Here is a 56,332-nt window from a genome sequence, read left to right on the forward strand (position 1 = left end):
GCCGCGACTGCAACCCCTATCCACCGTTTACCGCCTACGCCTCGTCCGGCGGCCCCTTGCTGGAGGCCGGCCCCGTCGGTCTCACCGGCTATGAACCGCTGGGCCGATTCCGCCAGGGCCCCCTGGGCTCCTCGGACAAGGAAGACGAGGTCTTTATCACCCTGAGCTACCAGTTCTTCTGATCCGGCCCTACCCAGAAACCCCCGAGAGGAATCCAAGATGAAGAGAATCACCCGATCCGTATTAGCGATGCTCGCCGGCACGCTGTTCACCGCTCCGGCGCTGGCGCAAAGCGCAGACGACGTCATCAACCAGGCCTTCTCCCCCTACAAGGCCGGCGCGCCGACGGCGGCGGGCGTTAACGTCGGTGTCGTGATCGACAAGAACAACGCCGACCAGTTCAAGGCGGTGCTGGACCCGGTCACCTATGACCTTCTGAAGAAAGGTGTGCACCCATCGATCGAAGTGGGTCCGACCGATTCCTTCGAAGTGCATCCGAAGTACATTGAGGCGACGCGACAGAACATAGGCAAGGTCAAGATCGTCGGTGGCAACCTCGAAGGTTACATCGCCGGCCGGCCGTTTCCGGAGCTGCCGTCGAGCAGCGATGCCGACGCCGGCCGCAAGCTGGCGTTCAATTTCCGTCACACCTTCTCGGCTGGCGACAACGTCCAGATCAAGCCGTTCTACTGGAAGTACCGCAACGCCGCCACCGGAAAGGTGGATCGCACGGTCGAATTTCAGTTCAACTTTCTGAACTTCAAGCACCGCGTCGCCGAAGAGCCGATCCCGGCGGTCTCGCCCAACCCCAACGACTACTTCCGCGGCATCTACGGCAAGGCCTTCAGCCCGCAGGACGTGCAGGGCACGCAGCTGATGATTCTGCTCCCCGACCAGGATCAGGAGGCCAGCGACGGCTACCTGTATCTGGGCTTCCAGCGCCGCGTGCGTCGCCTGGAGACCAGCCAGACCACGGATGCCTTCCTCGGCTCCACTCTGATGATCCAGGACTTCGAAGGCTACTTCGGCCGCGTGGCCGAGATGAACTGGAAGTTCAAGGGAACCAAGACCCTGCTGATGCCGCTGTACCGCCACAACGAGCAGAAGCTCTCGGATGAGTACAAGCAGCCGGACGGCTACAAGTTCGTTGCAATGGCCGGAAAGGGCGAGTGCTTCCCCGACGTCACCTGGCAGCTGCGGCAGGTGCACGTACTGGAGATGACGCCGGTTGATAAATCCTCGCCGGTTGGTCGCCGCGTGATGTACCTCGACTCCCAGACTTTCGTCGCGCCGCGCACGCTGATCTACGACCGCGCCGACAAGTTGTGGAAGTCCTGGACCATAGGCCACACCTCTACCGAGCATCATCTGCCGAGCAATAAGGGCAAGTTTGCAGCGATCTACGATAGCTTCGGCATGTTCGACGTGCAGAACCAGCGTTGCACCACCGGGCAGTTCCGCACCGAGATTGACGCCAGCAAGAGTCCAGTGCGCATGTTCAGCCCGCAGTTCATGCGCAGCGGCGGTGCCTGATGGGCAGGCAACTGCTCACTGTCGATGAGGTTCGTGGGTGTTGGGCGATCATGCCCACACCCGCGACCCCGGACGCCGGCGACTGGCGCGTCCAGAACACCGTTGACCTCGACGAAACCGCGCGAGCGGCCGAAAAGCTGATCGCCGCAGGGGTCGATGCGATCGTGACCCTGGGCTCCCTGGGCGAGTGCGCGACGCTGACCTGGGAGGAGAAGCGCGCCTACCTGAGTACGCTGGTCGAGACCGTGCGCGGCCGCGTGCCGCTGTTCGGCGGCACCAGCAGCCTGGGCACGCGCGAGACCATCCGGCAGACGCGCGAGGCGCGCGATATCGGTATCGACGGCGTCATGCTCGGACCGCCCATGTGGTGCGCGCCCGACGTGCCGACCGCGGTGCAGTTCTACCGCGACGTCGCCGAGGCATGCCCGGACACGGCGATCTGCATCTACGCCAACCCGGAGGCCTTCAAGTTCGATTTCCCGCGGCCGTTCTGGGCGCAGGTCGCGGAGATCCCGCAGGTCATCACGGCGAAGTACCTGGGTATCGGCGCACTGATGGCGGATCTGAATCTGACCAAGGGACGCATACGCTTCCTGCCGATTGACGCCGACTACTACGCCGCCGCACGTATCGCGCCGGAGGCCTGCACCGCGTTCTGGACCAGCGGCGCAGTCTGCGGCCCCGCGCCGGTGCTGCGGCTGCGCGACGAAGTGGAACGGGCGAAGAAATGCGGCGACTGGGCCCAGGCGCAGGCGCTGACCGGCGCCATCGGCCGCACTTACCAGACGCTGTTCCCGCAAGGCTCGTTCAAGGAGTTCTCGCTCTACAACATTGGCCTGGAGAAGGCGCGCATGGACGCCGCCGGATGGATGCGAGCGGGCCCGGCCCGGCCGCCGTACACGCTGGTGCCGGAGGCTTATCTCGAAGGCGCCCGCGAGTCCGGCCGGCGTTGGGCACAGCTGCACCGCGAATATGACAGCAGGGGAGGGTGACATGAGTACCAATGCACTGGAAAAGGCCTTGTGGCAGATCGGCACCAGCCCGGCCGAGTGTACCCGCTACCGCAGCGATCCCGCTGCCTATGCGACGGATTTTCGCCTGGATGCAGGCGAACGCAAGGCACTCGCCGAACTCGATGTCGGCGCGATGGCGCGACGCGATACCAGCACGCTGCTCTTGATGATGGCTTTCCTCGCCGTGCGCGGGCCGGATTCGATGGGCGAGTACATGCAGAGCATGCACCGTCCGGCTTGAGTACAGCCACCAAGGAGATAGACATGGCAACGATCGTAGGCGGCTTCCTGATGCCGCATGACCCCCTGATTCCCAGCATCACCGACGCCGCCGATCCGGTGCAGCGCGACAAGGTGCTGGGTGCCTTCGAGCGGATCGCGCGTCGCGTCGACGAACTCGACGCCGATACCGCGATCATCATCGGCGACGACCATTACGCGCTGTTCGGCCCGCATTGCATCCCGCGCTGCCTGATCGGCATCGGCGACGTCGAGGGGCCGGCGGAGAAATGGCTCGGCTTCGACACCGGAGTGATAGAGAACAACGAGCCGCTGGCGAAGCACATCATGTTCGGCGGCTACGACGACGGCATCGACTGGTCGTTCGCCAAGGCGCTGACGGTGGACCACGGCGTCGCCGTGCCGCACCACTACTGCGTCAAGTCGAATCCGAAACTGCGGACGATCCCGGTCTATCTCAATTGCGGCGTGATGCCGGTGGTACAGGGCCGGCGCGCGCAGCAGATCGGCCAGAGCATCGGCCGCGCGATCGCCAACTGGTCCGGCTCCGAACGCGTCGTCGTTTTCGGCACTGGCGGCATCAGCCACTGGGTCGGCAGCGCCGAAATGGGCCGGGTCAACGAAGTGTTCGACCGCCGCGTGCTCGACATGGCCGGCCGCGGCGATATCGAAGCGATGATCGCGCTCGGCGACGAAGAGATCCTGCGCGAAGGTGGCAACGGCGCGCTGGAGATCCGCAACTGGATCTGCGCGATGTCGATCCTCGGGCGCGTGCGCGCTGAACTGATGCTCTACGAGCCGGTGCCGCAGTGGATCACCGGCATTGGTTTCGCCGAGCTCAAGGCCGCCTGAGGCTGCTGCCGTGATCCGCCAGCTCGACTTCTACTTCGACCTGATGAGCCCGTTCGCCTATCTGGCGCATCAGCGGCTGCCCGGGCTGGCGGGTCGCTACGGCTACACGCTGCGGTACTGGCCGATCGACCTGCCTGCCGCCAAGCGCGCCGCCGGCAATAGCGGCCCGCCCAACGTCAAGATCCCGGTCAAGTTGCGCTACCTGAAGACAGATCTCGATCGCTGGGCGCAGCGCTATGGCGTGCCGCTGATTTTTCCGCCTTCGCTGGACTCGACCCTGCTCAACAAGGCGGTGTTCTTCGCGATCGACCGCGACGCGGCCGAAGTCTTCGTGCGCTATGCCTGGCACGCCGTCTGGGGCGAGGGCAGCGACATGAGCGATCCCGCCCTGCTGCGCACGCTGGCGCTGGCGCTTGGCTGGGATGCCGGCGAAGTGCTCGACTTCGTCTACTCACCCGAAGGGCAGGCGCGCTACGACGCGAGCAACCGCGGCGCGCAGGAGCGGGGTGTATTCGGTACGCCGACGATGATGATCGGCGACGACATGTGGTGGGGCAATGACCGCCTCGATTTTCTGGAAGCGTTCCTAACCGGGAAGGCCCGGCAGCGTCATGAGCAAACAGCTTGAGGAGACAGACATCATGAGCATCAAGAATCTGGTGGACGTGCAGCGCGGTCTGCAGAGCGCACGCATCTATCACGACCGCGACATCTACGAACAGGAAATGGAGCGCATCTTTGCGCGCTGCTGGCTGTTCCTGACGCACGAAAGCGCTATTCCCAATGCCGGCGACTTCGTCACCGCGCGCATGGGCCAGGACGAGGTCATCGTCGTGCGGCAGAAGGACATGGGCATCAAGGCCTTCCTCAATGTCTGCCGCCATCGCGGCGCGCGGCTGTGCCCGGTCGAAGCCGGAAATTCGCGCGGCTTCGTCTGCAATTATCACGGCTGGTCCTACGGCAGCGACGGCTCACTGCAGTCGGTGCCGTTCGAGAAGGAGCTGTACAGGGGCCGCCTCGATAAATCCACGCACGGACTGCGCGAGGTCGCCAAGATCAAGAGCTATCATGGCTTCGTCTACGGCTGTTTCGACGAGGCCGCGCCGAGTCTCGAGGACTATCTGGGGGAGGCGCGCTGGTACCTGGATATCTGGATGGAAGCCAGCGGCGGTGTCGAACTCATCGGCCCACCCGGACGCTCTATGGTGCATTGCAACTGGAAGGCGCCGAGCGAGAACTTCGTCGGCGATGCCTACCATGTCGGCTGGACCCACGCGGCGGCGCTGAAGGCTGGTGGCGGCATGCTGGCGCCGATGGCCGGCAACGCGGGCCTGCCGCCGGAGGGCGCCGGCCTGCAGGTGGCGACGCGCTACGGCCACGGCCTGGGCATCCTCTACGACGTCGCCCCCGGCGCCCACGACGGCAAGCTGGCCGCCGACCTGCTGGCCTGGCAGGCGCAGAAGCGTCCCGGTATCGAGAAAGCGGTGGGCGCCCTGCGCGCGCGCTACTACGGTTCGCACATCAACGGTTCGGTATTTCCCAACAATACCTACCTCTGGGGATCCAACCTGTTCAAGGTCTGGCAGCCGCATGGGCCCGATCGCACCGAGTGCTTCACCTGGGCGATCGTGGAGAAGGACATGCCGGCGGATCTCAAGCAGCGCGTTGCCAACTCCATGCACCGCACCTTCGGCGTGGCGGGCTACTGGGAAGCGGACGACAACGACAACATGGAATCGGAAAGCCAGCTGTCGCGCGGCTATGTCACACGCCAGGGCTTCATGAACGCGCAAATGGGTATCGGTGGCGACCGCGAGGACCCGGAACTGCCGGGCGTGGTCGGCGAGTCGGCCATCGGCGAGACCTCCTACCGTGGCTACTTCCGCTTCTACCAGGAAGTGATGGGTGCGAAGGGCTGGCAGGACATGGATCCCAACGACTCGCAGTGGAAGCGCCAGCTGATCGAGGCAGGTGCCGAGCCGACCGCTGCCGCGGCCGCGGCCACGGCCTGATCCCCGGAGACCCAACATGGCAAACGATGCAACGCTAGCGGTGAAACCGGACCCTGCCGGATCTGTGCCGCAGGAACAGTACGCGCCGGACGCGATCTGGCGCGAGGCCGAGCGGCTGTTGTACCGCGAGGCCCGGCTGCTCGACACCGAGCGCCTGTCCGACTGGCTGGAGCAGATCGTAGATCCGACGATCCGCTACATGGTGGTGAGCAGGGAACTGCGCTTCCGCAAGGAAAAACGCTATGGACAGCCGGCGGAAGTCTTCATGTACGACGACGACTATGACTTTCTCAAGGCGCGTGTCGACCAGTTCCACAGCGGCATGCAGTGGCGCGTCGATCCGCCGGAGCGCTACCGGCGTCTGGTGACGAATGTCGAGGTGTTCGAGACCGGCAAGGACGGCGAGTTCGCGGCGCGCAGCAATTGCCTGGCGGTCCGCACGCGCCGCGCCTACGAGATCGACCAGTTCGTGTACTGCCGGGAGGACCTCCTGCGGCGCTGCCCCTACGGCACGCTGCGGTTGGTGCAGCGACGTATCGACTTCGACGAGCGCTCGGTGGCTGGGCGCAATCTGGTGATGATCCTTTGACGGACGAGAAACAACATGGCGGAGCGAAGCATGGGATGGCTTGAAGGCAATGTGGCGATCGTCACCGGCGGCGGTTCCGGCCTTGGCAGGGCGCTGGTCGAGCGCTTCATCAAGGAAGGCGCAAGGGTGGGCGTGCTGGAGCGTAGCGCCGAGCGCGGCGAAGAATTGCGGCGTGAGTTCGGCGATCAGGTCGAGGTCGTAACGGGCGACGTCACGACCTGGGCGGACAATGCCCGAGTGGTGGAACAGACCGCCGCGCGCTTCGGCCGGCTGGACACCTTTATCGCCAACGCGGGCATCTTTGATTTCTTCCAGGCACTGCCGCAGCTGGAGCCGGAGAAGATTTCCGCGGCCTTCGATGAATTGTTCGCGGTCAACGTCAAGAGTGGCCTCCTCGGGGCCAGGGCAGCGCTGCCGGAGTTGCTGAAGACCCAGGGCAACATCATCTTCACGATCTCCAACTCCGGCTTCTATGCCGGCGGAGGCGGCCCGATCTACACCGCCTCCAAGCATGCGCTGGTCGGCCTGGTGAAGCAGCTGGCGCATGAGCTGGCACCGAAGGTGCGCGTCAACGGTGTTGCCCCCGGTGGCCTGCGCACCAACCTCAGCGGCCTGGCCGCGACCGGCACCGCGCAGCAGGCGCTGAATCAGATCGACGACTTCGACCAGATGATCGTCGGCATCACGCCATTGCGCATGGCGCCGACGACGGCACAGACCTGCGGACCCTACGTCCTTTTGGCCTCGCGCGACAACGCGGCGCCCATCACCGGTGTCGTCATCAACAGCGACGGCGGCTTCGGCGTGCGCGGCATCATGAATGTCTGCGGCGGCGAGAACCTGTAGCTCCATTACATAGAGAAGAACCCATGCTGAAGCTGTATTACAGTCCCGGCGCTTGCTCGCTGGCGGCACACATCTCCCTGCGCGAGGCAGGCCTGACGTTCGAACTGGAGAATGTCGATCTGGCCAGCCGCCGGACCGCCTCTGGCGGCGACTATCTCTCGATCAATTCCAAGGGCTATGTGCCGGCGCTGCAGTTTGACGACGGCTCGGTATTGACCGAGGGGCCGGCGATTCTGCAGTACGTCGCGGACCAGAATCCGGGGCTGCGATTGGCGCCGCCGGTCGGCAGCCGCGAGCGCTACCAGCTACAGGCTTGGCTGAACTTCATCTCCTCCGAACTGCACAAGCAGTACAGCCCGCTGTTCAACCCGGCTTGCACCGCCGAGCAGCGCCAGGCTGCGACAGCCGCGCTGGAGCGGCGCTATATCTGGCTGGCCGACGAGCTGCGCGACCGCACCTATCTGGTCGGCGATCGCTTCACGATCGCCGACGCCTACCTGTTCACGGTCAATGGCTGGGGCGCTTTCATCGGCTTCGAGCTTGGCCGCTGGCCGGTGATCGGGGAGTACCAGCAGCGCATCGCCGCCCGCCCAGCGGTGCAGGCCGCATTGCGAGCGGAGGGCTTGCTGAAGGACATGACCTGAAGGGCGGGAGATGACATGAAGCTCTGTCGATTCAACCGCAACCGCCTGGGAGTTCTGGTGGGAGACGGTGTGCTGGACGTGACGCCGGCGCTGGCCGTGATTCCGCTGCAGCACTGGCCGCTGGCACAGGGCGATCCCCTGATTCTGAATCTCGACGCCGTGCTGGAGCGGGTGTCGGAGCTGCTGCCCGCGGCACCGCGCCTGCCGCTGGATGGCCTGGCACTGGATTCCCCGGTTGCCAATCCCGGCAAGATCGTCAATGCGCCGATCAACTACAGGGCACACATCGACGAGACCAGCCAGAACGCAGCTATCGCGCATGGGCGCGACATGACCCGGAGCATCTGGGACTGGGGCCTGTTCCTGAAGGCCAGCAGTGCGCTGATCGGTCCCTCCGAACAAATCCGTCTGCGTTTTCCCGAGCGCCGCAACGACCACGAGGTGGAACTGGCGGTGGTCATCGGTCGACGCTGCCACCAGGTGTCCCGTGAGGCGGCTCTGGACTACGTCGCCGGCTACGCCATCGGCCTGGACATCACGATCCGCGGCCCCGAACTGCAGAGCTTTCGCAAGTCGCCCGACACCTACGCGGTCTGCGGGCCCTGGCTGGTGACGCGCGACGAGATCCCGGATCCCGGGGTCTTGGACCTGCGCCTCTGGGTCAACAACGAATTGCGGCAGTCGGCCAACACCCGCCAGCTGATTTACGATGTGCCGCGCCTGATCGAGTACGCCTCCAGCTTCTACACGCTCCATCCGGGCGATCTGATCTTCACGGGTACGCCGGAAGGGGTGGGGCCGTTGCTGCCCGGTGACCGGGTGGACGCGGAGATCGCGCAGATTGGCCGTTTCAGCATCCAGGTGGCGGACCGCTACGCCTGATCGGACAGAAGGCTCGTCTCCATTCACCGCGCCGGCATTTTGCCGGCGCGGTGAATCCGCTCAGACGAAGCGGTCGAAATGTAGCTGTGCGGTTGGCACGCGCTTTTCCAGCATCAGTAGTCGCTGCAGCGCGTCCGTCATCGGCGGCGGGCCGCAGAAGTAGTAGTCGTATCCGCTGGCATCGCCTGCCGACTCCAGCCAGCCCTGCAGCACCTGGTGCACGAAGCCACGCTGGCCCTCCCAGGCCCCGGCATACGCTGGGTCGGAGATCGCGGTGACGCACTCGACCCTTGCGGCCAATGCCTCATCGCGCGCCAGCAGGGCCGGCGCGCAGAGGTCCGCCGGCGTACGGCCGCCGTAGAACAGCAGCAGCCGCCGTGACGCCAGCTGCGGTGCCCGCGCCGCAGCGGCCAGGATCGACAGCAGCGGCGAAATACCCGAGCCGCCGCCCACGCAGACGATGTCGCGGTCATTTTCCGGGCGCAGGTGCGCCAGGCCGTAGGGGCCATCCAGACCGATCGTGTCGCCGGGTTGCAAATCCTCAAAGAGGGCCATGCCGCCGCGACCGGCGCCGATCTGCTTGATCACGAACTGCCAGAGGCCATCGTCGTTCGGCAGGTTCGACATGGAGTAGGCGCGGGCACCGGCGACGCCTGGCAGGTCCAGCAAGGCGTACTGGCCGGGCAGGAAATCAGCAGGGTCCCCTGCGCGGAAGCTGAACTCGGCCATGTCGGCGGTCAGCCGCGTTCTCGACACCAGGGTCGCACGCCGCCGAGTGGGTCGCAGCGACGGCTGGCAGTCCGGCTTGAGCCGGACGCGCAGTGTGCAGTCACCCCTGGGGACCGTTTGGCAGGCCAGCAGCCGCCCGCGCTCGCGGGCCCGTGGCGAGAGGCCCGGGGCCTGAGGCCACAATTCTTCGATGTCCCCGGAAACCCTCTCGAACTGACACGAGCCACAGCCACCGGAGTTGCACTCGTAGGGGAAGGCGATGCCGGCACGCAGCGCGGCACGCAGCACCGTGTCGCCGGCCTCGCAAGGAAAGCTCTGCCCGCTGGCTTCGAGGGTAATCAGGTGCCTGGTCATTGTGCATCGCATAGATAAGGCGGCCGGAGCCCGCGCGGCCGCCAGTGGAGAGAAGGGGCCTTACTGCTGCCCGAAGACGCCGATCGGACCTTCGGCAAGGTTGATGATCACGCTCTTGGTCAGGGTGTAGTGGTTCATCACCTCGGCGGCAAATTCGCGGCCGAAACCGCTCTGCTTGTAGCCGCCGATTGGCATGCCGCCGAGGAAGTTGTAGTAGCGGTTGACCCAGACCGTTCCGGTTTCCAGGGCCCGCGCAATACGATGGGCACGGGAGAGATCCTTGGTCCACAGGCCGCCGCCGAGGCCGTAGACCGAGTCGTTGGCCATGCGCACGACCTCGTCGTCGTCGCGAAAGCCGATGACACAGCTGACCGGCCCGAAGATTTCTTCCTGGGCGATGCGCATGCTGTTGTCGACGTCGAAGAACACTGTGGGCTCGATGAACAGACCATCCTCGAATCCGGCCGGGGCGGCCTTGCGACCGCCGGCGGCGAGCTTGGCACCCTCCTGCTGGCCGAGTTCGAGATAGCCCATGATCTTGTCGTACTGCGCTTTGGAGACCTGCGGGCCGATCTGCGTTGTCGGCTCGCGCGGGTCTCCTGCCTTTACACGCTTGAGCAGGGAAGTGAACTTGTCGAGGAACACGTCCTTGACCTTTTCGTGCACGAACACGCGACTGCCGGCCAGGCAGACCTCGCCTTTGTTGAGCACCGTCGACATCGCTGCGCCCTCGGCGGCGGCATCCAGGTCGGCATCCTCGCAGACGATGTTGGCGGACTTGCCGCCCAACTCCATGGTCTGGGGAATGATGTTGACGCTGGCGTACTGCATCAGCTTTTGCGCGGTCGGACGAGATCCGGTGAAGGCAACCTTGCGCACCTTCGGGTGCGTCACCAGTGCCTCGCCGACGCTGGGGCCATATCCGGTGACGACATTGACCACGCCCGGCGGCAGAAGATCTGCCATCTCGCGGAAGAACTCCAGCACCGACAGGCAGACGATCTCGGAGGGCTTCAGTACCACGGTATTGCCAGCGGCCAGCGCCGGCGCCAGCTTCGCAGCCATCATGATCAGCGGAACGTTCCACGGAATGATCTGCGCCACGACGCCCAGCGGTTCGCGCAGCACGATGCCCAGGGTGTTCGGTGCGTCGATCGACTGGCCATGCAGGAACCAAGGGGCTCCGGAGAATATCTCGAACTGTTCGATCGCCATCGGCAGGTCGAAATGCATCGCCTCCATCGCGGGTTTGCCGTTGTCCAGGCAATCCATCATCGCGTAGTCGGCCATTCGCGCACGCAGGCGGCGCGCCATCTCGTAGAGGACGCGCTGACGCTCGGAGCGCGGCGTCTGCGACCAGGCCGGAAAGGCTTGCGCTGCGGCGTCGACAGCGCGGCGCGCGTCCTCGGCGTTGCCGGACTGGATGTGCGACAGGACCTGGCCGTTGGCGGGGTTGATCATCGGGATGCGTTCGCCGCTGGCACCCTGGACCCATTTGCCGTCGATGAAGTGGCCATACTCCTTCTGGAAGTACTTCGCTGCCTGGGCGGCATCGCCGCTGCGGTCCCGGGGTTCGCTCTTGGTCATTCGTGGTCTCCTTGTTCGACTGGCGGCTTGTCCGTCAGTGATCCTCGATTTCGGTATAGAGATCGTCGCCCTCGACGATCACCGGGAAGGTCTGCAGCGGCACTTCGCAGGGGAACTGCGTGGCCTCGCCGGTTCTCACGTTGAAGCAACCGCCGTGGAGAGGGCACTCGATGGTGTCGCCCTCGAAGAAGCCGTCGCTCAGCAAGGCGACGTTGTGGGTGCAGACGTTGCTGGTGATGTAGATCTCGCCGCCGACGTCGAACGCGGCAAGCGGCGGAAGGCCGGCGATGTCCAGGGGCAGCATGCCGGCAGCGGGGACGTCGGCCCTGCTACAAAGCCGTATTTTTCTTGTCATGGAAGTGCGCGCTCCGTTGGTCTGTCAGCTGTTGCCAAAGGATCGTGAACGGCGTAGCATCATTCAATAGAATGAGAGTAATGGACCTCATCACTCCGCTGAATGTCGGTCCAGCGCGCGTCAGGTTCAAATGGAGTCGCCATGGATCTGAATAAAGTCGACCTGAACTTATTGCTTGTGTTCAACCAGCTGGTAATCGAGCGGCGCGTGTCGCGCGTAGCCGAAAGCCTGGGTGTCTCGCAGCCAGCGGTGAGCAATGCGCTTAACCGCCTGCGCAAGCTGCTCAACGATGACCTGTTCCTTCGTACCTCTCACGGCATGGAACCCACGCCTCGTGCGCTGCAGCTGGCCGAACCGATCGCCTACGCGATCGATACGATCAAGAGCGCGCTGAGCCAGGAGAGTGTGTTCGAACCGGCGACCAGCACGCGCAGCTTCACCATTGCGGCGACCGACATCGGCGAGATCTATTTCCTTCCGCTGCTGCTGAACCGGCTCGCGGAGATGGCGCCGGGCGTCACCCTGTCGACGATCCGCCACAACCCGGCAAACCTGAAGGACGACATGGAGAGCGGCCGCGCGGATTTTGCGATCGGCCTGCTGCCGCAGCTGCAGGGCAGCTTCTTCCGCCGGCGCCTGTTTCGTCAGCGCTTCGTCTGCGTGTTCCGCAACCAGCATCCGCTGGCCAAGCGCAAGATCGTCAGCAAGGAAGATTTCTACTCGGCGAAACACGCCGTGGTGGTGCTCCATGGCCCCGGTCACGGAGAAATTGACAAGCTGATTGACCGCAAGGGCGCCGAGCGCAGGATACAGTTGTCAGTGCCGCATTTCGTTGCGATGGGCCATATCCTGCAGGAAACCGACCTGATCGCGACTCTGCCGGAGCGTCTCGCGAAACGCCTCGAAGGTCCCTTCAAGCTCACATGCGTGCCGCATCCGGTCAAACTGCCGGATCACTCCGTCGACTTGTTTTGGCATGCCAAGCTGCATCGCGACCCGGCCAACCAGTGGCTGCGGCGATTGATGTTCGAACTGTTTACCGTTTGACGATGGCCGCGGGGCGCCGTTCCAGGCGCCGCCCGGCCTTGAGGATTTGACCGGGGACTTCGTGGCCGACCAGCTTCTGCAGCCTCTCGGAAGCGGCGAGCAGGATGTCGATGTCGATGCCGCAGTCGTAGCCCTGCAACTCCAGCATGTGCGCGACGTCCTCGGTGCAGACATTTCCTGTGGCACCCGGCGCATACGGGCAGCCGCCCAATCCGCCCAGCGAAGCGTCGAAGCGCCTGACGCCTGCAGCTGCGCCGGCCAGCACGTTGGCCAGGCCCATGCCGCGGGTGTTGTGGAAGTGCAGTGTCAGCGTCTCCAGCGGCCATCGTCGCGCCCAGGCGGCGCTGATCGTGGAAACCTGGGCGGGGTAGGCCATTCCGGTGGTATCGCAGAGCGCAATGCTGTCCACGCCGAGATCGAAGAACTGCCATGCCCAGTCGAGCACACGTGCCTGAGCGACCTCACCTTCGTAAGGACAGCCGAAGGCGGTTGATAGCGAGACGTTGATGGCGATGCCGGCCGTGCGTGCCAGGGCGACGACCTCGCGCAAGGCGCTGAAGGACTCTTCGCAGCTGCGTCGCAGGTTGGCACGGTTGTGACTCTCACTGACCGACATCACCAGGTTGAATTCGTCCGGCCGCAGTGGCAGTGCGCGTTCGGCTCCCCGCAGGTTCGGCACCAGGACCGTGTAGATGATCTCCGGCGCGCGGTCGATCGTGCCGAGCACGGCGCCCGCATCGGCCAGCGCCGGGATGGCCTGGGGCGATACGAAGGACGTGACTTCGATCTTGGCCAGGCCGCTGCGCGACAGCATGTCGATCAGCGCGATCTTGTCTGCGCTGGGAACAAAGCAGGCTTCGGCCTGCAGGCCGTCGCGCGGGGCGACCTCGGTGAGGTGGATGCGGGGACGCGGATTCATTGCATGGGTCATACGATGCGCGCCCCGCGCAAGGCAGAAAGGCGCTCGCCCTCGATGCCAAGGCTGGCCAGCACGGCCTCGGTGTCCTCACCTAGCCGCGGCGCGGGGTAGCGAATTCCGCCAGGACTTAGCGACAGCTGGGGAATGATGCCCGGAACTTCCAGCATGTCGCCGTCCCGCGTGGTCACGGTTTGTATCATGCCGCGTGCACGGTATTGCGGGTCCTCGGCGATGTCTCGGGCGGAGTAGACCCGGCCGCAGGGCACGCGTACGGCCTGCAGTGCCCCCAGTACCTCCTCGACGCGGCGTAGCCGGGTCCAGGCGCCGATCGCTTCATCGAGCTGCGCGGCGCGGGCAACACGGCCTTCGTTGTCGGCTAGTGCCGTGTCCTGCGCCAGGTCTTGGCGGCCGATCGTCTCCATCAACCGCCTGAAGATGCTGTCGCCGTTGCCGGCGATCAGGACGTGGCCGTCGCTGCAGGGATAGGCGTTGCTGGGTGCGATACCCGGCAGCGCGCTGCCCGCTGGTTCACGTATGACGCCGGCGGCGCTGTACTCCGATAGCAGGCTCTCCATGCAGTTGAACACGGCCTCGTACAGCGCCACGTCGATCACTTGGCCGGCTCCGCCGTTGACCTTGCGGTGGTACAGCGCCAGCAGTATGCCGATCGCGCCGTGCAGTGCGGCCAGGGTATCGCCGATGCTGACGCCAACCCGAACCGGCAGGCGTCCGGGCTCGCCGGTGAGGTGGCGCAGGCCGCCCATGGCTTCGCCGATGACGCCAAAGCCGGGACGGTCCCGGTAAGGGCCGGTCTGGCCGTAACCGGAGATGCGCAGCATCACCAGGCCGGGGTTCAGCGCCGATAGCTCCTTCCATCCCAGTCCCCAGTCCTCCAGCACGCCGGGGCGGAAGTTCTCGATCAACACGTCGGCCTCTGCCGCGAGCCGGCGAGCGATGTCCTGCGCCTCCGGCTGGCGTAAATCCAGCGTCACCGAGCGCTTGTTGCGCGACTGAATCTGCCACCAGACCGAAGTGCCGTTGCGAAGCAGGCGCCAGTTGCGCAGCGGGTCGCCCTGTCCCGGTGGTTCGATCTTGATCACCTCGGCGCCAAAGTCACCGAGGACCTTGCCGGCGAAGGGACCGCCGATCAGCTGTCCCAGTTCGAGAACCTTGAGCCCTGTCAGAGGCGGCGGGTCGGTACGTGCGTCGCTGCTCATCGTTGATCCCTGTCGATGTCGGAGTGCGCAGACTAGCCCGCGATCCTCCGGGCGCAACATTCACGAGAGTGAACTGCATCATTCACCCCATACGATTTACTTATGGTGGGGCATCTCCGATTCTGCAATCGAAGCGGATCAGAGGAGAGCGAGTGTGGAACTGGTGGTGCGACCCAGCGGGCGTGTCCTGGAAGTACAGGCGGGGGAGACCCTGCTGGACGCGCTATTGGGCAACCAGGTTCCTATCTCGCACAGCTGCAAGGACGGACGCTGCGGCGTTTGTCGCTGCCGGCTTCTGCGCGGCAACGTGGGGCCGGCGCGGCAGATGCGTCCGTCGCCGGTACTGGGGTCATCTTGCGTGCTGGCCTGCCAGAGCGTGCTGACCGAAGACTGTGTGATCGAGATTCCTGCGCCGGAAGATGTGGTAGTTCATCCGGCGCGCACGATGAAGGCCGAGGTGGTGGCGGTGGCGCCGCTGTGCCGCGACACCCTGCGGTTGAGGGTCCGGCCACAGTCGCCGCTGTCATTTTCCCCAGGACAGTACGTCGAGCTGGAATTTGAGCGCGGCCTTGCTCGTCCGTACTCGATGTGCGGACTGCCGGGCAACGAACTGGAGTTTCACGTGCGCCTTCATCCAGGTGGCCGTGCTTCCGCCCGCCTGTCCGAAGAGCTCAAGCCCGGGGACATGCTCAAGCTGCGTGGGCCTCTGGGGATCACGTTCCTGCGATCGCGCAACGAAGATCCCATCATCTGTGTGGGTGCCGGTACCGGCCTTGCGCCGACGCTGTCGATATTGCGCGGCATTGCCGCCGCAGGCATGACGAATCCGCTGCAGGTCTACCTGGGATTCACCTGCCGAGAGGATGTCTATGGGCAGGACGAACTGGCGGCGGCGCTGGAACAGTTGCCGGCGGCGCGTGCGCACATCGTGGTCGCCGCCGGATCTATTGACCGTGGCATGAGGCGTGGCCTGCTGACAAGCGTGATCGCGGCGGATTTCCCCAGCCTTGCGGGCTGGCGCGCCTACGTTTTTGGATCCCCGCACGCGGTGGACGCCACGGTGCGTACGCTGCGGGAGAAGCAGATGGTGGAACAGAGCATCTACGCCGAACCCTTTCACATCACCGGAAACTAGCCAGGCTCCCATGACCTCCAGTGCCATGATCGATCTCACTGACCTCGATGCCCGCCGCCAGTACTACGAGCGCATCGACCGCCACCACCTCACGCCGCTTTGGGAAGTGCTAGGTACGCTGGTGCCGCCGACGCCGAGAAGCCCGGCACAAGCGGTACTGTGGCGCTACCAGCAAGCCCGCGCCTACCTGCTTGAAGCCGGTGGGTTGATCAGCGCGCACGAGGCCGAGCGCCGCGTACTGGTGCTGGAGAATCCCGGCCTGCGCGGGCAGTCGCGCATCACCCAGAGCCTCTATGCCGGCCTGCAGCTGATCCTGCCGGGTGAAGTCGCGCCGGCGCATCGCCACACGCAGTCGGCGCTGCGCCTGGTGCTGGAGGGCGAGGGCGCCTACACCGCGGTCGACGGCGAGCGCACGACGATGCGCCGCGGCGATTTCATCATCACCCCGGCCTGGACTTTCCACGATCACGGAAACTCCGGCACGCAGCCGGTGATCTGGCTGGATGGCCTCGATATCCCGATCGTGCAACTGCTCGACGCCGGCTTTGCCGAGAAGAGCGAGCAGGACGAGCAAGCGGTGACAAGGCGCGAGGGCGATGCGCTCGCGCGCTACGGGTACAACATGCTGCCGGTGGATTTCGAGCCTCAGCGCCAGGATCCGACCAAGGTCTTCGTTTATCCGTACGCGCGGACGCAAGAGGCGCTGCGTGGGATCACCGCAGGAGACATCGATCCGCATCACGGCTACAAGCTTCGCTACGTCAACCCGGCCACCGGAGGTTCCCCGATGCCGACGATTGGCGCGGCGGCACAATTACTACCGGCAGGCTTCGAGACCCGCGGGTGCCGCAGTACCGACAGCAGCATCTTTGTCTGCCTGCAGGGCGGCGGCGTGGCGCGCATCGGCGAGACCGAGCTGGGTTTTGGCGAGAACGACGTGTTCGTCGTCCCCTCCTGGAATGAACTGCGTCTCCAGGTGACTTGCGAAACCATCCTGTTCAGCTATTCCGACCGCCCGGTCCAGCGACTGCTGGGTTTGTGGCGCGAGCAGAAGGCCTGATTAGCACATCCAGGTTCACAACCCGATTCACAGTACTCGAGGAGAGTTTGGTGAAGTACACATTTTCGCCCGCGCCGGGCTATGTGCTGCCGGTGGCCGGCAGCGACGAGCAGTTTCCGGTCAATCGCATTTTCTGTGTCGGCCGCAACTACGCGGCCCACGCCCGAGAAATGGGCAAGGACGAGCGTGAGCCGCCGTTCTTTTTCATGAAACCCGCCTCCGCGACTGTGGCCGTCAACGGCCAGATCGCGGAGATTCCGTATCCGCCGATGACCGGCAATTTCCACCATGAGATCGAGCTGGTGGTGGCGATCGGCCGGCAGGGCACGGCGGTGTCGCAGGCGGAGGCCGAATCGCTGGTCTACGGCTACGCCGTGGGCCTGGACATGACGCGCCGCGACCTGCAACTGGAAGCCCGCGACAAGGGTCGCCCCTGGGAGTTCGGCAAATCCTTCTCGCAGTCCGCACCGATCGGAGCGATCCGTCGGGTCGCCGACGTTGGCCATCCGAAATCCGCTTCCATATCGCTCGCTGTCAATGGCCAGCCGCGCCAGGCTTCGGACATCGCCAAGCTCATCTGGAGCGTGCCGGAGTGCATCGCCTTCTTGTCGCAGTTCGAGACCCTGCAGCCGGGCGATCTGATCATGACCGGCACGCCGGAAGGTGTCGGCGCGGTTGTAGCCGGCGACCTGATGCTGGGACGGATCGATGGTCTAGGCGAAATCCAGGTACGTGTGGCGGGCTGACCGCACAGGAGAACCGCCATGAACGACGCCCCCATCACTCTCCCTTCGTCGCCGGCTTGGCCGGGCGACGGGGTGCACCGCGTGCCCTACTGGGTCTACACCGATCCGGACACCTATCGCCGCGAACTCGAGCGCTTCTACTACGCCGGCCACTGGTGCTACATCGGCCTCGAAGCCGAGATTCCGAACCCGGGTGACTTTCGCCGCTCGGCCGTGGGCGAGCGTTCGGTCATCATGGTGCGCGCGCAGGACGGCAGCGTGCGCGTGCTGGAGAATGTCTGCGCCCATCGCGGCGCGCAGTTCTGCCGCGAGCGCCAGGGCAACCGCAAGGAGTTCGTCTGCCCCTACCACCAGTGGGCCTATGACCTGGAGGGCAAGCTGCGCGGCATTCCCTACCGCCGCGGCATCCGCCAGGACGGCCAGCTCAACGGCGGTATGCCGGCGAACTTCCAGATGGACGGCCGCGGCCTGACCTCGCTCAAGGTCGCGGTGCGCGGCGGCGTGGTGTTTGCCAGCTTCGACCACTCGCTGGAGTCCTTTGAGGACTACCTCGGTCCGACGATCCTGTCCTACTTCGACCGCGTTTTCGACGGTCGCAAGCTGAAGGTTCTCGGCTACAACCGACAGCGTATCCCGGGAAACTGGAAGCTGATGCAGGAAAACATCAAGGATCCGTATCACCCGGGTCTGCTGCACAGCTGGTTCGTAACCTTCGGCCTGTGGCGCGCCGACAGCAAGACCTCGCTGAAGATGGATGCGCACAAGCGCCACGCTGCGATGATCGGCGTACGCAGCGTCGGCAAGCCGGCCGGAGACGTCGTCTCCGGCGTGACCAGCTACAAGGCCGACATGAGCCTGCATGACCCGCGCCAACTCGACATCGTGCCAGAGGAATGGTGGAAGGGACCGACTGCGGCGATGTTGACGTTGTTCCCGAGCCTGATCATCCAGCAGCAGGTCAACAGTCTATCGATGCGGCACATCCAGCCGCGCGGGCCCGGTGTCTTCGATTTCGTGTGGACGCACTTCGCTTTCGAAGACGACAACGACGAAATGATCCAGCGCCGCCTGCTGCAGGCCAACCTGTTCGGCCCGTCCGGCTATGTCTCAGCGGACGACGGCGAGGTCATCGAGTTCTCGCAGATGGGATTCCAGGAAAAGCCCGACCAGCAATGCCTGCTGGAAATGGGTGGGCACGGCAGTGAGGAGGCAACCAACATTGCCTCGGAGACGCTGATCCGGGGCATGTACCAATACTGGCGCCGGGTGATGGGCGTATGACTCAGGCACTCGAAGCGCAGGCCTACACCGAACTGCTGCAGCTCTACGCAGAGTACACGGCCGCCATCGATGCGGGCGACTGGGACCGCTGGCCCGAGTTCTTCACCGAGGATTGCATCTACAAGCTGCAGCCGCGCGAAAACCATGAGCGTGGGCTGCCGCTGGCGACGCTGCATTTCCATAGCAAGGGCATGCTGCAGGATCGCGTCTACGGAATCCGCGAGACCCTGTTCCATGATCCTTACTACCAGCGGCATGTCGTAAGCCTGCCGCGCGTCCTGTCGGTGGACGGCGGGCGCTGGTTCTTGGAGGCGAACTACGCGGTGTTCCGCACCAAGCTTGGGGAACTCAGCACGGTGTTCAATGTCGGCCGCTACCTGGACGAGGTGGTCAGGGTGGAGGGTGCGCTGAAGTTCGCGTCGCGGTCCTGCATCTACGACAGCGAAATGATCCCCAACGCGATCATCTACCCAATCTAGGAAATTCATGACCGGTGCGCTCCGGATCACCGAGCTGATCGACTCACGCCCGCTGGGACGCCTGCAGTTCGAGGTTGCGACGCTGTGCGCTCTGGTGGCCCTGCTCGACGGCTTCGATACCCAGGTCATCGCCTACGTCGCGCCCGCGATTGCCGAGCAATGGGGTATGGCGCCGTCGGCGTTGGGGCCGGTGTTCGGCGCCGGGCTGTTGGGCCTGATGGCCGGCGCTCTGATCGGCGGGCCGCTGGCCGACCGTTGGGGGCGCAAGTGGACGATCGTGGTTTCGACCTTGCTGTTCGGCGCGTTCGCACTGACGACGGCCTGGGCGCAGACACCCGGCCAATTGCTGGCCTTGCGCCTGTTGACCGGGCTGGGCCTGGGCAGCGCGATGCCCAACCTGATCGCGCTGACTTCCGAGTATGCTCCGGCGCGACTGCGCACCATGCTGGTGACGCTGATGTTCTGCGGCTTCCCGCTGGGCTCAATCCTCGGTGGCGTGCTTAGCGCGCTGTGGATTCCAAGCCAGGGCTGGCCGGCGCTTTTCGTGCTGGGTGGTGCTGTACCCCTGCTGCTGGCGCTGGTGCTGGCCTGGCGCTTGCCGGAGTCACCCGGGTTCCTGCTTTTTCGGCGCGCGCGTAGCCACGAACTCCAGCGCGTGCTGGAACGGCTGGACCCAGGCAGACATCATGACCTGCAGGGCGTCACCGCCGGCGAACCGCCAGAGCCGGGATTTCCGGTGCGGGAATTGTTCCGCGGACCGCGCACGAAGGTCACGGTGCTGTTGTGGATCGCGTTCTTCATGAATCTGCTGGTCATGTACTTCATGGTCAACTGGCTGCCGACCCTGCTGACGCTCGCCGGCTACTCGCTAAGCCTCGCGATCCTGGCCTCGTCGCTGCTCAACCTGGGCGGGATCGGCGGTGGCATCCTGTTGGCCGCCTTGGTGCGACGCTATGGGCCCTACCTGACGCTGGGAACGGCCTTCGTGCTGGTCGGCGGCATCGTGGCGGCGCTGGCCAACGTGACCGCGGTACCGCGGCTGACAATGCCGGCGATCTTCTTGGCCGGAGCGGGCGTGGTCGGCGCGCAATTCTGTCTCAACGCCCTGGCTGCCGAGACCTATCCAACTGCGATCCGCGCGACCGGTGTGGGCTGGGCTCTGGGCATAGGCCGCACAGGCTCGGTCACCGGTCCGCTGCTGGGTGGCGTGCTGCTGGGCTGGGGATGGTCCCCGGACCAGCTGGTGCTGGCCTGCGCGATTCCGGCGCTGATCACGGCCGCGGCGATCCTCGGCCTGGCGCGGCTGCGTGCCCGGGATCCTGACTACGTCCCCCGAACCCTGCCTCTATGAAACTCCACACCTACTACCGCAGTTCCGCCTCCTACCGTGTCCGCATCGCGCTGAACCTCAAAGGCCTGCAGGCCAAACACCTACCAGTGCATCTGACGCGAGATGGGGGCGAGCAGTTCCGGGTGCAGTTTCGTGCCACTAACCCCGCGGCGCTGCTGCCGGTGCTCGAGGACGGTGGCGAACGCATTGCCCAGTCGTTGGCAATCATCGAGTACCTCGATGAGCGCCATCCTGAACCGTCATTGCTGCCAGCCGCTGCCGCCGACCGCGCCTGGGTCCGGCAGATCGCGCTGGCCGTTGCCTGCGACATTCACCCGCTGAACAATCTGCGCGTCCTGAAGTACTTGACCGGACCGATGGGTCTGTCGGAGGAGCAGAAGCAGACTTGGATACGCCACTGGATCGATCTCGGCTTGGAAGCGCTAGAGATCGGGCTGGCCACTTCGCCGCGCCGCGGTGCGTTCTGCTTCGGCGACCAACCAACCCTGGCGGATTGTTGCCTGGTGCCACAACTGTTCAATGCAGAGCGCTTCGGGATGTCACTGGAAGCCTATCCGACGCTGCGGTGCATCGCGCAGGCCTGCAATTCTCTGAGGGCTTTCCAAGATGCGCGTCCGGCGAATCAAGCGGACGCAGAGTGATGCGAGCCGGCAGCCTGCCCCGAACAAGAGCGTGTTGAAGGGAACTTCCGATTCCACCCCCTTATCGCAGGTATCGACGTTTTGGGCGAAGGCTCTGGGATCAGTCCGCACTTGGGCAGGGGTCGGGGACCACGGCTTCACACTGCGCCGGAATCGGTGGCAACTCAGTGCTGTTGGCGCTCACCGAAAACTGACCATCGCTGCTCGTTGAGAATTGACCAGGGATGGAGGCCGGCGGCGGATGCCGCCGGCGTGGTTTGATTCTATCGCTGGTTGTCAGATCGTCTCGTCGGTTTCCTCCTGTTGCTTGGTCTTGGCCTGCTCGCGCGACTTGATGCGCGCCTTGGCGGTGTGACTGCTGTGCCGGAAGCGGTAGGACTCGTTGCCGGTCTCGACGATGTGGCAGTGATGCGTGAGCCGGTCCAGCAGCGCCGTGGTCATCTTCGGATCGCCGAAGACGGATGCCCACTCGGCGAAGACCAGATTGGTCGTGATGATCACGCTGGTGTGCTCGTAGAGCTTCGAGAGCAGGTGAAACAGCAGCGCGCCGCCGGCCTGCGAAAACGGCAGATAGCCCAGCTCATCGAGGATCACGAGATCCAGATGCATCAGCTGATGCGCCAGTCGGCCGGCCCTGCCAGCGGCCTTCTCCTTCTCCAGCGTGTTGACCAGCTCGATGGTCGAGTAGAAGCGCACCCGCTTGCCATGGCGGCTGACAGCCTCGATGCCCAGCGCCGTAACCAGATGGGTCTTGCCGGTGCCGGTGCCGCCGATCAGCACGATGTTCTCGGCTTTCTCGGGGAAGGCGGTCGTGGCAAAGGTCGTGATCTGTCGCCGATCGACCTTCGACTGCTCGAAGTCGAAGCCGGCCAGATCGCGATGGATCGGAAAGCGTGCGACATGCATCTGGTAGCGGATCGAGCGCATCGCCCGGTCTGTCGATTCAGCCTGCACCAGCTGTGTCAGCAAGGCGTCGTAGCTGGTCAGGCCCGTCGTCGAGCCTTGCTCCAGACCCTCGGCGTAGCAGGCCGCCATGCCGTACAGACGCAGCCGTTTCAGATCGTTGATGAGATCAGCCATGGCCCACCTCCGCCCGCAGCGTGTCGTACCGCTCGGTGTCGGCAATCGGCGCCGCCTTCACCTGCAGGGAGGTCTCGACCGTCTGCGGTGGTGGTCCTTCCCTGAGTCGCGCGAGGACATTGAGGACGTGCTCGGCGCTGGGCCGGCCGCTGTCGAGGACCAGTTCGACGGCGACCAGCACCGCCTCCAATCCGTGCGTCGGCACGGCCATGAGCACCTGCGCCATCACTTTGTCGCCGCCGTCGCGTTTGAGCAGTGCGCGACGCAGCCGTTGCAGCGGGTCGGGCAGATCGGCAAACGGCGCACCGTTTCGCAGCGCACCGGGCTTGCGCTCGATCAGCGGCAGGTAGTGCTGCCAGTCGTAGACGACGTGGTCGCGGTCGACGGCGCGAGCGTGCTCAGCCACGACGCTCTGATCGGCGACGATGACGATGCGCTCGGGATACAGCCGCACGCTGACGCGATGGCCGGCCAGTCGGCACGGCACCGAGTAGCGGTTGCGGGCGACCGACACTAGGCTCGTGCTCGACACCCGCGCCGGCAGCTCGACATAGCCATCAAACGGCGTAGGCATCGGCATCAGCTGTGGCTGCTCGTGCTCCCAGGCCTCGCGGATCGTCATGCCGGAAAAGTCCGGGTGCGGCGCTGACCAGGCCTCCATGCACTGGGTTGCCAGCCAGACATTGAGCTCGGCGAAGCTGCCGAATCGCTGCTGCGTGGCGTCGAGCCAGATCCGGCGACGGGCATCCTGCACGCCTTTCTCGACGCGACCCTTCTCCCAGCCGGAGGCGACGTTGCAGAAGTCGGGATCGAAGAGATAGTGCGCCGTCATCGCCGCGAAGCGCGCGTTGACGACGCGCCCGCGATCCTTGCGCGGGGTCTGGTCGACGGCCGTCTTCATGTTGTCGTAGATGCCGCGCCGGGCGACCCCGCCCAGACCGGTCAGGCAGCGCGTGTGCGCGTCGAAGAGCATCTCGTGCCCTTGGCTCGGATAGGCCACGAGCCAGAAGGCGCGGGAAGCGCATAGCTTCATGTGCGCCAGCTGTACCTTGCGCCAGATGCCGCCGATCACGAGGTGCTCCTCGCTCCAGTCAAACTGGAAGGCCTCACCCCAGGTAAACGTCAGCGGCACGTAGGCCGCTCGGGCGCTGACCGCGCCCAGCTCGGCGCGCCAGGCGCGGACAAACTCGGTGACGCGCGCGTAACTGCCGGTAAAGCCCTGGTCCTTGAGCTGCGCGTGCAGCTTCAGCGCGGTGCGCCGCTCACGACGCGGACGGCGCGCATCGGCCTCCAGCGCCTTGCGCAGCCACTGCTCGTGATCGGCGATCTTCTTGGGGCCGGCAGGGCGCCGGTACTTCATCTCGCTGCGGGTCGGCTCCCGCAGCCACGTCTTGATCGTGTTTCTCGACAGGCTCGTGCGGCGTGCGATCTCGCTGATCGACAGCCCGTCCCGCAGCCGCATCCTGCGGACTTTCGCGTATGTCGCCATGGTGTGCACCTCTTCTCCCTGCTGGGTCTTAAACCCCGCAGGCTAGGTCGGAACACCCTGGTCAATTTTCCGCGAGCAGATCCTCGATTTGCTGGTCAGTTTTCAGCGAGCGGCAACACGCTCGGACGTATCGCGTACTTCGCGCAAGAGGAAAGCTCGGAGCTCTTGAGTTGTTATGCAGGATCACGCATACTCTGGTCGCATGAAGCCCGTGATCTGGTTGGGCAGCAGCAAAGCGGACTGGGATAGATTCCCCGCATCCGTCCAAGACGACGGCGGCTACCAGATCGACAAACTGCAACGCGGCGAAATGCCGAGCGACTGGAAACCGATGAGCACGATCGGCGCGGGCGTTTGCGAGTTGCGCATTCGCGACGAGGTAGGTGCTTTCAGGGCTTGGATTCAAGCCGCAAGTGCAACACTTCCAGCCAAGGAGGTGTGCTGTGGGGATTCACTATCGACACTTGGGCGCAGAGGAACGAGGCACGATCATGGCGATGATCCTGGGCGGATCGAGCATGCGTCGGGTCGCTGAAGCTATTGGCCGGTCGCCGAGCACAGTCCAGCGGGAGCTTCGGCGCAACGGCTATCTGCAGGCATCGGAGCCGCTCAAGGGGCGGCCGCGCAAGATCCCCCGGTACGACGCGTCGAGCGCAGGCCGGCGCGCCCGCCGGTTGCGCCGCAAGCCGCGCGTCGAACGCAAGCTGGCCCGAACAGGCGCGCTCTGGCCACAGGTAGTGGAGCGTCTGCATCGCGGTTGGTCCCCGGAACAGATCGCCGGCAGACTGGGTGGGGTGTCGCACGAAACGATCTACACCGCGATCTACGCCACACCGCGTGGCCAGCTTCGGCGCGAGCTGACGTCGCTGCTGCGACAAGGGCATCGCACCGGGCGCAAGCGCCGCCAAGGTCGGGATCGGCGCGGCCGGCTCGCGGATATGGTCAGCATCCATGTGCGCCCGCCGGAAGCTGAAGACCGGCTGGTGCCGGGGCATTGGGAAGGCGACTTCATCGTCGGGCGCCGCAATCAATCGGCGATTGGCACGCTGGTGGACCGCCACTCCTTGTTCGTGATGCTCGCCAAGATGGAGGGCTGCACCGCCGAGGCCGCCTTGGAGGGATTCAGCACGACCTTCAATGCCCTGCCTGAGGCGCAGCGGCGCACCCTGACCTATGACCAGGGCAAGGAAATGGCGCGCCACAGCGAGCTGGCTGAGCGCACCGGCCTCAGCATCTACTTCGCCGATCCGAACAGTCCCTGGCAGCGGGGCATCAACGAAAACACCAACGGCTTGCTCCGCCAGTACCTGCCCAAGGGCCAGGTCCTGTCGAACTACACCCAGCGCGAACTCGACGCCATTGCCTGGCAGCTCAACAACCGACCGCGCAAATCGCTGGGCTTTCGGACACCGGCTGAGGTCTTCTTCGAGGCCGCCTATGCAACAACACAACATTGATAACCAGCGGTGTTGCACTTGGGCTTGGAATCCACCGGGCGATTTATCTGGCGACGCGGCCGGAGGGCGTGTACGTACTGCACGCTTTCCAGAAGAAGACTCAGAAAACCGCCAAGGCGGACATTGAGTTTGCGCGGAAACGGCTAAAGACGATTACGAGGTAACGGCTATGAAGAGTGAACCGGCGGTAGGACACATCACCAAGGGCAGCGTGTTCGACGATCCGGCGCTGTTCGATCCGGAGCGCGCAGCGGAGTTGAAGATGCGTGCCGCGATCTTGCGCGGCCTGGAACGCTGGCTGGAGAACAGTGGCATGACGCAAACGGCGGCGGCACGTCACCTCGGCGTAACCCAGGCCCGCGTAAGCGACATCAAACGCGGCCGGATCAGCGGATTCAGCCTCGATCTGCTAGTGCGCCTCGCCGCGCGTGCAGGTCTTAAGCCAACGCTACGGCTGGCGGCTTGAGAGTGCTTTAGCCTTCAAAGTTGTTTTCAGATCAATGATCTAAGACGATTCTGTATCGATCGCGACACTGTCCTGAGGATTCGCAGACCTGCTGGTTGCCAGCCCGCTCTGAACGGGCCAATCAGTTCACCATTGGCGACCTCGCCCAGCGCGGCAACGCCGTCGCCAGAAACGTCGGTTTCCGTTGGGCGACACACTAGGCGGACGTCGAGTCAAGACCGAGCTGTATTCTTAGGTTAATTCAGCGGCTTACCCGAATATCGAGCATATTTTTCAGGAATCCCGGCCAACCCTCATTTCGCGCACGGCTACAGCATCTCGCAGCGTGCGATGGCCGGCGCGGCCACCGCCATGGTAGAGGATTCGCTGGTTGCATCGGTCAACCCCGCCAACGGCGTCTGGGTGGGCGATGCGTTCGACCTGGGGCTGAGCATCTTTGCGCCCATTCGCGATCACAGCGCGAGTGAGCGCGGCGACGACGCCGGGCCAGCCATCTTCACCATCTCTCCCATCAACGAGGATCGCAGTCAGCGTGAGCGTTTCTATATCCCCGGCTTCGGCTACAACCGCCGCATCGATGAGCGCAGCAGCTGGGGCGTGGCGGTCTACGGCAACGGCGGCCTGAACACCGTCTATACCCAGAACACGGCGCGCTTCGGCGATCAGATTCCGGTCTTCCGGACCGAGTGTGAGGGCAGCTTCGGTGGCGGGGGCGCCGTCGAGGGCGCACCGCCCGACACGGCCGGCTTCTGCGGCAACGGCGATCCCACGGCGTCGGTGGACCTTATCCAGCTCTTCGTGGTGCCGAGCTACTCACGCAAGATCGGTGAGCGCTTCTCCGTCGGCATCGCGCCGATCTTCGCCGCGCAGCAGTTCGAGGCCAAGGGCCTGAACGCCTTCGCAGCCTTCTCCAACAGCCCCGGCCGCGTTTCCGACCAGGACAAGGACTACAGCCTGGGCTACGGCGGGCGACTCGGCGTCTTCGGCCTGGCCACGGACTGGCTGGCCGTCGGTGCCTCCTACCAGTCGCGCATCCGCATGCAGCGCTTCGACAAGTACGAAGGGCTCTTCGCCGAGCGCGGCGGCTTCGATATCCCTTCCAACTGGAACGCCGGTATCACGCTGCTGCTACCAGGGCAGCAACGTGTGGCGCTCGACTACCAGCACATCAACTTCAACGAGGTGGATTCGGTGGGCCGGCCGCTGGACCCCAACCGCTTCGTCAACGACTGCGCCCTGCCGCGGCTGCTGGCCAGCCAGACGGGCGGTGTGTTCGGCGACGCCGGGGAAAGCCCCGCCTGCCTGGGTTCCGATACCGGTCCGGGATTCGGCTGGCAGGATGTCGAGGTCTTCAAGCTGGGCTATCAGGTCACTCTCGGCAGCTTCGTGCTGCGCGCTGGCTACAGTCGCGGCGAGAATCCCATTCCGTCGAGCGAGGTGCTCTTCAATATCCTCGCCCCCGGCGTGCCGGAAGAGCACTACACCGCCGGTCTCAGCTTCCGGATGACGCCGGCACTGAGCCTGGATCTCGCGCTGATGTACGCGCGCAACAACCCCGTGCGCGGCAAGAATCCCCTGAGCAATGTCGACGCCAGCGTGCTCGAGCTGTTGGGCGGAGGCGCGCTGCCGGGGGTAGTGGATACTTCGGACGCTTTCGGGCCGGACCCGCAGGATCAGGACATCACGCTCGACATGCGCCAGTACGAGCTCAGCCTCGGTATCAGCTACCGCTTCGCTGCGGCCGAGCGCTGAAGGCGGTCGGTTGCCGCCGGCGGTGGCTTGCGCGCCCGCTGGGCAGTACGATCCAGCTGCGCAGGAAGGCGAAGCACAGCAGCGCAACGAGACAGCAAAGCGTGCAACGCAACAGGGCGCCCGTCATCGGGTGGCTGCCCAGCCAGGCCATCAGCGCGGCGCCCTGGAGCAGGGCACAAGCCGGCAGGTACTCAGCGGCCTCGTCGGCGAACTCGGCCCGTCGGCAGCCTACAGTGAGGCCGACAATGCCGGTGGTGGCAAGCATCCATCCCGCGAAGTCGAGAAACACGGTGTGTCCAGGGCCAGGGCGAGGCACCAGTCAAGCAGATAGCTCAAGCAAATGCAAACGATTCGCGAATGCAATTGAAGCGGCTGTTTGACCACCGTCGCGGCGTCCCCTATATTGCGCGGCGCTCACCGGGCGGCTAGCTCAGCGGTAGAGCACTGCCTTCACACGGCAGGGGTCACAAGTTCGAATCTTGTGCCGCCCACCAGCTGCAGAATCAGAAGCCCTCGGTGCCATCGGCGCCGAGGGCTTTCTCGTTCCGGGCGCGAATGACGGGGCGTCGCCTCTGCGCTCGGAGGTCTTCGTCTCAGGCTGCCTTGCCGCGAAGCTGACCCGCCGGGCTCTCCAGAAAATCGCGCGCGAAGGTCTCGAAGCGGTCGGCCTCGATGGCGTCGCGCATGCGCTGCATCAGGCGGAGGTAGAAGCGCAGGTTGTGGATCGTGTTCAGCCGCGCGCCCAGGATCTCCTTGCACTTGTCCAGATGGTGCAGGTAGGCGCGGCTGTAGTGCGCGCAGGTGGGGCAGTCGCATTCCGGGTCCAGCGGCGCGGGATCGGCCTTGTGGCAGGCGTTGCGGATATTGATCGTGCCCTGGCTGGTGAAGAGGCTGGCCGTGCGGGCGTTGCGCGTGGGCATGACGCAGTCGAACATGTCGACGCCGCGGGCTACCGCCATGACCAGATCACGGGGTGTGCCGACGCCCATCAGATAGCGCGGCGCGTCTTGTGGCATGGCCGGCATCAGCCCGTCGAGCACGCGCGTGCGCTCCGCCTCCGGTTCGCCCACGGAGAGACCGCCGATGGCGTAGCCGGGGAAACCGATGGCCTGCAGGCGTTCCAGCGATTCGCGGCGAAGGGCTTCATGCATGCCGCCCTGCACGATGCCGAAGAGAAGATTCGGGTTCTCGCCGTGCGCTTTGGAGCAGCGCGCCGCCCAGCGTGCGGACAGCTCCATCGAGGCGCGGGCGTCCTCCTCCGAAGCTGGGTAGGTGGTGCATTCGTCGAACTGCATGACGATGTCCGCGCCCAGCGCGTGCTGTATGGCGATGGAGCGCTCGGGGCTCAGGAAGTGCCGGCTGCCGTCCACTGGCGAGGCGAAGTGTACGCCCTCCTCGCTGAGCTTGCGCAGCTTGGCGAGGCTCCAGACCTGGAAGCCGCCGGAGTCGGTGAGGATGGGGCCATCCCAGTGCATGAAGCCGTGCAGCCCGCCGAGGGCGGCGACGGTTTCCTCGCCCGGCCGCAGCATCAGGTGGAAGGTGTTGCCGAGCAACATCTGCGCGCCCAGCTCGCGCAGCTCCTCGGGCGTCATGGCCTTGACGGTGCCGTAGGTCCCCACCGGCATGAAGGCCGGGGTGTCGATCACGCCGTGCTGGAGCTGCAGCCGGCCCCGCCGCGCCGCGCCGCTGGTGTGGGAAACCGCGAAGGGGGCGGGATTGTCGAGGTCGCTCATCGAGGATCGGGCAGGGGCGGGGGTGCGCGGCCGCGCATCGTAGCGGAGTCTGACGGGCGAGCCCGCCGGGGCGCGGCTTCAGTCGGCGAGGGCCGCCTCGATGTCGTCGCGCAGTGATTCGGGTTTGTCGGTGGGTGCGTAGCGCTTGAGAACCCTGCCGTCGCGGCCGACGAGGAACTTGGTGAAGTTCCACTTGATGCCACCGGTTCCGAGCAGGCCGGTCTTCTCCGACTTCAGATGCTGGTACAGCGGATGTGCGCTCTCGCCGTTGACGTCGATCTTGGCGAAGACCGGAAAGCTGACCGGGTAGGTTGTGCTGCAGAAGCTGGCGATTTCTTCGGCATCGCCCGGCTCCTGATGGCCGAACTGGTTGCAGGGAAAGGCGAGAATTTCCAGGCCGCGGGCGCGGTAGTCCTGGTAGAGCTTTTCGAGGCCGGTGTACTGCGGCGTGAAGCCGCACTTGGAGGCGACGTTGACCACCAGCAGCACCTTGCCGCGGTAGGTGTCGAGGCTTTCCGGCGTGCCGTCGAGGCGCTCGGCCTCGATGCTGAAGATATCCATGGCGCTGCTTCCTGTGGACGGTGCGCGCAAGCCTAGCAGCCCCTTGCCCCTGCGGTGCAGCTGTGCTTAGTTCAGGGTTAGTCACTTCGCTGGAGGCGACGATGGACGGGCTGCACTGGCTGGATTACGGCGTGCTGCTGATCTATCTGCTGGTCGTGCTGGCGGTGTGCCTGCGCGTGGCGCAGCGACGGCCGGATTCCGACGAACTCTTTCTCGCCGGGCGTAGCCTCGGCGTCGGCGTGGTCGGGCTGTCGCTATTCGCGTCGAATATTTCCTCGACGACGCTGATCGGGCTGCCCGGCGCGGCCTGGGAGTCGGGCATTGCCGTGGCCAACTATGAATGGATGGCCGGGCTGGTGCTGATCTTCTCGGCCTTTTTCGTCATGCCGCGCCTGCTGCGGGGGCGCGTCACCACCATTCCGGAGTGGCTGGAGCAGCGTTTCGATGCGCGCCTGCGCAAGTATCTGTCAGCGGTGACGGTCTTTCTGAGCATCGTGCTCGATACCGCCGGTAGTCTCTACGCGGGTGCGCTCGTGCTGCTGATGTTCTTTCCGGCGCTGACGCTGACCCCCACTATCGTGATCATCGCCGTGGCGGCCGGGCTCTACACCGCTGCCGGTGGGCTGCGCGCCGTGGCCTATACCGATGTGCTGCAGAGCTGCGTGCTGCTCGCGGGCTCGCTGCTGCTCACGGTGATGGTCTTCGGCGAGTTCGACTACTCCTGGTCGGCGGTGGTGGCAGCGCTGCCGGCCGAGAATCTCTCGCTCATCCGCCCCCTGGACGATCCCAATCTTCCCTGGCTGGGCACCTTGATTGGCTTGCCGGTGCTGGGCTTCTACTACTGGACCATGAATCAATACGTTTCGCAGCGGCTACTCGGCGCGCGCGACGCGGCCACGGCCGGGCGTGGCGCGATGCTGGCCGCGGCGCTGAAGCTGATGCCGCTGTTCATCATGGTGCTGCCCGGCGCCATGGCCGCTGCACTTTTCACCGATCTGGAGCGCGCGGACATGGTCTTTCCGACACTCATCTCCGAGTACGCCCCTATCGGTGTTGCTGGGCTGATTCTCGCCGGCCTGCTGGCCGCGATCATGTCGAGCGTGGACTCGGCATTGAACTCGTCTTCGACGCTGATCTCGGTGGACTTCATCCAGCCGCGGCGCCCGGGCTGGGATGCCCGGAAGATGGCACGCACCGGTCGCATCGTGACGTTGAGCCTGATGGTGCTCGCCGCGGTCTGGGCGCCGATGATCGATCGATTCCCCGGTCTCTTCGCCTACCTGCAGCAGGGCTTTGCCTATGCGACCCCGCCGCTGGTGGCGGTCTTCCTGCTCGGGCGCTTCACGGAATGGCTGAGCGCGCGGGCGGCACTGCGCGCGACGGTGACGGGGCATGTCGTCAGCGTGGTCTGGTTCACGGCCACGCAACTGGGGTGGCTGAGCATCCACTTCACGGTGGTCGCTGGCCTGCTGCTGGGCGTCAGCCTGGTCGCCGCCTGGGCGTGGCAGCTCGTGGAAACCGAAGGCGGGCGTCGGGTGCTGCCGGAATCGGGTGCCGAGGAGGCCATGCCGCGCGACGTGCGCTGGATCGCGGCGTTGCTGGTCGCGGCAACGGCCGTGATCGTGGCGATCTTCTGGTGAGCAGCCTCAGTTGAAGTCGCGCGGTTCGCCTTCGGCAATGGGCTCCGGGCCCGGCGCATTGACGGCTTCCAGGAAGTCGTCGCCCCAGCGCGCGAGATCGTAGTAGGAGACGATCTCGTAGAGCTGGCGCAGGCGGCCTTCGGCCTCGGCGCGGCCCATGTTGAGCGCGACGTAGAGGGCCGAGACGAGATCGGCGGTGTCGTGCGGGTTGGTGAGCAGTGCGCCCTTGAGTTCGGCGGCTGCACCGGCGAACTCCGAGAGCACCAATACGCCGCGACCCTCTATGGAGCCCTGCACGGCGACGTACTCCTTGGCCACCAGATTGAGGCCGTCGCGCAGCGGCGTGATCCACATGACATCGGCCATGGCGTAGTAGGCGACGAGGTCATCGAAGGGCACGGGGCGGAAGAAGAACTGCACGGGCGTCCAGCCCACCTGCGAGAAGCGGCCGTTGATGCGACCCACGGCCTGCTCGATCTGCGTCTCCAGCTCGGCATAGACGCGCATCTCGGCGGCGGCCGGCACGCAGATCAGCATCAGCGTGACCTTGCCGAGCAGCTCCGGCTGGTCGTCCAGCAGCCGCTCGTAGGCGATCAGCTTCTCCAGCGTGCCCTTGGTGTAGTCCAGCCGCTCCACCGACAGGATCAGCTTCACGCCGGCGACTTCCTCGCGCAGCGCATCCAGAGCACCGGCGGCCCGTGCACGCTCCAGTGCGCCCTGCACGCGGCCGATGTCCAGCCCGACGGGATGGGCGCCCAGCCGCACGACGCGTTCGTTGATCTGCAGCGCGGTGGTCACGGTTTCCAGGCCCATGGCACAGCCATAGGTCAGAAAGCGCGGCGCGCAGTGCGCGCGCTCCAGGATCGTGGAGGGTGCCGAGCCGCGCACCACGTCCACGAAGTTCTCCACCTGGCGCGGGATGTGGAAGCCGACGTAGTCGCACTGCAGCAGGCTGCCCACGATCTGTCGGCGCCACGGAATGACGTTGAAGACGTCGGCGGAGGGGAAGTAGGTGTGGTGGAAGAAGGCGATCTTCAGGTCCGGACGCAGTTCGCGCAGGAAGGCCGGTACCAGCCACAGGTTGTAGTCGTGGATCCAGACCACCGCGCCCTCGGCGGCCTCGCGCGCCGCGGCCTCGGCGAAGATGCGGTTGACGCGCTTGAAGACCTGCCAGTGCTCCTCTCGGAAGACCGCGCGTTCCCAGAAGGTGTGCAACGTCGGCCAGAAGGCTTCCTTGGAGAAGCGCTTGTAGAAGATGTCGACATCTTGCTTGGTCAGCAGAACGCGCGAGCAGACCAGATTCGGATAGGCCTCTTCGTCGACGCTGGTGTGGGCCTCGAAGTCGCCTTTGCGCGGTTCGTGCGTCGTCCACGCCACCCAGGCGCCCTTGCGGCCGCCGGAGAAAAAGCTCAGCAGCGTCGGGATGATGCCGTTGGGGGAGCTGTGCCCGCGTCGCTTGAGCACGCCGTTGTCGACGTACTCCTCATAGGGCAGGCGATGGTAGACGACGACCAGCTCGGCCTTGCCGGAATCGGCCTCGCGCGTGTCGATGGCGCTGACGCCGTGCTCGCCGAGGAAACCGAAGTGGGCGATGGCCTCCAGGATGCCCCCGCAGCCGGGTCGTTTCGCGTGCAGCACACGCGCGTTGTTGCACGTGGCTTCCAGTAGCCCCTTTTCGGAGCTGCCCACGGCCACGCCCTTGAAGCCGGTCTGGAGCATGGACAGGTCGTTGAGCGTATCGCCGGCTGTCAGCACTTTCTCGGGATCGACCTCCAGATGCGCGATCAGCGCTTCCAGCGTGCTGCCCTTGTTGACGCCGCGCGGCAGCACGTCGAGGTAGAGATCCGCCGAGTACAGCAGGTCCAGCCCCAGTCGCTCCACGGCTTCGCGTACGCCATCGGTGACGGCGTCGCCGTCGCAGAAGTAGGAGCAGCGGCGTTCCTGCGGCAGCGCCTGGCGTTCCAGACCGGGAAAGCCGGACATGGCCTCCACCACCACCTGGTCGCCAGGCCAGTGCGCTTCGATGCGCGATTGCAGCGGCTGGATGGGTTGACGCGTGTGGCCGTTGACCACGGTCGCGCCGACATCGCAGATGACGTAGTCGGGGGTCGGCAGGGCCGGGTCATCGAGTACCGGCATGACCGCTTCCAGCCCGCGCCCGGAGACGTAGACGAGCTGGATATCCGGATGCCGGTCGATGAGGTAATAGAGGCGGTGTCGGTCTTCCGCGGAGCCTGCCAGGAAGGTGCCGTCGAGATCGGTTGCTAGCAGCATTCGCCTATTCTTACCGTAATCGTTCCACTCTGCCTACCAGCGACCGGTGCCGGTCAGGGCTGACCGAAGGGCGCCGGTGCTTCCTCGTTGTCGCCAATGCCTTCGTCGCTGGCTTCTTCCTCCGATTCATGAGCATCGGCATAGGCCTCGGCTTCGGCGATTTCTTCGTCGAGCTCTGCGTCCGGATCGGGTGTCCAGGCCGCGATACGCATGCCCGCCTCCTCTTCGGCGACGAGCATCTCCCAGGCCATTGGGGAGGTGCGTACCATCGGCACGAAGTGGCTCGACTGATCTTCGGCGAGTGCCGGATCGGCTCTGCGCGGCGACGCGTACCAGCCGGCGAACCAGGCAACAGGCAGCAGCAGGATCGAGAAATACAACATCAGGCTGCCCGCTCCCATGACGCCGATGAACCAACCAGCGAGCAGAGGGCCCAAGGCCGCGCCTGCGCCGTGCAGCAGTAGCAGCCAGCCGCTGCCACCGATGAGCTGATCGGCGTCCAGCCAGTCCGACAGGTGCGCGGCGCACAAGGGGTAGATCGCGAAGGCCAGCCCGCCGTATACAGCCATGGTGGCGTAGATGGAGAGCGGCCAGTAGCTCAGCGCGTGCGCCCCGACAATAGCCGCCAGTGCGGCACCCGCCGCTACCTGACCCATGACGCGGCGTCGGTCGTGAAGGTCGGAATAGCGGCCGATGGGCAGCTGCAGCAGTGCGCCGCCGACAATGGTAAGGCTCATCAATGCCGCGACGCCGCGCTCGTCGAGGCCGATGCGCTGGGCAAAGAGTGGCCCCATGCCCCAGAAAGCGCCCATCACCAGTCCCGATCCGAAGCCTCCCACCGCTGCGACCGGTGCGGCCCGCAGGACGAGCCCGAGTGGCACGCTCTCGCTCAGGGTGGCATCCGGCTGTCCCAGCTGCGTCAGCGCCACCGGAATCAGCGACAACGCGACGAGGATGCCGATCAGCGAAAACAGCTCGAAGCTGGTGGGCGACGCCACCAGGATCAGCCACTGGCCGGCGGCAAGCGCCAGCAGATTGACGATCATGTAGACCGCGAAGATGCCGCCACGGCTCTCGTTGGTGGCCTGGGCGGTCAGCCAGCTCTCGATGACGTTGTAGAGGCCAACGATGGCGATGCCGGTAAGCAAGCGCAGCAGGGCCCAGACCCAGGGATCGACCCATATGGCGTGGACCAGCGCTGTCGTTGAGGCTACAGCGGCGAAGATGGCGAAGGCCCGGATGTGACCGACGCGCCGGATAACGATCGGGGCGATGCCGGTGCCGAACAGGAAGCCGACGAAATAGGCCGACATCACCAGACCGATGACTGTCGTCGAGTAGCCTTCGAGGCCGCCACGCACGGCCAGCAGCGTGCCCAGGAGACCGCCGCCGAGAAGCAGCAATGCGACACCGCCCAGCAGCGCGGAAATTGGGAAGATGCGCGAGGTCATGCGGCGGCGCTGCGGGCAAAAGAATGGGCGGGCGCGATTCTATCGCGTCCGCCCGAAAATACCGCGGTGCCCAGCATTTGCCGGACGAACGGTGATGCTAGAAGTAGTAGCCGACGTTGATGTTGAAGCGGCTGTTCCAGTCGGTTTCGTTCCCCACCATTGTGCCGCCGATAAACGGCTGGTTGCGCGCCATGATGAAGTCGAAATAGGCAAAGATGCCGCCGGCAACGACAGAAAAGCCAGTGACATTCATCTGCGTATCCCGAAGATCCGCTGACTTGTCGGTTATCAGGCTGTAGTCGTTGTAGAGCTGAATCGCCGTGATGGGGCCGATCTGCGTTTCAATGTTGTAGGCAAGGTTCGCCGTGTAAATGGTCGCTTCCGAAGCGATTGAATCCGCGAACGAGTACGCCCCTACGCCAAGGGCCTCGTTGCCGTTGTCAAGGTCGTACTCATAGTCCGCGATCTGAAGCATCACGTTCACGGGGCCGTAGTTGCCGTTCATGTGGGCGGCGTAGGCCATGTAGTCACCAGCCGAACCACTGCTTCCTTCCAATCCACCGTAAAGCCCGGAAAGACCGAACTCTGTGCCAGCGGCATCTACAGTCGCCCGCAGAGACGCTGTATTTTTCTCAGCGATTGGATTGGTCCCGTCGCTTATTACGTCGTAAGAATACCGGTCGGTTCTGTTGTCGACGAATCCATCCAGTCCGCCCTGTTCGTCATTCTTGAAGAATCCGATCTGCAGGCCGATGGCGCCCAAGTCACCGTCTGCCACCACACCGAAGTCATAGTCATCCTCAAGCCCGACGTAGTACGCGCTGCTGAAGAAAAAGTTGTGCGAGTTGTAGGGTCGCACGCCGAAAGGTACCTGCTGGATGCCAACGCGACCCTGCCATGCGTCGCTGAAGTCATAGCCCACCCATGCGTGGTGGATGACCTGCATGTACTGGTAGTAGCGCCATTCGGCGGACAGGATGACGTCTCCTAAGGTGCCGTCGAGATTGATCCGGAAGGTGTCCAGGTCCAGATCGCCGCCACGGTTTCGGTTCTGAGGCGTGTAGTCCTCGAAGCTGTACTGAAAACGTACGGCGCCGCCGACATGGATGCCGTCCTCTTCCTCGGCCTGCACCGAAGCTACCGGCGCCATGACGGCGGCCGCGAGCGCGAAAGCCCCTATCTCTTTCTTCATGCTAGTCCCCTTGCACTTGGAATGGAGCGGCCGGTTTATCCAGCCGATCGGTCGTCGCGAGCCCGCGGAGACCGCGCGCCCTCGATTCTTGGTGTGAGTCGGCGGGATATCGCGAGCCGGCAGCGAAGCGCTGCGGCATGGGTGCTGCGGTTCGCATCGCCTGTGCAGGCCGATCTGGCACCGTTTGCTCCCTAGCCCCTACTTTGGAGCTTCTCCCTGTCCCTTTGTCAGCACCTTAACGGTGCAGCGGGGCATTGGCAAAGTTGCGGTGCGTCATTCAAGTTCTGTCGCGACATAAGAAAAGGGCCCCGAAGGGCCCCTTATGAAGCATCGACCGCTAGCGCCCTGGCGCTATCAGGCCGCAGCATTGAGCAGCGCCGCTGACTTGCCCATGATCGGCGTCGCTGGCGCCGAAGCCGTCCGGCAGAGCGTGACCGCGTGCGGCAGCAGACGCGTGGCGAAATGCTGCGCGGTGACGTACTTGGCTTCCGCGAAGGCGCTGTCGCGGTGCTTGTCGGCCGCGCGCAGGCTGCGTAGCCAGGCGTGGCCCAGGGTCACCAGCGAGAAGGCGCGCAGATAGTCGCAGCAGCCGTAGGCGGCGTCGGTGGGATCGTCGCGGAAGCCTTCCTGGAAGGTCTTGGTGGTGGTCTCGAGTTGCTCCAGCGCCTCGCGCAGCGGGTCGACCAGCCATTCCGGACCACCGGCGTCCAGATCGGCGCGTACGCGGGCGAAGTAGCGGCCGGGGAGGCGACCGCCATGCAGCTGCAGCTTGCGGCGGACGAGATCCATGGCCTGGATGCCGTTGGTGCCCTCGTAGAGCGCCAGGATCTTGCTGTCGCGGATGATCTGTTCGATGCCGTGCTCGCGGATGAAGCCATGGCCACCGTAGGTCTGCACGGCCAGCGAGCCGAGCTCGAAGCCGGCGTCGGTGAGGAAGGCCTTGACCAGCGGTGTCATCAGCTCGACGTGGTCCTGGGCGGCTTCGCGCTCGGCGGCGTCGGGATGCCGGTTAGCAATATCGACGTGCATCGAGGTATCCAGTGCCATGACGCGACCGGCCTCGGTGTAGGCGCGCATGGTCAGCAGCATGCGGCGCACGTCCGGGTGGTCGATGATGGCCTCGGTGCCGGCGAAGCTCTTGCCCTGCTTGCGCTCGCCGGCGTAGGCGATGGCGTTCTGCGTGGCCAGCTCGCACTGGCCCAGGCCCTGGAAGCCGACCATGATCCGGGCCAAGTTCATCATGATGAACATGTTCTGGATGCCGTGGTTCGGCTCGCCGACCATCCAGCCCTTGGCGCCGTCGAAGCCCATGGTGCAGGTGCAGGAAGCGTGGATGCCCATCTTGTGCTCGATGGAGACGCAACGCAGCTGGTTGCGCTCGCCGAGGGAGCCGTCGTCGTTGACCATGTACTTGGGCACGACGAAAGTGGACAGGCCCTTGATGCCGGCCGGGGCATCCGGGGTGCGTGCGAGCACCAGATGCACGATGTTGTCGGCCATCTGGTGCTCGCCGCCGGTGATGAAGATCTTCATCCCCTCCAGCGAATAGCTGCCGTCATCGTTTGGCGTCGCCTTGGTCTTGATGGCGGCGAGGTCCGAGCCGGCCTGCGGCTCGGTCAGGCACATGGTGCCGCACCACTCGCCGGTGGCGAGCTTGGGCAGATAGAGCTGCTTGATCTCATCGGAGCCGACGGCCTCGATGGCCTCAAAGCAGCTGCTGGTCAGTCCCGGGTAGAGCGCGAAGGAGACATTGGCACCGCAGAGCATCTCCTCGACCACCTTGGAGAGCACGAAGGGCAAGCCCTGGCCACCGAAATCGGTGTGCGTGGACAGGCTCGCCCAGCCGGCGTCGACGAACTGCTTGTAGGCCTCCTTCATGCCGTCGGGCAGGATGACGTCGCCGTCCTGCCAGCGCGCGCCCACGGCGTCGGCGCTTTCACGCAGCGGCTCGATCACGCCCTCGACGAATTTCGCAGCCTCGTCGACGACACCGTCGATGATTTCGGAGGTCGCTTCCTCGAAGCCCGGCAGCTCGGCGAGCTTGTCGACTTCGAGAACATCGTGCAGTGCGAACAGGATGTCTTTCTGTGGGACCTTGTAATGCGCCATGGGGATCCTCTACCGGATATCTGATTGCGGGAACCCGGCATTATCGCAGCCTTGCGCGCGGCCGGCGCGCGCGTCGAGAGCGGGTGCCGGCCTCGGCTCTTCGCCGGGTCCGCGGCGCTGCCTCTGGCATACTCGCAGGGTTAGATACGCCGCTTGCGGTGTTCCACCCGGATCCATTGAGGAGTTTCGCAACGTGTTCGACGTACTGATCGGTACGGCCCACGCGCAGCAGGCGCAGGCCGAGCCCAATGCCATCATGAGCTTCCTCCCGCTCATTCTGTTGGTAGTGGTCTTTTACTTCTTGCTCATCCGCCCGCAGATGAAGCGGAACAAGGAGCACCGCAACATGATCGCCAGCCTGTCGAAAGGCGACGAGGTGATCACCGGAGGTGGCTTGGCCGGCCGCATCAACGAGCTGGGCGAGCACTTCGTTTCGGTGGAGATCGCCGAGAACGTGATCATCAAGGTGCAGAAGCAGTCCATCGCCAGCGTGCTGCCCAAAGGGTCGCTGACGGAGTCCTGACAGGCCGCCGCGCCGCCACCGTCCACGGACGCCCGTCGCAAGTGCGTCGCGTCCTCGACCGTTCCACTGCCGGTTCCCGTGCATGAAACCCTTTGCTGTCTGGAAATACATCGTGCTCCTCGTCGCGCTGCTGGTCGGCGCGCTTTACGCGCTGCCCAACGTCTTCGGTGAGGATCCGGCGCTGCAGGTGTCCCGCAGCGACGACCAGCGTGTCGCCGAGCAGGCACAGCAGCGTGTGTTGTCGCTGCTCGAGGAGGCCGGGCTGGCCTATAGCTCGGCGCGCATGGTTGACGGCCAGTTGATGGTGCGCATGGAAAGTGCGGACCAACAGCTGGCGGCTGCCGAGATGCTGCGCCCGGAGCTGGGCCGTGATTTCGTGGTAGCGCTGAACATGGCGACGCGCACTCCCGACTGGCTGGTCGAGATCGGTGCACGGCCGATGAATCTGGGGCTCGACTTGCGCGGCGGCGTGCATTTTCTTTTGGAAGTCGATATTCCGGAGGCGCTCAACCGCGCCGCCGAGCGCTACCTCACCGATCTTCCCGCCTATCTGCGCACCGAGAACATCCGTTACACCGGCCGGAATCTCGAAGAAGGCGTCGTCACGCTTGAGTTCGCCGATACCGAGCGCCGCGAGCGCGCCATGGGCGTGCTGCAGCAGGAATTCCCCGAGCTGAGCTTCTCCGCCGAGGATGGCGCTACCCCCGGCCTGACGGCGCAACTCAGCGAGGAAGAGCGCGAGCGCATCGCCGACTTCGCCGTCAAGCAGAACCTGACCACGCTGCGCAATCGCGTCAACCAGCTGGGCGTCTCCGAGCCGCTGGTGCAGCGTCAGGGCGAGGACCGCATCGTCGTGCAGTTGCCCGGCGTGCAGGACACGACGCGCGTCAAGGATCTGCTCGGCGCCACTGCCACACTGGAGTACCGGCCCGTCGATCAGGACGGCGATGCCGAGCGGGCCGCGCGTACCGGTCAGGTGCCTTTCGGTAGTGAGCTCTTCTACACGCGCGAGGGCAATCGCCCGACCCTGCTCAAACGCGACATCATCGCCAGCGGCAATCAGCTTGTGGACGCCCAGGCCACCATCGACCAGGAGAGCGGTACGCCGGCTGTGTCGGTGACGCTGGACGGCGCCGGTGCCGACCGCATGTTCGAGTTTACGCAGCAGAACGTCGGCAAGCCGATGGCGGTGCTGTTCCGCGAGACGGAGGTCATCACCACCTACAACGCCAAGGGCGAGCCGATCCGCGAGACCAACGAGATCGAGGAGATCATCTCGATCGCCACCATTCGCGGCGTCTTTGGCAAGCGTTTCCAGACCACCGGCCTGAGCAGCGAGGAAGCCCGCGACCTTGCCCTGCTGCTGCGCGCCGGTGCGTTGGCCGCGCCCGTCGTTATCGTCGAGGAACGCACGGTCGGCCCCAGCCTGGGTGCTGACAACATCGCGCAGGGCCAGCTGGCGGCCGTCGCCGGCTTGATTGCGGTTCTGATCTTCATGGGGATCTACTACAAGGTCTTCGGCCTGCTCGCGAACGTTGCGCTGGTCTTCAACCTGACGCTCATTATCGCCGCCATGTCGATGATTCAGGCCACGCTGACCATGCCTGGCATCGCTGGCATCGTGCTGACGCTGGGCATGGCGGTGGACGCCAACGTGTTGATCTACGAGCGCATCCGCGAGGAGATCTATCGCGGTACGCAGGCGCTGCAGGCCATCGATTCCGGTTACGAGCGCGCTTTCCTGACCATTGCGGACTCGCAGGTGACGACCCTGATCGCCGCCGTTGTGCTTTTCGCGCTCGGCTCCGGGCCGGTCAAGGGCTTCGCGGTGACTCTGTCCATCGGCATCGCCACCTCGATGTTCACGGCCATCGTCGCCACGCGCGCACTGGTCCATATCGTTTACGGCCGGCGCGCGCGCATGGCCGATCTGCCCATTTAGTCGTCGAGGCTATTCGTGCGCCTTTTCAAGCATTATCCAAGCATCGACTTCATGCGGCACCGGCGACCGGCCGTGCTGTTCTCTCTACTCCTGCTCGTTGCCAGCGTGGTCCTGCTGGCAACTCGAGGCCTGAATCCGGGCATCGACTTCAGTGGCGGTGTGCTTGTCGAGCTCGGCTATGACGAGGCTGTCGAACTGGCGCCGGTGCGTGATGCACTGGCCGAGGCCGAGCTCGGCTCGGCGAGCGTCCAGTACTTCGGCACCCAGACCGACGTGCTGGTGCGTATGGAATCGGGCGAAACGGACGATGCCGCGGACGTCAGCGACCGCATCCTGGCCGCTCTGCGCGGTGCCGGGCAGGAGCCGGAAGTTCGGCGCGTGGAGTTCGTGGGCGCAGCCGTCGGCGATGAGCTCGCCATCGATGGCGCGCTGGCCGCGCTCTTCGCTCTGATCGGCATTCTCATCTACGTCGCTTTCCGTTTCGAATGGAAGTTCGCGGTAGGCGCCATCGCTGCAACCACGCACGACGCGATCATCGTGCTCGGCTGGTTCTCGTTGCTCGGCCTGGAGTTCGACCTGACCGTGCTGGCGGCCGTTCTGGCCACCATCGGCTACTCGCTCAACGACACCATCGTCGTCTACGACCGTATCCGCGAGAATTTCCTGAATCTGCGGCGAAGCGAGCCCATCGAGGTCATTAACGCCTCGGTCAACCAGACGCTGGCGCGGACCATCGTCACCAGCGGCACGACCCTGATCGTGCTGATATCGCTCTTCATCTTCGGCGGCAGCGTGGTGCACAACTTCAGCATCGCGCTGATCGTCGGCATCCTCGTTGGCACCTATTCCTCGGTCTTTATCGCCAGCGGCCTGCTGCCCAGCCTCGGCGTCAAGCACGACGATCTGCTGCCGCCACAGGACGAGGACGAGAAAGTCGACGATATGCCCTGAGCGGACGGCAAAGAAACCGCTTGCAGAGGGCGCCTGCTTCACGCCAGTCCGGCCGCCTCTTGCTCGGGCTAACGGAGCCGGCTGTTTGTCGGCCTTCGGGCCGACAAGAAATGCCACAACGTCAGGCAGAATCCAGCCTCACAATGGCTTGGGGCCGGTTAGTGGGCGCCTTTCGACGCCGTTGTCCCCTCGCGGCGGTGTGCCGTTTCTAGTCGGGTCGCGACGCCGAGTGAATCGCCCGTTCCAGCGCCGTATGGATGGGCAAATTACAGGCGAGGACGTTGCCGGTGTCCATGACGTCATTGCGACCATAGAGCTCGGTTACGGTGCCACCGGCCTCGCGTACCAGCAGCACGCCGGCGGCGATATCCCATGGCTTGAGGTCGTTCTCCCAGAAGCCGTCGAGCCGGCCATTGGCAACCCAGGCCAGGTCCAGCGCCGCCGAGCCGGCGCGGCGGATGCCTGCGGTCTCGTTCAGCACGCCGCCGAGCTGCGGGAGATAACGCTGGATGCGCTCCTCATCCCGGAAGGGGGCGCCCGTGCCGATCAGCGCCCGGTCCAGCGAATCGGTGCGCGAAACGCGGATGCGGCGCGAGTTGCACTGCGCGCCGCCGCCCGCCGTAGCGGTATACAGATCGTTGGTATTCGGCTCGTAGATCACCGCGTGCGCGAGCTTGCCGCGATAGGTGACGCCGATGGAAACCGCATAATGCGGAATCCCGTGCAGGAAATTGGTCGTGCCATCGAGCGGGTCGATGATCCAGACCGTGTCCGAGTCCCCGGAGGCCCCGCCTTCCTCGCCGAGAATGGCGTGGTCGGGATAGTAGCGGCGGATAATGCGCGTGATCTCGGCCTCGGCGGTGCGATCGACCTCCGAGACGAAATCGCTCTTGCCCTTGGACGTGACGGTCAGGCGATCCGTCTGGTGCGCGTGGCGCAGAATGATGTGACCGGCGGCGCGTGCAGCCTGCACGCCCACATTGACCAATGGATGCACGGATAAGGACCGATGAAAGAGCCGCTAGAGGGCGCGCAGCATAGCAAAAGCACCGATGCCTCCCTGAGTGGGCTGCGCGTGGTGCTGGTACGCACCCAGCACCCCGGCAATATCGGCGCAACGGCCCGCGCCATGAAGACCATGGGCCTGTCCGACCTCGCCCTGGTCGCGCCGCAGGCCCCGCCCGACGAGCAAAGCTGGGCGATGGCCAGCGGTGCAGTCGATGTTCTCGACGCCATGCAGCGCTTCGACAACCTCGCCGAGGCGCTCGCCGACTGCTCGCAGGTGGTAGGTGTCTCCGCGCGCCGTCGCGGCATTTCACTGGAAGTCAGCGATGCACGCAGCTGGGCAGGGCAGTGGGCTGCTGCGCCCGCCGGTCGTACCGCCATCGTCTTCGGCGCCGAGCGCACCGGCCTGACCAACGCCGAGCTCGCGCTCTGTCAGCGGGCCGTACAGATTCCGGCCAACCCCGACTACGCCTCGCTGAATCTCGCTCAGGCCGTGCAGGTGCTGGCCTACGAATGCCGCATGGCCGCCCTGGGCGGTCTGCGCGGTACGCGCCCGCGCCGGCCGGCGGATCACGCCACCATGGAAGGCGTCTACGAGCATCTGGAACGGATGCTGGTCGCCACCGACTTCCTCGATCCCGACAAGCCGCGTCACCTGATGCGCCGGTTGCGTCGGCTGATTGCGCGGGCCGAGCCGGACAAGGTCGAGGCGAATATTCTGCGGGGGATGTTTTCCGCGGTGGAGAAGTATCGGGGAGATCGGTGATGGGGTCTGTTCGTCATCCCTATTGGAAGCGTTGTGCTTCTGGGTTCCGCGCCCTGTTAGCACTGAGCTACCGAATTAGCGTTTGAGCGAGGCGCGGCTTACTTTTCTATTACGCGATAGAAAAGTAAGCAAAAGACCGCGCCCCGACACCAGCGCCGGCCCTGGCGGGCCGGTTCCCTCCGCGCCGGGCGTGCTCGGGGTCGCATTGAGCGGCATCCCTGCCGCGCAATGCTCAGGCGGCCATCCATGGCCGCCTGCCCCCTGCGCTCGCCCGGCGCTCCGGCGCTGGTGTAGGGGGAATCGAGACGGCTCGTCGCTTCGCGACATTGCTGCAGGCAACGTCCGGATTGCGACGAAGCGATCGTTTGGTGCGGCTCCCCTTATGCAGCGATGCCGCGGAGCGGCGAGCCCGAACGATCCGTGCCCTTTGAGGGTGGCCGGCTCGAATGGCGCGCGCAGGGGTCGCGAGACAGGAAGTCGAGCGAGGGCGACCAGGCCATGGATGGCCTGTTCGCCCGTGCCCCGAGCACGGCATCCGAGACGGGAACCTGTCGCGGCGCAGCCGCGGCAGGCCACCCGGCGGGCACCATGGTTTTGGTGACTTTTGCCGAAACAAAAGTCACCCGCGCATTGCGATGGCGCTTCAACGGCAGCGCGCCCGTTGCAGGCGCGGAACTCCCGGGCACGCTGCTTTCAAACTGGTATTTCCTCTTCGATCAGTCGCGAACCGCATACTTTGCGCGGAACTGCTTCCAGCTGGTCGCCGATCAAACGCGGCCGCGCTTGCCGCAGGCTCTACAATGGCAACACCTGCCACAGGCAATGAGGCCCCCCATGTTCAGCACCATGCGCGAGGACATTGATTGCGTTTTCGAGCGCGATCCCGCAGCCCGCAACGTCTGGGAAGTGCTGACCTGTTATCCGGGGCTGAAGGCGCTGTGGGCGCACCGCGTCAGCCACTGGCTGTGGCGGAACGGCCTTCGCTGGCTGGCGCGGATGAACTCGCAGATCGCGCGATTCCTGACCGGTATCGAGATTCATCCGGGTGCGGTCATCGGCCGGCGTTTCTTCATCGACCACGGCATGGGCGTGGTGATCGGCGAGACGGCCGAGATTGGCGACAACGTCACGCTCTACCACCAGGTCACGCTCGGCGGCACGAGCTGGAACGGCGGCAAGCGGCATCCGACGCTGGAGGACAACGTCGTCGTCGGCGCCGGCGCCAAGGTGCTCGGGCCGATCACCGTCGGTGCGGGCGTGCGCGTGGGCTCCAATTCGGTGGTGGTGCGCGACGTACCGGCGGCGTCTACCGTGGTCGGCATTCCGGCCCGCGTGGTGGCCAAGGCGCGTGAGCCCAGCGAGCGCGTAGCGGCCATGGCCAAGCGCATGGGCTTCGACGCCTATGGCCTGTCGCGCGACATGCCGGACCCGGTGGCTGACGCGCTCAACGCCATACTGGATCACATGCATACCCTCGACGAGCGCGTTATCTCGCTCTGCGACACCCTGGCCGAGCGTGGCGAGGCGGTGCCACAGGAGGATATCGAGCCCATGGAGAAGCCCGACTTCTGCCGCGAGGAGGAAGAGCGCGAGGCCGAGCAGAAGGGCGACGACACGGAATCCGGCGGGCGCGGCGCAGTCTGAGGGAACGCGCCACTTTGCTGAGCCACAGATGGCACAGATTGGTGGGATGACACAGCTGGTGCGCTGACTTAGTCAGCGCTATCAGCACATCAAGAACATACTTGTAATCTGTGGCCACGCATCGTCCGACTGGGCACAACCCGTCAGGAGTGTTCACTGATGCCCGTATATCTCGACCACAACGCCACGACGCCGCTGCATCCCGAGGCCCTTGAGGCCATGCAGCCGCATCTGACCAAGCCCTTCGGCAACCCTGCCAGCGTGCACCGCTTCGGCCGCGCCGCGCATGGCGCGGTGCAGCGCGCGCGCGTCGAGGTGGCAGAGCTGGTTGGCTGTCGCCAGGACGAGGTGATCTTCACAAGCGGCGGCACCGAATCCGACAATCTCGCAGTCAAGGGCGCGGCCGCCGCGCAGCCGGGCCGCACGGTGCTCTACGGGGCCACCGAGCACCCGGCCGTGCTGGAGGCCGCCGAGGCGCTGCGCGAGACCGGCACGCCGGTGGAGGTCATCCCGCACAGCGCTGATGGCCATCCGGACTGGCCGTGGCTGGAGCAGCGCCTGGGCCAGGGCGACGTCGGACTCGTCTGCCTGATGGCGGCCAACAACGAGACCGGCGTCATTCTCGACACCGCGCGCGCCGCCGAGCTGGCGCATGCCCATGATGCGCTTCTGCACGTCGACGTTGTGCAGGCAGCCGGCAAGATCGCGCTGGATTTCGCCGGCTCGGGCGCCGACATGATGGCGCTCTCCGCCCACAAGCTCTTCGGTCCGCGCGGCGTCGGGGCGCTCATCCTGCGCGCCGGCACCACCATCCACGCCCAGATGCACGGCGGCGGTCACGAAGGCGGGATGCGCAGCGGCACCCTCAACGCGCCGGGCATCGTCGGCTTCGGCGCGGCCTGCCGCGTGGCGGCGCGCGACATCGCCGAGCGCAACGTGCATTGCCGCGCGCTGCGCGATCGGCTCGAGGCAGGCCTGCAACAGCTGTCTGATGTCACCATCTTCGCGGCAGGCCAGGAGCGACTGTCCAACACCTGCCAGTTCGCCTTACACGGTTACGACGGCGAGGCCATGGTGATGGCCTTCGATCGCGAGGGTTTTGCGGTCTCCTCCGGCTCGGCCTGCCAGAGCGAGCACGGCGAGCCCAGCCACGTACTGCTCGGCATGGGGTTGCCGCGCGACATCGCCAAGGCGGCCGTGCGCGTCAGCGTCGGTCCGGACAACAGCGACGCCGACATCGACGCGCTGCTTTCTGCGCTGGCGCGCATCCGTGAGACGCCGATGGCGGCCATGGCCTAGCGAGCATTGTGAGCATCTATCTGGACCATGCCGCCAGCACGCCGCTCGCCGATGAGGCGCGCGCGGCGATGCTGGCACAGCTCGACGGCGCGGGCGCCAACCCGGCTTCCGACCATGCGCCCGGCGCTGAAGCGGCCACTGCCGTCGAGGCGGCGCGCGCGCAGATCGCCGCCGCCATCGGTGCGCAGCCCGAGGAGATCGTTTTCACGTCGGGTGCGACTGAGGCCGACAACCTCGCCATCAAGGGCAGCCTCGAATTTCTCGGCGGCGGGCATCTGCTGACCACCCGCATCGAGCACAAGGCCGTGTTGGACGCCGCCGGCCGTTTGGCCGAACAGGGCGTGCCGATGAGCTATGTCGATCCCGCTGCCGACGGTCGTGTGCGCGTCGAGGATATCGCCGCTGCACTGCGACCGGATACGGCGCTGGTTTCCGTGATGTGGGTGAACAACGAGACCGGCGCGATCAATCCCATTGCCGAGATCGCCGCGCTCTGCGCCGAGCGCGGTGTGCGCCTGCACGTCGACGCCGCGCAGGCGTTGGGCCGGCTGCCCATCGACATGGCCGAGGTTCCGGTGGCGTTGATGAGCCTGTCCGCGCACAAGTGCTACGGCCCCAAGGGGATCGGTGCGCTCTTCGTGCGCCGTCGGCCGCGGGCGCGGGTGGCGGCGCAGATGCACGGCGGCGGTCACGAGCAGGGCATGCGCTCGGGCACGCTTGCCACGCATCAGATCGCCGGCTTCGGCGCCGCCGCGGAGCTGGCCGCGGCCCGGTGCGAGGCGGACTACGCACACGCGACCGGGTTGGCCGAGCGGCTGCGCAGCGGATTGGAAGGGATGCCCGGCCTGCTGATGAATTCCGACCCCGACGCCTGCGTGCCGCATATCGTCAATATCGCTTTTGACGGCATCCACGGTGAGGCGCTGCGCGCGGCCACGGCCGAGCTGGCGGTGGCCTCGGGCTCGGCCTGCTCGGCCGCCGATGCCGAATCCAGCTATGTGCTGCGCGCCTTGGGGCGCAGCGATCGCCAGGCGGGCGCGGCGTTGCGCATCTCCACCGGGCGCGACACCACCGCCGACAACATCGACCGCGCCGTCGCCGTCATCGGGGCGGCGGTGGAGCGGCTGCGCACCATCGCGGCATGAAGGCCATCGGCCCGCAGGCTTATTCGGCCACCGTCTGGCTGCGATTCACCGCGCCGCAGCGCGCGGGGCATCCGCCTGAGGCTGTCAGCGGCTGTGCCGAGTCGTCGGCTCATCAGTTGCGCGTCTGCTTTCATCGCAGCGATAGCGGCTACCGTTTCACGGCCATAGGCTGCCCGACCACCATCGCGGCGGCCGACTACTGCGCCGAGCAGCTCGACGCGGGTCGCACGCCGCAGGCAGCCGAGATGATGGACGGCCTTGAAATTCCGGAGGATCGCCGTCACTGTGTGTTGTTGTGCGAAGACGCGATGGCCGCGCTCGCAGCGCGCCTCGCACAGGCCCTTTCAGGACAGGATCGACAGGCATCATGAGCATTACTCTTAGCGAAGCCGCAGCCGACCGCATCCGTCGCCAGCTCGCCGAGCGCGGGCAGGGCATCGGGCTGCGTGTGGGTGTCACCACCACCGGCTGCTCGGGCAACGCCTATAAGCTCGACTATGCCGACGCGGTTGGCGAGGACGAAGTCGCCTTCGAGCAGCACGGCGCCACGGTCGTCGTCGCCAAGCGCGATCTGCCCATGCTCGACGGCCTGAACGTGGACTTCCGTCGCGAAGGACTGAACGAGCTCTACCGCTTCGACAACCCCAACGCCACCGGCCTCTGCGGCTGCGGCGAGAGCTTCCACCTCGCCGAGGAAGAAGCCGCTTCCTGAATTCGCGCGATACCGGATTGTCATGCCGCGCTCCTAGAATGCGCGGATGATCTCTCCGAAATCCGTGATCGCGGCGGCCGTTCTGCTGCTCGCCGCCTGCAGCAGTTCCGACGATGCGCCCCGAGGCGAAGCCCGGCTCAGCCTGAACACCGCCAGCACCGCCTTCGGGCGGGTCGTCTCCGAGCCCGCCGGCATTGACTGCCCTGACCGCTGCGCGGCGAGCTTTCCGGCGGGCGAGGAAGTCGTGCTGCGTGCCGAAGACAGCGACACGGCCGTCTTCGAGCGCTGGGGCGGGGACTGCGGCGAAGCGCGCGAATGTCCTGTGCGCCTCGATGAGGGGCGTGCGTTGCCGGTGCATTTCGCCGCTGCGCGGCGTCTGTCGCGCGGGCACTGGCGCGGCGGTGATACGCATGTGCACAGCGATCATTCCAGCGACGGCAGCCTGCCGCGCCAGATCAACGAAGGCGCTCGGGGCAATGTCTCGGTAGGCGATCAGATCACTTTCGCCGAGCGGACCGGTACCGATTTCCTGTCGATCACCGACCACCGCACCTTCGATCAGCACTACCACCCCGAGTGGTTCTCTGAGGAGGTTCTGCTGCTTCGCGGGGAAGAGGCCAACGGCCGGCCGCACGCGATCGTGCAGGGTGGCGTGGAGCGTGTGCTGCAGCAGGCCAGCAACAACGTGCGCGCGCTGCAGCAGTCGATCTGGGACGCCCGTGCCCAGGGCGCGGTCTGGATCACTGCCCACCCCGACCGCGATGCCACCGAGGACGATGGCACGCCGCTCGATGTCGCGGCGCCGCTGGGGGTTGGTGCGGTCGAGATCTGGAACATCGCGCGTGACGCCGACGCCAATATCGCCTACGCCGAGACCATGTGGAATCGCGGCTACCGCTTCGGCGTCGTGGCGGCCTCGGACAACCATTTTCGCGAGCTGCGCCTCATCTCCGGGCCGGGCACGCCGCGGACCAGCCTGCGCATGCGCGAGCTGCGCGAGGTCGAGGTGCTGTCGGCGCTTGCGGCCGGGCACAGCCGGCTGTCGGCCAGCGCCGTCGGCCCGACGCTGAGCATGCAGGCCGCGGTCGGCGAGGGAGAGACCGCGCAGCGCTACCAGGCCGGCGACGAGATCTTCGTGCCCGCCGGCACGAGCGTGGCGCTGGAACTGGTCACCGAGCGTGCGCTGGGCACTCGGCTGCGTGTCTTTCGCAACCCGGGTCGTGACGCCGGCCCGCTCGCGACCTTCACGCCCACCGCATTGATGGGCGAAGAGCGCTTCACGTTGGAACTCGAAGCCGAGGACGCAGCCGCCTGGTATCGCGCTGAGCTGCGTGGTCCCGGCAAACCGGATTCGCCGCTGTTCACGGTCGAGAATCTCGTCGACGGCCTGGCCGAGGGCGATCTGCTGCCCATCCTCGAAACGGTCGGAGAGTTGCCCGGCCAGCTGCGTGCGGCCACGCCGGCGCTCTTCGTCTCGGAACAGCCGCCACAACCCGACACCGTCGTGCCGTTGCCGGCCGATTCCGGGGGTGATGACGGCGCCCGGTTGGCCATCGGCTCGCGCGCGGCCTGGAGCGGCTTTCCGGATGTTGCGGCAGTCGGCGAGGTGACGCATATCGTCGCCGAAGCGCGCGTCGACGGCCGCGCCGGCGTGTACTACCGCCGCGACGAGGCCGGAGAATTCAGCAGGCTGCGTGATCTGGCGCCCGACTCGGCGTCCGCGCGCCTGCCACGCGTGGCCGCGCGAGGCGATACGGTCTGGGTGGTCTGGCAGGATGAGCGCGCCGGCGAAATCCCGCGCCAGCCCGCCATCATGGCGCGCGCCAGCTTGGATGGCGGCCGCAGCTGGGAGCCTGAGATCATAGTGCGCGCCGTCGACGGTCGCGCCGAGCATCCCGATATTTCCTTCGACCGGCAAGGGCATCCCGTCATCGTCTGGCAGGAGATCGGCAGCGGCCGCGCCTTCGATGTCTGGGCGCAGGTGTTGGGCCGCGACGCCGAGCCCGTCAACCTTTCGGGGGCGGACAAGGAGACGGCGGCGGCGAATGCATTCGATACGCGCTCTGCGCGTTGGCCGGCTTCGCTCTATCCGGCGGTTTCGGTGGCCGATGACGGCAGCATCGCGGTGGTCTGGCAGGACAACCGCAGCGACCCGGATCCGCTGTTCACCGGCTCCCTTGGCAATGCCGAGGGCACGAGTCCCGACGACTGGGCCATCTTCAGCGCCCTGCGTGGCCCCGGCAGTGAGCAGTGGCTCCGCGGCCCGATTGCTGCAGTCGCTCAGGCAGCGCAACGCTTCCCCACCGTGGTGCACGGCAACGCTGGCGTGCTGCATCTGGCCTGGGAGCGCCAGGCGCTGTCGGACTCGGGCACGACGGCGTACGTGCAGGCCACGCGCCTGGCGCCGGGAGCCGATGACTGGCAGTCCGCGCAGGATGTCGCCGGCAGCGAGGCCTTCAGCGCTCAGCGCCCGGCGCTGGGGCTCGGTGCGGACGGCGCGCCGATGCTGACCTGGATGGACGCTGGCGCCGAGGACTGGCGCTGGCGCATCGGCCGCGCCGATTTCGACGGCGCGCGTTGGGCGGCCGTGCGTGCTATCGATGCGCGCGGCAACAACACTTGGCCGGCGCTGTCCGACGGACAACTGGTCTTTGCCGGCACGCGCAACGCGCGGCGCCTGCAGCGCGATGCCACGCAACAGATATTCGTGCGCGGCGGCGAATAGGCGCGTGGCCCGGGAACGACCGCCGGTGCTGGTGGTCAATCCGGGGCAAGGTTAGAATGGCGGGCTTTGTCGGCGATCGGATGCTTCGGTGGCCGGCGCCCCCAACAACAATCTGGAGTTCCGTACATGGCGGTTGAACGCACCCTTTCCATCATCAAGCCCGACGCAGTGGCAGCCAATGCCATCGGCGACATCTACAGCCGCTTCGAGAAGGCCGGTCTGAAGGTCGTCGCAGCCCGCATGCTGCACCTGACGCGCGGCGAAGCCGAGGGCTTCTATGCGGTGCACCGCGAGCGCCCCTTCTTCACCGATCTGGTCAACTTCATGGTCACGGGTCCGGTGATGGTGCAGGTCCTGGAAGGCGACGACGCCATCGCGCGCCATCGCGACATCATGGGCGCGACCAACCCAAAGGAAGCCGCGCCGGGAACGATCCGTGCGGACTTCGCCACCTCCATCGACGAGAACGCCGTGCACGGCTCCGATAGCGCCGAGAACGCCGCGACCGAGATCGCCTACTTCTTCCGCGCCACGGAAGTCGTGCCGCGCACGCGCTAGGGCAACGTTGAGCGCAGAAGTCATCAATCTGTTCGGTCACGACCGCGCCGGTCTGCGCGCGGCGCTGGCGGAGATGGGTGAGAAGCCCTTCCGCGCCGACCAGCTCATGCAGTGGATCTATCGCCACGGCGTGGATGACTTCGGCGCCATGACCAATCTGTCGCTTTCGCTGCGCGACAAGCTTGCCGAGCACTGCACGGTGGCCGCACCGGAAGTACTGGCGCATCAGGAGTCCACCGACGGCACCCGCAAGTGGGTGCTGGCCGTGGGCGGCGAGGGCGAGCAGGCGGTGGAAACCGTCTTCATCCCCGAGGGCAGCCGCGGCAGTGAGCGCTACCGCGGCACGCTTTGCATCAGCAGCCAGGTGGGCTGTGCGATGGATTGCAGCTTCTGCTCCACCGGCAAGCAGGGCCTGTCGCGCAATCTGACGGCGGCCGAGATCGTCGCCCAACTCTGGTTCGCTGCACACGCCCTCAGCGGCAATGGCGACCTGAAAGATCAGCGCGCGATCACCAATGTCGTCTTCATGGGCATGGGCGAGCCGCTGGCGAATTACGCGGCGGTGCTTACGGCCATCCGCGTCTTTCTCGACGACTTCGGCTTCGGACTGTCCAAGCGCCGCGTGACGGTGTCCACTTCCGGGCTGGTGCCCTTCATGGACCGGCTGCGCGGTGACTGCGACACGGCCATGGCCGTCAGTCTGCACGCCGCGGACGACGCGCTGCGCAACGAGCTGGTGCCCATCAACCGCAAATACCCGCTCGACGAGCTGATGGCGGCCTGCCGGCGCTACACCGCCGACCGCGGCCGCAAGACGCACATCGTCTACGAGTACGTCATGCTGGACGGCGTCAATGACGCCGATTCGCAGGCGCGCGATCTGGCCAAGCTGCTCGGCGACCTGCCGGCCAAGGTGAATCTCATCCCCTTCAATCCCTTTCCCGGTGCGCCCTACGAGCGCTCGGCGCCCGCACGCGTCGATGCCTTCCAGGAGCAGCTGCGCCGCCGCAATATCGTCACCACCGTGCGGCGCACGCGCGGTGACGACATCGACGCCGCCTGCGGGCAGCTGGTGGGGCGCGTGACCAGTCGCCAGCGCAACCGCCTGGGCGGCATCCCGGTGGTCAGGGCATGAGCGGTCTCGGCCGTAGCATCCGTACGCCGTTGGCGGCGCTGCTGACAGCGCTGCTCGTTGCCGGCTGTATCACTACCGGCGGCGAGCGTGAGCCCGACCGCCGCGAAGCCGCGCGTGCCAATACCGAGCTCGGCGCCGGCTACATCCGCAACGGCAATGACGACAAGGCGCGCGAACGGCTGGAGCGCGCCATCTCCATCGACGATCGCTATGCCCCGGCGCATGCCACCTACGCGCTAGTGCTCGCGCGGCAGGGCGAGGACGAAGGAGCCGATCAGCATTTCCGGCGCGCGCTGCGCCTGGCGCCGGAGAATCCGGATTTCCGCAACAACTACGGCGCTTTCCTCTGCGCGCGCGGGCAAGCCGAGGCTGCCGTGGAGCAGTTCCTGCGCGCCGGCGAGACGCCAGGCTATGTCGGCCGCGCAACGGCGCTGACCAACGCCGGCTTGTGCCTGCGCGACCGTGACCCCGAGCGCGCCGAGCAGCTGCTGCGCAAGTCGCTGGAGCTGAACCCGCAGAACGCTGTGGCGCTCGAACAACTCGCCTGGGTGAAGTATCTGCAGGGCGATATGATGGGGACGCGTGCTTTCATTTCCCGCTTCGAGCGCATCGCCGAGCCCGTGCCCGATATGCTGTGGCTGGCCGCCCAGACCGAGACCGCCCTCGGTGACGACGAAACCGCGGCCGACTATCGGCGGCAGTTGTCGCGACGGTTCCCGGGCTACGAGCCGCCGCAGACCAAAGCGCCGGACCCGCAGTCCGCCATCGAAAGGCCATGAACGAGATCGATCCCGACAAGCAGCCGGACAGCGCCGAAGAGGCAGCCCCGACCGAGGCGGCCGCGCCTCAGGTTTCCCCCGGCGAGATGCTGCGCGAAGCGCGCGAAGCGCGCGGCTTATCGCAGGCCGAGCTGGCCGAGGCGGCCAAGCTGCCGCAGGCGACCATTGCCTCGCTCGAGTGCGACGACTTCGCGGTGCTCAACGAGCCCGTCTATGTGCGTGGCTACTACCGCAAGTGCGCGCTGACGCTGGAGACGGATGTCGACGCCATGGTGCGCGCCTACGAGCAGAAGGCGCGCCCGGCCGCGCCGGCGTTGCCCGACAAGATTCCGGTCGTCGCAGGCGGTGGTGTGTCGATCTTCCGGAGGCTGCTGCGGGGAGTGCTCATCCTCCTGCTCCTCGGCCTGTTGGCGGCTGCCGGCTGGTGGCTGCTGCAACCGCCGACGGCCAATTCGGGCAACGGCGGCTTCGGCGCTTTCAACGGCGGCGACGCCTCCGGCGAGAGCTTTGGCGATGCCGGGCTTGCGGGCGGCCAGGAAACCGAATCCGAGTTTGAACCTCAGCCCGAGCCTGATCCGTCCGAAGCCGCCGAGCCGTCGGCGGCCGAGGCGAGCACTGCCCAGGATGGTGCACGAAGCAGTCGCGCTGACGAAGTCGAAGTCGCAGCCACCGGGGAAGCAGCTGCACCAATCCTGGAGTTGCGTTTCCAGGACGAATCCTGGCTGCGCGTGCGCGACGCCAACGATCGGACCCTGATGAATGAGCTCGTCAGCGCCGGTGCCCGCGAGCGCATCGAGGGCGAGGCACCGCTGGAGCTCTTTGTCGGTTACGCGCAGGGCGTCGAGGTGACCTGGCGCGGCGAGCCGGTCGATCTGGACGATGCCACGCGCAGCAACAACACGGCGCTGGTCAGCCTCGAGTAGCGGTATGCGGTACGTCCACGACATTGCGCGCCGGAAGTCCCGGCAGATCCACGTCGGCCGTGTCGCCGTCGGTGGCGATGCGCCGGTGGCGGTGCAGACCATGACCAGCACCGACACCGAGGATGTCGACGCTACCGTCGCGCAGATCAAGGCCTGCATGAAGGCCGGCGCCGACATCGTGCGCGTGTCGGTACCGACACTCGCTGCGGCCAAGGCCTTTGGCGAGATCCGCAAACAGGTGGGCTACACGCCGCTGGTGGCGGATATCCACTTCAACTACAAGTGCGGCATCGCCGCAGCCGAGGCGGGTGCGGACTGCCTGCGCATCAACCCCGGCAACATCGGCGGCGAGAAGAAGATCGCCGAGGTCGTCGCCTGCGCGCGCGCGCACCGCATCCCCATCCGCGTCGGCGTCAACGCCGGCTCGCTGGAAGCGGATATCCAGGAGAAGTACGGCGAGCCCAACGCCGACGCGCTGGTCGAGTCCGCGCTGCGCCACATCGACATCCTCGACCGCTTCAACTTCCCGGACTTCAAGATCAGCATCAAGGCCTCCGATGTCTTCATGACGGTGGATGCCTACCGCAAGCTGGCGGCGCAGATCGACCAGCCGCTGCATCTGGGCATTACCGAGGCCGGTGGCCTGCGCTCGGGCAGCGTCAAGTCCGCCATCGGCCTGGGCATGCTGCTCGCCGAGGGTATCGGCGAGACGCTGCGCGTCTCGCTGGCCGCGGACCCGGTCGAGGAGGTCAAGGTCGGCTGGGACATCCTCAAGTCGCTGGGGCTGCGCAAGCGCGGCATCAATCTCATTGCCTGCCCGAGCTGCTCGCGCCAGAACTTCAATGTCATCGAGACCGTCGCCGAGCTCGAGCGGCGCTTCGAGGACATCGACGAGTCCATGGACGTCGCCGTCATCGGCTGCGTCGTCAACGGCCCCGGCGAGGCGCGCGAGGCGAGCCTGGGCGTGGCCGGCGGCTACCCGAGCTCGATCTACGACGACGGCAAGATCACCGAGAAGTCGCACAACGCCGATCTGGTCGATCGGCTCGAGACGATGGTGCGCAACAAGCTGGCTGCTCGCCGTGCCAAGGAAGCCGGTTCCGAAGGGGAGAGCGAATGAGGCTGCAGTCCCTGCGCGGCTTCCGCGACATTCTTCCCGACGAGGCCGCGCGCTGGCAGCGCATTCTCGACGCCGCGCGCGCCGCGGCCGAGGCCTACGGCTACCGGCAGATCCATCTGCCGCTGGTCGAGGCCACCGAGCTGTTCAAGCGCTCGGTGGGCGAGGCCACGGACATCGTCGCCAAGGAGATGTTCAGCTTCCGCGACCGCGACAAGACGGACATGAGCCTGCGCCCCGAGGGCACAGCCAGCTGCGTGCGCGCCGGCATCGAGCACGGCCTGCTGCATAACCAGCAGCAGCGGCTCTGGTATTCGGGTCCGATGTTCCGGCACGAGCGGCCGCAGGCCGGCCGCTACCGGCAGTTCCACCAGTTCGGCGTCGAGGCCTTC

The 56,332-nt window shown here is 65.7% G+C and carries 56 protein-coding genes and 1 tRNA gene (2 of these 57 cut by a window edge); 42 read left to right on the plus strand and 15 right to left on the minus strand.

Annotation, left to right across the window (positions count from 1 at the left end):
• The 11 genes from U743_RS02930 to U743_RS02980 all read left to right on the plus strand — a co-directional run.
• A protein-coding gene (locus U743_RS02930; RefSeq protein WP_232226705.1) for a DUF1302 family protein crosses the window boundary here: on the plus strand, nt 1–182 show its 3' portion. It extends 1,837 nt beyond the left edge of the window; the window shows 182 of its 2,019 coding nt (coding positions 1,838–2,019); its start codon lies beyond the left edge, outside the window; it ends in the stop codon at nt 180–182.
• A 67-nt stretch (nt 183–249) separates the two neighbouring features.
• Nucleotides 250–1,533 carry a DUF1329 domain-containing protein gene (locus U743_RS02935; RefSeq protein ID WP_232226706.1) on the plus strand — a complete coding sequence of 428 codons (1,284 nt, stop codon included), beginning with the start codon at nt 250–252 and terminating at the stop codon, nt 1,531–1,533.
• Nucleotides 1,533–2,525 (plus strand): dihydrodipicolinate synthase family protein, encoded by a 993-nt coding sequence (locus U743_RS02940; protein ID WP_043765396.1) that lies wholly within the window; start codon nt 1,533–1,535, stop codon nt 2,523–2,525. Before U743_RS02935 ends, U743_RS02940 begins: the two co-directional genes overlap by 1 nt.
• Before the next feature lies 1 nt (nt 2,526).
• The gene (locus U743_RS02945) at nt 2,527–2,787 is read left to right on the plus strand and encodes a hypothetical protein (RefSeq protein WP_043765398.1); all 261 of its coding nucleotides are present in this window, start codon (nt 2,527–2,529) and stop codon (nt 2,785–2,787) included.
• A 50-nt stretch (nt 2,788–2,837) separates the two neighbouring features.
• Nucleotides 2,838–3,638 carry a DODA-type extradiol aromatic ring-opening family dioxygenase gene (locus U743_RS02950; RefSeq protein WP_269530714.1) on the plus strand — a complete coding sequence of 267 codons (801 nt, stop codon included), beginning with the start codon at nt 2,838–2,840 and terminating at the stop codon, nt 3,636–3,638.
• Nucleotides 3,639–3,648: 10 nt separating this feature from the next.
• Nucleotides 3,649–4,266, plus strand: a complete 618-nt coding sequence (locus tag U743_RS02955) for a 2-hydroxychromene-2-carboxylate isomerase (RefSeq protein ID WP_156966309.1) — start codon at nt 3,649–3,651, stop codon at nt 4,264–4,266.
• A 13-nt stretch (nt 4,267–4,279) separates the two neighbouring features.
• Complete coding sequence (locus U743_RS02960) at nt 4,280–5,650, plus strand: aromatic ring-hydroxylating oxygenase subunit alpha (protein WP_232226708.1); 1,371 nt, start codon at nt 4,280–4,282, stop codon at nt 5,648–5,650.
• A 16-nt stretch (nt 5,651–5,666) separates the two neighbouring features.
• Entirely contained in the window at nt 5,667–6,239 is a 573-nt protein-coding gene (locus U743_RS02965; RefSeq protein WP_052367461.1) for an aromatic-ring-hydroxylating dioxygenase subunit beta, read from the plus strand.
• 30 nt (nt 6,240–6,269) lie between these two features.
• A complete protein-coding gene (gene hcaB, locus U743_RS02970; protein WP_043770871.1) occupies nt 6,270–7,085 on the plus strand; it encodes a 3-(cis-5,6-dihydroxycyclohexa-1,3-dien-1-yl)propanoate dehydrogenase in 816 nt (271 codons plus the stop codon).
• A 26-nt stretch (nt 7,086–7,111) separates the two neighbouring features.
• The gene (gene gstA, locus U743_RS02975) at nt 7,112–7,729 is read left to right on the plus strand and encodes a glutathione transferase GstA (protein ID WP_043770874.1); all 618 of its coding nucleotides are present in this window, start codon (nt 7,112–7,114) and stop codon (nt 7,727–7,729) included.
• A gap of 15 nt (nt 7,730–7,744) precedes the next feature.
• The gene (locus tag U743_RS02980; protein ID WP_043765404.1) at nt 7,745–8,611 is read left to right on the plus strand and encodes a fumarylacetoacetate hydrolase family protein; all 867 of its coding nucleotides are present in this window, start codon (nt 7,745–7,747) and stop codon (nt 8,609–8,611) included.
• A gap of 60 nt (nt 8,612–8,671) precedes the next feature.
• Here the strand turns inward: U743_RS02980 and U743_RS02985 are convergent, their stop codons facing one another.
• The 3 genes from U743_RS02985 to U743_RS02995 are packed head-to-tail and all read right to left on the minus strand — an operon-like array spanning nt 8,672 to nt 11,636.
• A complete protein-coding gene (locus U743_RS02985) occupies nt 8,672–9,694 on the minus strand; it encodes a 2Fe-2S iron-sulfur cluster-binding protein (RefSeq protein ID WP_043765407.1) in 1,023 nt (340 codons plus the stop codon).
• Nucleotides 9,695–9,754: 60 nt separating this feature from the next.
• Nucleotides 9,755–11,281: an aldehyde dehydrogenase family protein gene (locus U743_RS02990; RefSeq protein WP_043765410.1), complete on the minus strand. Its 1,527-nt coding sequence runs from the start codon at nt 11,279–11,281 to the stop codon at nt 9,755–9,757.
• Nucleotides 11,282–11,315: 34 nt separating this feature from the next.
• Nucleotides 11,316–11,636 carry a non-heme iron oxygenase ferredoxin subunit gene (locus tag U743_RS02995; RefSeq protein ID WP_043765412.1) on the minus strand — a complete coding sequence of 107 codons (321 nt, stop codon included), beginning with the start codon at nt 11,634–11,636 and terminating at the stop codon, nt 11,316–11,318.
• Between the two features lie 141 nt (nt 11,637–11,777).
• Between U743_RS02995 and U743_RS03000 the strand changes: the two genes are divergently transcribed.
• The gene (locus U743_RS03000; protein ID WP_043765414.1) at nt 11,778–12,683 is read left to right on the plus strand and encodes a LysR family transcriptional regulator; all 906 of its coding nucleotides are present in this window, start codon (nt 11,778–11,780) and stop codon (nt 12,681–12,683) included.
• On the opposite strand, the gene U743_RS03005 is transcribed toward U743_RS03000, so the two are convergent.
• Both U743_RS03005 and U743_RS03010 read right to left on the minus strand, forming a co-directional pair.
• Entirely contained in the window at nt 12,673–13,602 is a 930-nt protein-coding gene (locus U743_RS03005; protein ID WP_043765416.1) for a hydroxymethylglutaryl-CoA lyase, read from the minus strand. The two genes, U743_RS03000 and U743_RS03005, sit on opposite strands and share 11 nt — an antisense overlap.
• A gap of 8 nt (nt 13,603–13,610) precedes the next feature.
• Nucleotides 13,611–14,819, minus strand: a complete 1,209-nt coding sequence (locus tag U743_RS03010; RefSeq protein ID WP_043765419.1) for a CaiB/BaiF CoA transferase family protein — start codon at nt 14,817–14,819, stop codon at nt 13,611–13,613.
• A gap of 154 nt (nt 14,820–14,973) precedes the next feature.
• Here U743_RS03010 and U743_RS03015 point away from each other — a divergent pair, with 154 nt between their 5' ends.
• From U743_RS03015 to maiA, 7 genes are read left to right on the plus strand one after another with little or no spacing between them, the layout of a single operon-like run.
• Nucleotides 14,974–15,954 carry a 2Fe-2S iron-sulfur cluster-binding protein gene (locus tag U743_RS03015; protein WP_043765421.1) on the plus strand — a complete coding sequence of 327 codons (981 nt, stop codon included), beginning with the start codon at nt 14,974–14,976 and terminating at the stop codon, nt 15,952–15,954.
• A 10-nt stretch (nt 15,955–15,964) separates the two neighbouring features.
• A complete protein-coding gene (gene gtdA, locus U743_RS03020; protein WP_052367463.1) occupies nt 15,965–17,014 on the plus strand; it encodes a gentisate 1,2-dioxygenase in 1,050 nt (349 codons plus the stop codon).
• A gap of 50 nt (nt 17,015–17,064) precedes the next feature.
• A complete protein-coding gene (locus U743_RS03025; RefSeq protein ID WP_043765426.1) occupies nt 17,065–17,760 on the plus strand; it encodes a fumarylacetoacetate hydrolase family protein in 696 nt (231 codons plus the stop codon).
• Nucleotides 17,761–17,778: 18 nt separating this feature from the next.
• Nucleotides 17,779–19,041, plus strand: a complete 1,263-nt coding sequence (locus U743_RS03030; RefSeq protein ID WP_043765430.1) for an aromatic ring-hydroxylating dioxygenase subunit alpha — start codon at nt 17,779–17,781, stop codon at nt 19,039–19,041.
• On the plus strand, nt 19,038–19,520 hold the full coding sequence (locus tag U743_RS03035; protein ID WP_043765433.1) for an aromatic-ring-hydroxylating dioxygenase subunit beta: 483 nt from the start codon (nt 19,038–19,040) through the stop codon (nt 19,518–19,520). The genes U743_RS03030 and U743_RS03035 overlap by 4 nt, the downstream gene beginning before the upstream one ends.
• A 7-nt stretch (nt 19,521–19,527) precedes the next feature.
• Nucleotides 19,528–20,871, plus strand: a complete 1,344-nt coding sequence (locus U743_RS03040; RefSeq protein WP_052367464.1) for an MFS transporter — start codon at nt 19,528–19,530, stop codon at nt 20,869–20,871.
• A complete protein-coding gene (maiA, locus tag U743_RS03045; RefSeq protein WP_043765436.1) occupies nt 20,868–21,512 on the plus strand; it encodes a maleylacetoacetate isomerase in 645 nt (214 codons plus the stop codon). The genes U743_RS03040 and maiA overlap by 4 nt, the downstream gene beginning before the upstream one ends.
• A 276-nt stretch (nt 21,513–21,788) precedes the next feature.
• On the opposite strand, the gene istB is transcribed toward maiA, so the two are convergent.
• Together istB and istA are read right to left on the minus strand one after the other, a co-directional pair.
• Nucleotides 21,789–22,592, minus strand: coding sequence for an IS21-like element helper ATPase IstB (gene istB / locus U743_RS03050; protein ID WP_043765438.1), 804 nt, complete (start codon nt 22,590–22,592; stop codon nt 21,789–21,791).
• Nucleotides 22,585–24,081, minus strand: coding sequence for an IS21 family transposase (gene istA / locus U743_RS03055; RefSeq protein ID WP_043765441.1), 1,497 nt, complete (start codon nt 24,079–24,081; stop codon nt 22,585–22,587). Before istA ends, istB begins: the two co-directional genes overlap by 8 nt.
• 202 nt (nt 24,082–24,283) lie before the next feature.
• On the opposite strand from istA, the gene U743_RS19735 reads away from it, so the two are divergent.
• The 5 genes from U743_RS19735 to U743_RS03070 all read left to right on the plus strand — a co-directional run bounded on the left by U743_RS19735 (nt 24,284) and on the right by U743_RS03070 (nt 27,756).
• On the plus strand, nt 24,284–24,616 hold the full coding sequence (locus U743_RS19735) for a type II toxin-antitoxin system RelE/ParE family toxin (protein ID WP_198021901.1): 333 nt from the start codon (nt 24,284–24,286) through the stop codon (nt 24,614–24,616).
• Nucleotides 24,531–25,538, plus strand: coding sequence for an IS30 family transposase (locus U743_RS03060; RefSeq protein ID WP_043770791.1), 1,008 nt, complete (start codon nt 24,531–24,533; stop codon nt 25,536–25,538). The genes U743_RS19735 and U743_RS03060 overlap by 86 nt, the downstream gene beginning before the upstream one ends.
• Nucleotides 25,535–25,702 (plus strand): type II toxin-antitoxin system RelE/ParE family toxin, encoded by a 168-nt coding sequence (locus U743_RS19740; RefSeq protein WP_084191310.1) that lies wholly within the window; start codon nt 25,535–25,537, stop codon nt 25,700–25,702. Before U743_RS03060 ends, U743_RS19740 begins: the two co-directional genes overlap by 4 nt.
• Nucleotides 25,703–25,707: 5 nt before the next feature.
• Nucleotides 25,708–26,004, plus strand: coding sequence for a helix-turn-helix domain-containing protein (locus tag U743_RS03065; RefSeq protein WP_043765443.1), 297 nt, complete (start codon nt 25,708–25,710; stop codon nt 26,002–26,004).
• Nucleotides 26,005–26,334: 330 nt separating this feature from the next.
• Nucleotides 26,335–27,756 (plus strand): OmpP1/FadL family transporter, encoded by a 1,422-nt coding sequence (locus U743_RS03070; protein WP_052367465.1) that lies wholly within the window; start codon nt 26,335–26,337, stop codon nt 27,754–27,756.
• On the opposite strand, the gene U743_RS03075 is transcribed toward U743_RS03070, so the two are convergent.
• A complete protein-coding gene (locus tag U743_RS03075; RefSeq protein WP_156966310.1) occupies nt 27,725–28,045 on the minus strand; it encodes a hypothetical protein in 321 nt (106 codons plus the stop codon). The two genes, U743_RS03070 and U743_RS03075, sit on opposite strands and share 32 nt — an antisense overlap.
• Before the next feature lie 130 nt (nt 28,046–28,175).
• Here U743_RS03075 and U743_RS03080 point away from each other — a divergent pair.
• Nucleotides 28,176–28,250, plus strand: a tRNA-Val gene (locus U743_RS03080).
• Between the two features lie 99 nt (nt 28,251–28,349).
• On the opposite strand, the gene tgt is transcribed toward U743_RS03080, so the two are convergent.
• Both tgt and U743_RS03090 read right to left on the minus strand, forming a co-directional pair.
• Complete coding sequence (tgt, locus tag U743_RS03085) at nt 28,350–29,489, minus strand: tRNA guanosine(34) transglycosylase Tgt (protein WP_052367466.1); 1,140 nt, start codon at nt 29,487–29,489, stop codon at nt 28,350–28,352.
• Between the two features lie 78 nt (nt 29,490–29,567).
• Nucleotides 29,568–30,050: a glutathione peroxidase gene (locus U743_RS03090; RefSeq protein ID WP_043765447.1), complete on the minus strand. Its 483-nt coding sequence runs from the start codon at nt 30,048–30,050 to the stop codon at nt 29,568–29,570.
• A gap of 101 nt (nt 30,051–30,151) precedes the next feature.
• Between U743_RS03090 and U743_RS03095 the strand changes: the two genes are divergently transcribed.
• Entirely contained in the window at nt 30,152–31,690 is a 1,539-nt protein-coding gene (locus U743_RS03095; protein ID WP_043765448.1) for a sodium:solute symporter family transporter, read from the plus strand.
• Between the two features lie 6 nt (nt 31,691–31,696).
• On the opposite strand, the gene ggpS is transcribed toward U743_RS03095, so the two are convergent.
• The 4 genes from ggpS to U743_RS03115 all read right to left on the minus strand — a co-directional run bounded on the left by ggpS (nt 31,697) and on the right by U743_RS03115 (nt 38,716).
• Nucleotides 31,697–33,964, minus strand: a complete 2,268-nt coding sequence (ggpS, locus tag U743_RS03100; RefSeq protein WP_043765451.1) for a glucosylglycerol-phosphate synthase — start codon at nt 33,962–33,964, stop codon at nt 31,697–31,699.
• A 53-nt stretch (nt 33,965–34,017) separates the two neighbouring features.
• A complete protein-coding gene (locus tag U743_RS03105) occupies nt 34,018–35,415 on the minus strand; it encodes an MFS transporter (protein ID WP_084191311.1) in 1,398 nt (465 codons plus the stop codon).
• 97 nt (nt 35,416–35,512) lie between these two features.
• The gene (locus U743_RS03110) at nt 35,513–36,607 is read right to left on the minus strand and encodes a porin family protein (RefSeq protein ID WP_156966311.1); all 1,095 of its coding nucleotides are present in this window, start codon (nt 36,605–36,607) and stop codon (nt 35,513–35,515) included.
• 354 nt (nt 36,608–36,961) lie between these two features.
• The gene (locus U743_RS03115; RefSeq protein ID WP_043765455.1) at nt 36,962–38,716 is read right to left on the minus strand and encodes an acyl-CoA dehydrogenase family protein; all 1,755 of its coding nucleotides are present in this window, start codon (nt 38,714–38,716) and stop codon (nt 36,962–36,964) included.
• A 256-nt stretch (nt 38,717–38,972) separates the two neighbouring features.
• On the opposite strand from U743_RS03115, the gene yajC reads away from it, so the two are divergent.
• The 3 genes from yajC (at nt 38,973) to secF (ending at nt 42,132) form a co-directional block, all read left to right on the plus strand.
• Nucleotides 38,973–39,239 (plus strand): preprotein translocase subunit YajC, encoded by a 267-nt coding sequence (yajC, locus tag U743_RS19445; RefSeq protein ID WP_052368375.1) that lies wholly within the window; start codon nt 38,973–38,975, stop codon nt 39,237–39,239.
• An 82-nt stretch (nt 39,240–39,321) separates the two neighbouring features.
• Nucleotides 39,322–41,181 (plus strand): protein translocase subunit SecD, encoded by a 1,860-nt coding sequence (gene secD, locus U743_RS03125; protein ID WP_043765458.1) that lies wholly within the window; start codon nt 39,322–39,324, stop codon nt 41,179–41,181.
• A gap of 51 nt (nt 41,182–41,232) precedes the next feature.
• Entirely contained in the window at nt 41,233–42,132 is a 900-nt protein-coding gene (secF, locus tag U743_RS03130) for a protein translocase subunit SecF (protein ID WP_052368376.1), read from the plus strand.
• Between the two features lie 208 nt (nt 42,133–42,340).
• Here the strand turns inward: secF and U743_RS03135 are convergent, their stop codons facing one another.
• Nucleotides 42,341–43,129 (minus strand): inositol monophosphatase family protein, encoded by a 789-nt coding sequence (locus U743_RS03135; protein WP_043765462.1) that lies wholly within the window; start codon nt 43,127–43,129, stop codon nt 42,341–42,343.
• A gap of 12 nt (nt 43,130–43,141) precedes the next feature.
• Between U743_RS03135 and U743_RS03140 the strand changes: the two genes are divergently transcribed.
• The 13 genes from U743_RS03140 to hisS all read left to right on the plus strand — a co-directional run.
• The gene (locus U743_RS03140) at nt 43,142–43,903 is read left to right on the plus strand and encodes an RNA methyltransferase (protein WP_052367468.1); all 762 of its coding nucleotides are present in this window, start codon (nt 43,142–43,144) and stop codon (nt 43,901–43,903) included.
• 834 nt (nt 43,904–44,737) lie between these two features.
• On the plus strand, nt 44,738–45,547 hold the full coding sequence (cysE, locus tag U743_RS03145; protein WP_043770896.1) for a serine O-acetyltransferase: 810 nt from the start codon (nt 44,738–44,740) through the stop codon (nt 45,545–45,547).
• 159 nt (nt 45,548–45,706) lie between these two features.
• Entirely contained in the window at nt 45,707–46,846 is a 1,140-nt protein-coding gene (locus U743_RS03150; RefSeq protein WP_043765464.1) for a cysteine desulfurase family protein, read from the plus strand.
• Between the two features lie 8 nt (nt 46,847–46,854).
• Complete coding sequence (locus U743_RS03155) at nt 46,855–47,991, plus strand: cysteine desulfurase family protein (protein ID WP_232226711.1); 1,137 nt, start codon at nt 46,855–46,857, stop codon at nt 47,989–47,991.
• The gene (locus U743_RS03160) at nt 47,988–48,362 is read left to right on the plus strand and encodes a hypothetical protein (protein WP_043765468.1); all 375 of its coding nucleotides are present in this window, start codon (nt 47,988–47,990) and stop codon (nt 48,360–48,362) included. The genes U743_RS03155 and U743_RS03160 overlap by 4 nt, the downstream gene beginning before the upstream one ends.
• Nucleotides 48,359–48,703, plus strand: coding sequence for a HesB/IscA family protein (locus U743_RS03165; RefSeq protein ID WP_043765470.1), 345 nt, complete (start codon nt 48,359–48,361; stop codon nt 48,701–48,703). The genes U743_RS03160 and U743_RS03165 overlap by 4 nt, the downstream gene beginning before the upstream one ends.
• 46 nt (nt 48,704–48,749) lie before the next feature.
• Complete coding sequence (locus U743_RS03170; RefSeq protein ID WP_043765472.1) at nt 48,750–51,428, plus strand: CehA/McbA family metallohydrolase; 2,679 nt, start codon at nt 48,750–48,752, stop codon at nt 51,426–51,428.
• A gap of 126 nt (nt 51,429–51,554) precedes the next feature.
• On the plus strand, nt 51,555–51,986 hold the full coding sequence (gene ndk / locus U743_RS03175; RefSeq protein ID WP_043765474.1) for a nucleoside-diphosphate kinase: 432 nt from the start codon (nt 51,555–51,557) through the stop codon (nt 51,984–51,986).
• Between the two features lie 7 nt (nt 51,987–51,993).
• The gene (gene rlmN / locus U743_RS03180) at nt 51,994–53,121 is read left to right on the plus strand and encodes a 23S rRNA (adenine(2503)-C(2))-methyltransferase RlmN (protein WP_198021902.1); all 1,128 of its coding nucleotides are present in this window, start codon (nt 51,994–51,996) and stop codon (nt 53,119–53,121) included.
• Entirely contained in the window at nt 53,118–53,900 is a 783-nt protein-coding gene (pilW, locus tag U743_RS03185; protein ID WP_052367469.1) for a type IV pilus biogenesis/stability protein PilW, read from the plus strand. Before rlmN ends, pilW begins: the two co-directional genes overlap by 4 nt.
• The gene (locus U743_RS03190; RefSeq protein WP_043765476.1) at nt 53,897–54,823 is read left to right on the plus strand and encodes a helix-turn-helix domain-containing protein; all 927 of its coding nucleotides are present in this window, start codon (nt 53,897–53,899) and stop codon (nt 54,821–54,823) included. The genes pilW and U743_RS03190 overlap by 4 nt, the downstream gene beginning before the upstream one ends.
• 4 nt (nt 54,824–54,827) lie before the next feature.
• Nucleotides 54,828–55,943: a flavodoxin-dependent (E)-4-hydroxy-3-methylbut-2-enyl-diphosphate synthase gene (gene ispG, locus U743_RS03195; protein WP_043765478.1), complete on the plus strand. Its 1,116-nt coding sequence runs from the start codon at nt 54,828–54,830 to the stop codon at nt 55,941–55,943.
• Nucleotides 55,940–56,332, plus strand: partial view of a histidine--tRNA ligase gene (gene hisS / locus U743_RS03200; protein ID WP_052367470.1) — the 5' portion only. 885 nt of this gene lie beyond the right edge of the window; the window shows 393 of its 1,278 coding nt (coding positions 1–393); it begins with the start codon at nt 55,940–55,942; its stop codon lies beyond the right edge, outside the window. The genes ispG and hisS overlap by 4 nt, the downstream gene beginning before the upstream one ends.

This window comes from Algiphilus aromaticivorans DG1253 (genome assembly GCF_000733765.1).
GTDB classification, from domain to species: domain Bacteria; phylum Pseudomonadota; class Gammaproteobacteria; order Nevskiales; family Nevskiaceae; genus Algiphilus; species Algiphilus aromaticivorans.

Bases quoted from the DNA above. Each gene is read 5' to 3' on its own strand.
- U743_RS02935 (WP_232226706.1), top strand. From the start codon at position 250: ATGCTCGCCGGCACGCTGTTCACCGCTCCGGCGCTGGCGCAAAGCGCA.
- U743_RS02940 (WP_043765396.1), top strand. From the start codon at position 1,533: ATGGGCAGGCAACTGCTCACTGTCGATGAGGTTCGTGGGTGTTGGGCG.
- U743_RS02945 (WP_043765398.1), top strand. From the start codon at position 2,527: ATGAGTACCAATGCACTGGAAAAGGCCTTGTGGCAGATCGGCACCAGC.
- U743_RS02950 (WP_269530714.1), top strand. From the start codon at position 2,838: ATGCCGCATGACCCCCTGATTCCCAGCATCACCGACGCCGCCGATCCG.
- U743_RS02960 (WP_232226708.1), top strand. From the start codon at position 4,280: ATGAGCATCAAGAATCTGGTGGACGTGCAGCGCGGTCTGCAGAGCGCA.
- U743_RS02965 (WP_052367461.1), top strand. From the start codon at position 5,667: ATGGCAAACGATGCAACGCTAGCGGTGAAACCGGACCCTGCCGGATCT.
- hcaB (WP_043770871.1), top strand. From the start codon at position 6,270: ATGGGATGGCTTGAAGGCAATGTGGCGATCGTCACCGGCGGCGGTTCC.
- U743_RS02980 (WP_043765404.1), top strand. From the start codon at position 7,745: ATGAAGCTCTGTCGATTCAACCGCAACCGCCTGGGAGTTCTGGTGGGA.
- U743_RS02985 (WP_043765407.1), bottom strand. From the start codon at position 9,694: ATGACCAGGCACCTGATTACCCTCGAAGCCAGCGGGCAGAGCTTTCCT.
- U743_RS02990 (WP_043765410.1), bottom strand. From the start codon at position 11,281: ATGACCAAGAGCGAACCCCGGGACCGCAGCGGCGATGCCGCCCAGGCA.
- U743_RS02995 (WP_043765412.1), bottom strand. From the start codon at position 11,636: ATGACAAGAAAAATACGGCTTTGTAGCAGGGCCGACGTCCCCGCTGCC.
- U743_RS03000 (WP_043765414.1), top strand. From the start codon at position 11,778: ATGGATCTGAATAAAGTCGACCTGAACTTATTGCTTGTGTTCAACCAG.
- U743_RS03005 (WP_043765416.1), bottom strand. From the start codon at position 13,602: ATGAATCCGCGTCCCCGCATCCACCTCACCGAGGTCGCCCCGCGCGAC.
- U743_RS03010 (WP_043765419.1), bottom strand. From the start codon at position 14,819: ATGAGCAGCGACGCACGTACCGACCCGCCGCCTCTGACAGGGCTCAAG.
- gtdA (WP_052367463.1), top strand. From the start codon at position 15,965: ATGACCTCCAGTGCCATGATCGATCTCACTGACCTCGATGCCCGCCGC.
- U743_RS03030 (WP_043765430.1), top strand. From the start codon at position 17,779: ATGAACGACGCCCCCATCACTCTCCCTTCGTCGCCGGCTTGGCCGGGC.
- U743_RS03035 (WP_043765433.1), top strand. From the start codon at position 19,038: ATGACTCAGGCACTCGAAGCGCAGGCCTACACCGAACTGCTGCAGCTC.
- U743_RS03040 (WP_052367464.1), top strand. From the start codon at position 19,528: ATGACCGGTGCGCTCCGGATCACCGAGCTGATCGACTCACGCCCGCTG.
- maiA (WP_043765436.1), top strand. From the start codon at position 20,868: ATGAAACTCCACACCTACTACCGCAGTTCCGCCTCCTACCGTGTCCGC.
- istB (WP_043765438.1), bottom strand. From the start codon at position 22,592: ATGGCTGATCTCATCAACGATCTGAAACGGCTGCGTCTGTACGGCATG.
- istA (WP_043765441.1), bottom strand. From the start codon at position 24,081: ATGGCGACATACGCGAAAGTCCGCAGGATGCGGCTGCGGGACGGGCTG.
- U743_RS19735 (WP_198021901.1), top strand. From the start codon at position 24,284: ATGAAGCCCGTGATCTGGTTGGGCAGCAGCAAAGCGGACTGGGATAGA.
- U743_RS03065 (WP_043765443.1), top strand. From the start codon at position 25,708: ATGAAGAGTGAACCGGCGGTAGGACACATCACCAAGGGCAGCGTGTTC.
- U743_RS03070 (WP_052367465.1), top strand. From the start codon at position 26,335: ATGGCCGGCGCGGCCACCGCCATGGTAGAGGATTCGCTGGTTGCATCG.
- tgt (WP_052367466.1), bottom strand. From the start codon at position 29,489: ATGAGCGACCTCGACAATCCCGCCCCCTTCGCGGTTTCCCACACCAGC.
- U743_RS03090 (WP_043765447.1), bottom strand. From the start codon at position 30,050: ATGGATATCTTCAGCATCGAGGCCGAGCGCCTCGACGGCACGCCGGAA.
- U743_RS03095 (WP_043765448.1), top strand. From the start codon at position 30,152: ATGGACGGGCTGCACTGGCTGGATTACGGCGTGCTGCTGATCTATCTG.
- ggpS (WP_043765451.1), bottom strand. From the start codon at position 33,964: ATGCTGCTAGCAACCGATCTCGACGGCACCTTCCTGGCAGGCTCCGCG.
- U743_RS03105 (WP_084191311.1), bottom strand. From the start codon at position 35,415: ATGACCTCGCGCATCTTCCCAATTTCCGCGCTGCTGGGCGGTGTCGCA.
- U743_RS03110 (WP_156966311.1), bottom strand. From the start codon at position 36,607: ATGAAGAAAGAGATAGGGGCTTTCGCGCTCGCGGCCGCCGTCATGGCG.
- U743_RS03115 (WP_043765455.1), bottom strand. From the start codon at position 38,716: ATGGCGCATTACAAGGTCCCACAGAAAGACATCCTGTTCGCACTGCAC.
- yajC (WP_052368375.1), top strand. From the start codon at position 38,973: ATGAGCTTCCTCCCGCTCATTCTGTTGGTAGTGGTCTTTTACTTCTTG.
- secD (WP_043765458.1), top strand. From the start codon at position 39,322: ATGAAACCCTTTGCTGTCTGGAAATACATCGTGCTCCTCGTCGCGCTG.
- secF (WP_052368376.1), top strand. From the start codon at position 41,233: ATGCGGCACCGGCGACCGGCCGTGCTGTTCTCTCTACTCCTGCTCGTT.
- U743_RS03140 (WP_052367468.1), top strand. From the start codon at position 43,142: ATGAAAGAGCCGCTAGAGGGCGCGCAGCATAGCAAAAGCACCGATGCC.
- cysE (WP_043770896.1), top strand. From the start codon at position 44,738: ATGTTCAGCACCATGCGCGAGGACATTGATTGCGTTTTCGAGCGCGAT.
- U743_RS03150 (WP_043765464.1), top strand. From the start codon at position 45,707: ATGCCCGTATATCTCGACCACAACGCCACGACGCCGCTGCATCCCGAG.
- U743_RS03160 (WP_043765468.1), top strand. From the start codon at position 47,988: ATGAAGGCCATCGGCCCGCAGGCTTATTCGGCCACCGTCTGGCTGCGA.
- U743_RS03165 (WP_043765470.1), top strand. From the start codon at position 48,359: ATGAGCATTACTCTTAGCGAAGCCGCAGCCGACCGCATCCGTCGCCAG.
- U743_RS03170 (WP_043765472.1), top strand. From the start codon at position 48,750: ATGATCTCTCCGAAATCCGTGATCGCGGCGGCCGTTCTGCTGCTCGCC.
- ndk (WP_043765474.1), top strand. From the start codon at position 51,555: ATGGCGGTTGAACGCACCCTTTCCATCATCAAGCCCGACGCAGTGGCA.
- pilW (WP_052367469.1), top strand. From the start codon at position 53,118: ATGAGCGGTCTCGGCCGTAGCATCCGTACGCCGTTGGCGGCGCTGCTG.
- U743_RS03190 (WP_043765476.1), top strand. From the start codon at position 53,897: ATGAACGAGATCGATCCCGACAAGCAGCCGGACAGCGCCGAAGAGGCA.
- ispG (WP_043765478.1), top strand. From the start codon at position 54,828: ATGCGGTACGTCCACGACATTGCGCGCCGGAAGTCCCGGCAGATCCAC.